This is a genomic window from Stenotrophomonas sp. GD03777 (genome assembly GCF_029842485.1).
Taxonomy (GTDB): domain Bacteria; phylum Pseudomonadota; class Gammaproteobacteria; order Xanthomonadales; family Xanthomonadaceae; genus Stenotrophomonas; species Stenotrophomonas sepilia.
Window position 1 is genome coordinate 1 of sequence record NZ_JAOCGL010000001.1, and the last position, 55986, is coordinate 55986.

Annotated in this window: 51 protein-coding genes (1 of these 51 only partly in view); 22 read left to right on the forward strand and 29 right to left on the reverse strand. The window is 66.4% G+C overall.

Annotated elements, in window-relative coordinates; all coding sequences use genetic code 11:
- Positions 1-940, reverse strand: a 940-nt coding sequence (locus tag N5E02_RS00005; RefSeq protein WP_279945666.1) for a chemotaxis protein, incomplete at its 3' end; no start/stop codon positions are given.
- Positions 941-1171: 231 nt separating this feature from the next.
- Between N5E02_RS00005 and flgA the strand changes: the two genes are divergently transcribed.
- The 4 genes from flgA to N5E02_RS00025 all read left to right on the forward strand — a co-directional run bounded on the left by flgA (position 1172) and on the right by N5E02_RS00025 (position 3856).
- A complete protein-coding gene (gene flgA / locus N5E02_RS00010; RefSeq protein WP_005416463.1) occupies positions 1172-1828 on the forward strand; it encodes a flagellar basal body P-ring formation chaperone FlgA in 657 nt (218 codons plus the stop codon).
- Between the two features lie 75 nt (positions 1829-1903).
- On the forward strand, positions 1904-2209 hold the full coding sequence (flgM, locus tag N5E02_RS00015; RefSeq protein ID WP_005409579.1) for a flagellar biosynthesis anti-sigma factor FlgM: 306 nt from the start codon (positions 1904-1906) through the stop codon (positions 2207-2209).
- Positions 2206-2544 (forward strand): flagella protein, encoded by a 339-nt coding sequence (locus N5E02_RS00020; RefSeq protein ID WP_065178557.1) that lies wholly within the window; start codon positions 2206-2208, stop codon positions 2542-2544. Before flgM ends, N5E02_RS00020 begins: the two co-directional genes overlap by 4 nt.
- A gap of 91 nt (positions 2545-2635) precedes the next feature.
- On the forward strand, positions 2636-3856 hold the full coding sequence (locus N5E02_RS00025; protein ID WP_053496680.1) for an ATP-binding protein: 1221 nt from the start codon (positions 2636-2638) through the stop codon (positions 3854-3856).
- Between the two features lie 93 nt (positions 3857-3949).
- Here N5E02_RS00025 and N5E02_RS00030 read toward each other — a convergent pair whose 3' ends face one another.
- Positions 3950-5722, reverse strand: coding sequence for an EAL domain-containing protein (locus tag N5E02_RS00030; RefSeq protein WP_005416466.1), 1773 nt, complete (start codon positions 5720-5722; stop codon positions 3950-3952).
- Positions 5723-5725: 3 nt separating this feature from the next.
- On the reverse strand, positions 5726-7828 hold the full coding sequence (locus tag N5E02_RS00035; RefSeq protein WP_032954159.1) for a PAS domain S-box protein: 2103 nt from the start codon (positions 7826-7828) through the stop codon (positions 5726-5728).
- Positions 7829-7958: 130 nt separating this feature from the next.
- On the opposite strand from N5E02_RS00035, the gene N5E02_RS00040 reads away from it, so the two are divergent.
- Complete coding sequence (locus N5E02_RS00040; protein WP_049461077.1) at positions 7959-10718, forward strand: EAL domain-containing protein; 2760 nt, start codon at positions 7959-7961, stop codon at positions 10716-10718.
- Between the two features lie 136 nt (positions 10719-10854).
- Here N5E02_RS00040 and N5E02_RS00045 read toward each other — a convergent pair whose 3' ends face one another.
- The 8 genes from N5E02_RS00045 to N5E02_RS00080 all read right to left on the reverse strand — a co-directional run bounded on the left by N5E02_RS00045 (position 10855) and on the right by N5E02_RS00080 (position 17043).
- Complete coding sequence (locus tag N5E02_RS00045) at positions 10855-11874, reverse strand: GAD-like domain-containing protein (RefSeq protein ID WP_164229457.1); 1020 nt, start codon at positions 11872-11874, stop codon at positions 10855-10857.
- 187 nt (positions 11875-12061) lie between these two features.
- Positions 12062-12568, reverse strand: a complete 507-nt coding sequence (locus tag N5E02_RS00050) for a hypothetical protein (protein ID WP_049461081.1) — start codon at positions 12566-12568, stop codon at positions 12062-12064.
- Between the two features lie 67 nt (positions 12569-12635).
- The gene (locus N5E02_RS00055; RefSeq protein ID WP_049461083.1) at positions 12636-12851 is read right to left on the reverse strand and encodes a hypothetical protein; all 216 of its coding nucleotides are present in this window, start codon (positions 12849-12851) and stop codon (positions 12636-12638) included.
- 98 nt (positions 12852-12949) lie between these two features.
- Positions 12950-14140, reverse strand: a complete 1191-nt coding sequence (locus tag N5E02_RS00060) for a methyl-accepting chemotaxis protein (RefSeq protein WP_005416472.1) — start codon at positions 14138-14140, stop codon at positions 12950-12952.
- 216 nt (positions 14141-14356) lie between these two features.
- Positions 14357-14971, reverse strand: a complete 615-nt coding sequence (hflD, locus tag N5E02_RS00065; RefSeq protein ID WP_005416473.1) for a high frequency lysogenization protein HflD — start codon at positions 14969-14971, stop codon at positions 14357-14359.
- Complete coding sequence (gene mnmA, locus N5E02_RS00070; RefSeq protein ID WP_005416474.1) at positions 14968-16110, reverse strand: tRNA 2-thiouridine(34) synthase MnmA; 1143 nt, start codon at positions 16108-16110, stop codon at positions 14968-14970. The genes hflD and mnmA overlap by 4 nt, the downstream gene beginning before the upstream one ends.
- Positions 16107-16568: an NUDIX hydrolase gene (locus tag N5E02_RS00075; protein WP_139727066.1), complete on the reverse strand. Its 462-nt coding sequence runs from the start codon at positions 16566-16568 to the stop codon at positions 16107-16109. The genes mnmA and N5E02_RS00075 overlap by 4 nt, the downstream gene beginning before the upstream one ends.
- Position 16569: 1 nt before the next feature.
- Entirely contained in the window at positions 16570-17043 is a 474-nt protein-coding gene (locus N5E02_RS00080; protein ID WP_005416476.1) for a hypothetical protein, read from the reverse strand.
- A 112-nt stretch (positions 17044-17155) separates the two neighbouring features.
- On the opposite strand from N5E02_RS00080, the gene clpS reads away from it, so the two are divergent.
- On the forward strand, positions 17156-17482 hold the full coding sequence (clpS, locus tag N5E02_RS00085) for an ATP-dependent Clp protease adapter ClpS (RefSeq protein WP_005416477.1): 327 nt from the start codon (positions 17156-17158) through the stop codon (positions 17480-17482).
- 138 nt (positions 17483-17620) lie between these two features.
- On the opposite strand, the gene N5E02_RS00090 is transcribed toward clpS, so the two are convergent.
- Positions 17621-18433, reverse strand: coding sequence for an APH(6) family putative aminoglycoside O-phosphotransferase (locus tag N5E02_RS00090; RefSeq protein WP_139727067.1), 813 nt, complete (start codon positions 18431-18433; stop codon positions 17621-17623).
- A gap of 138 nt (positions 18434-18571) precedes the next feature.
- Here N5E02_RS00090 and clpA point away from each other — a divergent pair, with 138 nt between their 5' ends.
- The gene (gene clpA, locus N5E02_RS00095; RefSeq protein ID WP_065178564.1) at positions 18572-20857 is read left to right on the forward strand and encodes an ATP-dependent Clp protease ATP-binding subunit ClpA; all 2286 of its coding nucleotides are present in this window, start codon (positions 18572-18574) and stop codon (positions 20855-20857) included.
- A gap of 72 nt (positions 20858-20929) precedes the next feature.
- Here the strand turns inward: clpA and N5E02_RS00100 are convergent, their stop codons facing one another.
- From N5E02_RS00100 to N5E02_RS00115, 4 genes are all read right to left on the reverse strand, one after another.
- Complete coding sequence (locus tag N5E02_RS00100; protein WP_049460780.1) at positions 20930-21310, reverse strand: hypothetical protein; 381 nt, start codon at positions 21308-21310, stop codon at positions 20930-20932.
- A gap of 202 nt (positions 21311-21512) precedes the next feature.
- Positions 21513-21731: a translation initiation factor IF-1 gene (gene infA, locus N5E02_RS00105; protein WP_005409596.1), complete on the reverse strand. Its 219-nt coding sequence runs from the start codon at positions 21729-21731 to the stop codon at positions 21513-21515.
- Between the two features lie 86 nt (positions 21732-21817).
- Positions 21818-22558 carry a leucyl/phenylalanyl-tRNA--protein transferase gene (aat, locus tag N5E02_RS00110; RefSeq protein ID WP_235649574.1) on the reverse strand — a complete coding sequence of 247 codons (741 nt, stop codon included), beginning with the start codon at positions 22556-22558 and terminating at the stop codon, positions 21818-21820.
- A gap of 65 nt (positions 22559-22623) precedes the next feature.
- Positions 22624-23748 (reverse strand): GNAT family N-acetyltransferase, encoded by a 1125-nt coding sequence (locus tag N5E02_RS00115; protein ID WP_049460779.1) that lies wholly within the window; start codon positions 23746-23748, stop codon positions 22624-22626.
- A 190-nt stretch (positions 23749-23938) separates the two neighbouring features.
- Here N5E02_RS00115 and N5E02_RS00120 point away from each other — a divergent pair, with 190 nt between their 5' ends.
- Positions 23939-25501, forward strand: coding sequence for an N-acetylmuramoyl-L-alanine amidase (locus N5E02_RS00120; protein ID WP_279945667.1), 1563 nt, complete (start codon positions 23939-23941; stop codon positions 25499-25501).
- A gap of 56 nt (positions 25502-25557) precedes the next feature.
- On the opposite strand, the gene trxB is transcribed toward N5E02_RS00120, so the two are convergent.
- Complete coding sequence (gene trxB / locus N5E02_RS00125) at positions 25558-26529, reverse strand: thioredoxin-disulfide reductase (RefSeq protein ID WP_005416486.1); 972 nt, start codon at positions 26527-26529, stop codon at positions 25558-25560.
- 233 nt (positions 26530-26762) lie between these two features.
- On the opposite strand from trxB, the gene N5E02_RS00130 reads away from it, so the two are divergent.
- The 5 genes from N5E02_RS00130 to N5E02_RS00150 all read left to right on the forward strand — a co-directional run bounded on the left by N5E02_RS00130 (position 26763) and on the right by N5E02_RS00150 (position 33935).
- Positions 26763-29123, forward strand: coding sequence for a DNA translocase FtsK (locus N5E02_RS00130; RefSeq protein ID WP_005416487.1), 2361 nt, complete (start codon positions 26763-26765; stop codon positions 29121-29123).
- Positions 29124-29162: 39 nt separating this feature from the next.
- Positions 29163-31106 (forward strand): DUF3857 domain-containing protein, encoded by a 1944-nt coding sequence (locus N5E02_RS00135; protein ID WP_164229452.1) that lies wholly within the window; start codon positions 29163-29165, stop codon positions 31104-31106.
- 111 nt (positions 31107-31217) lie between these two features.
- Positions 31218-31856, forward strand: coding sequence for an outer membrane lipoprotein chaperone LolA (gene lolA, locus N5E02_RS00140; protein ID WP_005416489.1), 639 nt, complete (start codon positions 31218-31220; stop codon positions 31854-31856).
- Positions 31857-32097: 241 nt separating this feature from the next.
- Complete coding sequence (locus tag N5E02_RS00145) at positions 32098-33375, forward strand: replication-associated recombination protein A (RefSeq protein ID WP_279945668.1); 1278 nt, start codon at positions 32098-32100, stop codon at positions 33373-33375.
- Between the two features lie 188 nt (positions 33376-33563).
- Entirely contained in the window at positions 33564-33935 is a 372-nt protein-coding gene (locus N5E02_RS00150; RefSeq protein ID WP_026346975.1) for a DUF805 domain-containing protein, read from the forward strand.
- Positions 33936-34008: 73 nt separating this feature from the next.
- Here N5E02_RS00150 and N5E02_RS00155 read toward each other — a convergent pair whose 3' ends face one another.
- Positions 34009-34383: a hypothetical protein gene (locus N5E02_RS00155; RefSeq protein WP_005416493.1), complete on the reverse strand. Its 375-nt coding sequence runs from the start codon at positions 34381-34383 to the stop codon at positions 34009-34011.
- A 320-nt stretch (positions 34384-34703) separates the two neighbouring features.
- Between N5E02_RS00155 and N5E02_RS00160 the strand changes: the two genes are divergently transcribed.
- The 9 genes from N5E02_RS00160 (at position 34704) to N5E02_RS00200 (ending at position 44789) form a co-directional block, all read left to right on the forward strand.
- Entirely contained in the window at positions 34704-35732 is a 1029-nt protein-coding gene (locus N5E02_RS00160) for an alpha/beta hydrolase-fold protein (protein WP_279945669.1), read from the forward strand.
- A gap of 122 nt (positions 35733-35854) precedes the next feature.
- A complete protein-coding gene (locus N5E02_RS00165) occupies positions 35855-37231 on the forward strand; it encodes a YncE family protein (protein ID WP_279945670.1) in 1377 nt (458 codons plus the stop codon).
- 51 nt (positions 37232-37282) lie between these two features.
- Positions 37283-38329, forward strand: coding sequence for an ABC transporter substrate-binding protein (locus tag N5E02_RS00170; RefSeq protein ID WP_279945671.1), 1047 nt, complete (start codon positions 37283-37285; stop codon positions 38327-38329).
- Between the two features lie 39 nt (positions 38330-38368).
- On the forward strand, positions 38369-39373 hold the full coding sequence (locus N5E02_RS00175; protein WP_345782196.1) for an iron ABC transporter permease: 1005 nt from the start codon (positions 38369-38371) through the stop codon (positions 39371-39373).
- On the forward strand, positions 39370-40131 hold the full coding sequence (locus N5E02_RS00180; protein ID WP_279945673.1) for a heme ABC transporter ATP-binding protein: 762 nt from the start codon (positions 39370-39372) through the stop codon (positions 40129-40131). The genes N5E02_RS00175 and N5E02_RS00180 overlap by 4 nt, the downstream gene beginning before the upstream one ends.
- A 64-nt stretch (positions 40132-40195) precedes the next feature.
- Complete coding sequence (locus N5E02_RS00185) at positions 40196-40945, forward strand: hypothetical protein (protein WP_065178577.1); 750 nt, start codon at positions 40196-40198, stop codon at positions 40943-40945.
- A 415-nt stretch (positions 40946-41360) separates the two neighbouring features.
- Positions 41361-43397, forward strand: coding sequence for an elongation factor G (gene fusA, locus N5E02_RS00190; protein WP_171956039.1), 2037 nt, complete (start codon positions 41361-41363; stop codon positions 43395-43397).
- Between the two features lie 253 nt (positions 43398-43650).
- Positions 43651-43923 carry a hypothetical protein gene (locus N5E02_RS00195; protein WP_005409616.1) on the forward strand — a complete coding sequence of 91 codons (273 nt, stop codon included), beginning with the start codon at positions 43651-43653 and terminating at the stop codon, positions 43921-43923.
- 110 nt (positions 43924-44033) lie between these two features.
- Entirely contained in the window at positions 44034-44789 is a 756-nt protein-coding gene (locus N5E02_RS00200) for a SapC family protein (RefSeq protein ID WP_053496662.1), read from the forward strand.
- Here the strand turns inward: N5E02_RS00200 and N5E02_RS00205 are convergent.
- From N5E02_RS00205 to N5E02_RS00255, 11 genes are all read right to left on the reverse strand, one after another.
- Positions 44746-46950 carry an ATP-binding protein gene (locus tag N5E02_RS00205; RefSeq protein WP_279945705.1) on the reverse strand — a complete coding sequence of 735 codons (2205 nt, stop codon included), beginning with the start codon at positions 46948-46950 and terminating at the stop codon, positions 44746-44748. The genes N5E02_RS00200 and N5E02_RS00205 overlap by 44 nt on opposite strands.
- Before the next feature lie 161 nt (positions 46951-47111).
- A complete protein-coding gene (locus N5E02_RS00210) occupies positions 47112-47738 on the reverse strand; it encodes a response regulator transcription factor (RefSeq protein WP_111191024.1) in 627 nt (208 codons plus the stop codon).
- A 312-nt stretch (positions 47739-48050) separates the two neighbouring features.
- The gene (locus N5E02_RS00215; RefSeq protein WP_005416504.1) at positions 48051-48584 is read right to left on the reverse strand and encodes a lipocalin family protein; all 534 of its coding nucleotides are present in this window, start codon (positions 48582-48584) and stop codon (positions 48051-48053) included.
- Between the two features lie 8 nt (positions 48585-48592).
- Positions 48593-49666, reverse strand: coding sequence for a cyclopropane-fatty-acyl-phospholipid synthase family protein (locus tag N5E02_RS00220; RefSeq protein WP_164093169.1), 1074 nt, complete (start codon positions 49664-49666; stop codon positions 48593-48595).
- Complete coding sequence (locus N5E02_RS00225) at positions 49663-50448, reverse strand: DUF1295 domain-containing protein (protein WP_088497490.1); 786 nt, start codon at positions 50446-50448, stop codon at positions 49663-49665. Before N5E02_RS00225 ends, N5E02_RS00220 begins: the two co-directional genes overlap by 4 nt.
- Positions 50445-50990 (reverse strand): DUF2878 domain-containing protein, encoded by a 546-nt coding sequence (locus N5E02_RS00230; RefSeq protein WP_164093170.1) that lies wholly within the window; start codon positions 50988-50990, stop codon positions 50445-50447. Before N5E02_RS00230 ends, N5E02_RS00225 begins: the two co-directional genes overlap by 4 nt.
- Position 50991: 1 nt before the next feature.
- Entirely contained in the window at positions 50992-52251 is a 1260-nt protein-coding gene (locus N5E02_RS00235; protein ID WP_164093171.1) for a cyclopropane-fatty-acyl-phospholipid synthase family protein, read from the reverse strand.
- Positions 52248-53015 (reverse strand): DUF1365 domain-containing protein, encoded by a 768-nt coding sequence (locus N5E02_RS00240; RefSeq protein WP_065178582.1) that lies wholly within the window; start codon positions 53013-53015, stop codon positions 52248-52250. Before N5E02_RS00240 ends, N5E02_RS00235 begins: the two co-directional genes overlap by 4 nt.
- Positions 53012-54289, reverse strand: a complete 1278-nt coding sequence (locus tag N5E02_RS00245) for an FAD-dependent oxidoreductase (protein WP_053496656.1) — start codon at positions 54287-54289, stop codon at positions 53012-53014. Before N5E02_RS00245 ends, N5E02_RS00240 begins: the two co-directional genes overlap by 4 nt.
- 1 nt (position 54290) lies before the next feature.
- A complete protein-coding gene (locus tag N5E02_RS00250; RefSeq protein WP_139727078.1) occupies positions 54291-55241 on the reverse strand; it encodes an acyl-CoA desaturase in 951 nt (316 codons plus the stop codon).
- 81 nt (positions 55242-55322) lie between these two features.
- Positions 55323-55986, reverse strand: partial view of a hypothetical protein gene (locus N5E02_RS00255; RefSeq protein ID WP_065178596.1) — the 3' portion only. Its footprint extends 104 nt past the window's final position; only the last 664 of its 768 coding nucleotides appear in the window; its start codon lies beyond the right edge, outside the window; its stop codon occupies positions 55323-55325.

Consider the following 55986-nt stretch of genomic DNA (forward strand, 5'->3'; position numbering starts at 1 on the left):
CCGCCATCGCCACCTTGCGCAGGCGGTCCAGCACGAAGTCAGCCAGCTCGTGCGGCGAGTACTTGGCGACGAAGGCGTTGGCGCCGACACGCTCGACCATGGCGTTGTTGAAGACACCCGACAGCGAGGTGTGCAGCAGCACGTAGAGGCCGGCCAGGCCCGGGTGGCGCCGGATTTCCGTCGTCAGCGTGTACCCGTCCATGGCCGGCATCTCGATGTCGGAGATGACCATGGCATAGCGTTCGGCGGGGTTTTCGCCCGAGGCTTGGATCTGCAAGAGGTGGTCGAGAGCCTGCTTGCCATCGGAAAGCAGGGTGGCACCCACGCCCAACTGATCCAGCACGCTGCGGATCTGCTGGCGGGCCACGCGCGAGTCGTCCACCACCAGCACCTGCAGCTGGGGGCCATCGGCGGGCATTGCCATCGCCGGATCGAGTACGGCGTCACCGCGGACCTGGGCGATATCGGCCAGCACGCTTTCAACGTCGATCACCTGGATCAGCTCACCCTGGAAGCGGGTTACCGCGGTCAGGTAGCTCGACTCGGCGCCAAGCTCCGGCGGCGGGTGGATGTCTTCCACCGCGATGTTGACGATGCGTTCGACGCCGCTGACCAGGAACCCCTGGATCGAGCGGTTGAATTCGGTGACGACCAGGTAACCCGGCGAGGTATCGGCATCGGGCTCACGTTCGGGGTGGCCGATGGCCAGGCCCAGGTCCAGCACCGGCACCGAGCGGCCGCGCACGTCGGCCACGCCGGCGAACTGGCTGGGCAGGCCGGGTACCTGGAACAGCTCCGGGCGCCGCAGGACTTCCTGCACCTTGAAGACATTGACGCCAAAAAGCTGACGTCCGCCGAGACGGAACAGCAGCAGCGCCAGGCGGTTGTGGCCGGCCAGGCGGGTCCGCTGGTCGATCCGGTTGAGCAGGTCATGGGACATGGCTGCTGTATCGGCGCGTTGGGCGCCAAACTTGAGGGCGCTCTGCCACTGCGCGCTCCGCACCGCAATTGTGGCGTCGCCCCATGTTCGACCGGGGCTCTTGTAGCGTCGAGCGATGCTCGGCTGGCTGTTGGGCGCAAAGCGGTCGAGCATGGCCTGACTCTACAAGTGCCCCTCTGGCACACCCCTTGCACGCACCTGGGCCAGCTCTTGCCGATTGAAGGAGGCGCCATGTGCCGGGTCACATCTCTATTCGCCATCGCGCTGGCCGTGGCCTCGCCGTGGGCGGCTGCCGCCGACTGGCAGCCGGTGGCAAGCATCCGCGCGGCGGCCTTGTCGACGCTGCCGGCGGGCAGCGAGGGCGAGGCCCAGGTGGCCGATGCGCTGCGCCTGCCGAAGTGCGGGGGGGCGTTACAGGTGCAGCCCACCGCCAACACCACGGTGGAAGTCAGCTGTCCGGATGCGGGCGGCTGGCGCCTGTTCGTGCCGGTAAAGGTGCGGCGCAACCAGACCGTACTGGTGCTCAACCGCGGAATCGGCACTGGAGAAACCCTCACTGCCGCCGATATCACCACTGCCCAGCGTGACGCTGCCCGGATTGCCGGCGCGGTGCTGTCCGATCCCAATGCAGCGATCGGCCGCGTCGCCCGCCGTCCGTTGCAGGCCGGAGCCCTGCTGTCGAACAACGATCTGGTGGTGCAGCGTCTCATCAAGCGAGGAGACAATGTGGCCCTGGTGTCGCGTCGCGGCTCGGTCGAGGTCCGCATTGCCGGCCGTGCGATGGGTGATGCCGGTGAGAACGAACGGGTCTCGGTCGAGAACCTGTCCTCGCGGCGGATCGTGCAAGGCACGGTCGATGCCGCAGGTGACGTAATCGTGGCGCGTTGAATTACCGCAAAATATCCCTAAAGATCACGGCCCTGCGGCCGTTATCCCTTGTGAACGGCAACTCCAGGACACCCCATGAGCCAGAAAATCGACGGCAACCTGCAGGTCCCCCAGGCACTGCGCAGCGTGACGACCCCGGCCAACAAGCCCGGTGTCAGCACCGATGCGGCGGCGCGCCCGGTCGAGGCGGCCGACAGCCTGCGCCTGACCGGCGAGGCCACCAATCTGCAGGCCATCGAGCGCGAGCTGACCACCGCCCCGGCGATCGACGCCCAGCGCGTGGCCGCCGTGCGCGAGTCGCTGCAGAACGGCACCTACAAGATCAATCCGGACGCGATCGCATCGCGCATGCTCGATCTGGACCAGCAGCTGCACGGATGACTGCGGCGATGAGCGAGCCGCTGCAGCGTCTCGCCCAGGCCCTGGACGTTGAACGCCAGGCCCTGGTCGAGCACGACGTGCACGCCCTGATCCGGGCTACCGGCGCCAAGCTGGAAGCGTTGCGTGCGCTGGAAGGCGCGCCACCGGTGGGCGAGAGCGAACAGCTGCAGGAACTGGCCGAGCGCAACCGGGCCAACGGCGTGCTGCTGTCGCGCCGCCGCCGCGAGGTGAACTGGGCGCTGCGCCAGCTCGGCCGCACCGAAGACGCCTCGGCCTACGATGCCAAGGGCCAGTCGCACACGGTCAGCATCGGCCGGCCCCTCGCCGTCGCCTGAGGCGACGGCGGTCGCATAACCCCTCCCGGCGGGCTGAAGCCCGCTGCATGACCGCGTATATTGGGCGCCTGTTCGAACGTCCCGAGTCGCCGTGTCCGCTGCCAACGCCCTGGTTACCGCCCCCCTTCCGCCGCAGCCGGTGCTGCAGGCCCTGCTTGAGCGCCTGCGCGAAGGCCTGCTGCTGTTCACCGATGACGGGCGGGTGGCCCTGGCCAATCCGGCCGCACAGAACCTGCTGGCCAGTGGCGAGGACGGCGGGTTGCCGCCGCCGCAGCGCCTGCGCGAACTGCTGCCGCCCGATGCGCTGGAACAGGCTCGCCAGCATGGTCACTGGAATGGCAGCCTGCCGCTGGGCGAGGGCGTGGTCATCGCCCATCTGTACCACCATGGTCCGGTCGGCCAGGGGCATTTCCTCGCCCTGTTCCGCCACATCGAAGGGCAGGAAGACTACGAACGCGAGCTGCAGCAGCGCCATGCCGAACTGCGCCAGGCCTACCTGCGCCTCAATGGCACCCAGGAAAAGCTGCTGCAGTCGGAGAAGATGGCGTCGATCGGCCAGCTGGCCGCCGGCGTCGCGCACGAGATCAACAACCCGATCGGTTACGTGCACTCCAACCTGGGCAGCCTGCAGGAATACCTGCGCAGCCTGTTCACCGTGATCGAAGCCTACGAGCGCGCCCTGCGCGCGCCGGACCCGAAAGCGCTGATTCCGGAAATCGATGATATCCGTGACCGTCTGGATATCGATTTCATCAGCCGCGACCTGCCGCAGCTGATGGCGGAATCGCGCGAAGGCATCGAGCGGGTCACCCGCATCGTGCGCGACCTGAAGGATTTCTCGTATTCCGGCCGCGACGAGTCGTGGAAGCTGGTCGACCTGCACGCGGGCCTGGAATCGACCATCAACATCATCTGGAACGAACTCAAGTACAAGGTCACCCTGGTGCGCGAGTTCGGCCAGTTGCCCCTGGTGGAGTGCCTGCCATCGGAGTTGAACCAGGTCTACATGAACCTGCTGCTCAACGCCGGCCATGCCATCGCCGAGCGAGGCACGATCACGGTGCGTACCGGCGTTGATGGCGATCACGTTTGGGTCGAGTTCGAAGATACCGGCGGTGGCATCTCGCCGGAACTGCGCCAGCGCATCTTCGATCCGTTCTTCACCACCAAGCCGGTGGGCAGTGGCACCGGCCTGGGCCTGTCGATCTCCTACAGCATCATCAACAAGCACCACGGCCGCATCGACCTGGACAGCACGCCCGGCGTGGGCTCGCGCTTCCGCGTGGTGCTGCCGGTCAAGCAGCCGCGCTGACCGCTTCTGGCAGTGCCGGCCGCTGGCCGGCAACCTCATTGAACCCGATATCCAGAGCAGCCGGCCAGCGGCCGGCTCTACCAGAGGGGATGGTTACCGCAATGGGCGATCCTCGCCGCCATCTCCGCTCTCCACCGGCGCCGGGCCGGCATTGCTGCGGCGCTGTTCCTCGTACGTGCGGAACGCCTGGTGGATGTGCTTGCGCAGCTCGTCGTCGTTCCACGGCTTGGTCAGGAAGCGATAGATCGCGCCGCGGTTGATCGCATCGGTCACCGTGTTCAGATCGGTGTAGCCCGACAGCACCAGGCGGATCGTATCCGGGTACAGCATCTTCACCCGGCCCAGGAACTCGGTGCCGCTCATGTCGCTCATTCGCTGGTCGGACAGGATCACCTGCACGTCGTTGATCGCCAGCAGGTCGAACGCATCGCGCACGTTGCCGGCGGCCAGGATGCGGTAGCCGTCGCGGCGGAACAGGCGCACCAGTGAGCGCAGCACGTTTTCCTCATCATCCAGCAGCAGCAGCGTCCGGTCCGGACGTGTCTCAGCGAAGGCTTCCGGGCGCAGGTAGCGGCGGCGCAGGGTCATGCCGGCGGCATCGGCCGACATCGGTTCGCCGAACAGGTAGCCCTGGAACACATCGCAGTCGTTGCGGCGCAGGAAGCCCAGCTGCGCCTGCGATTCCACGCCGTTGGCAATCACGGTCATGCCCAGCTGGTGGCCCATGGCGATGATCGCGCGGGCGATGGCCGCTTCACGATTGCCGGCCGGCGCGCTCTTGATGAAACTGCGGTCGATCTTCAGCTTGTCCACCGGGTAGCGCACCAGCGCGCTGAGGCTGGAGTCGCCGGTACCGAAGTTGTCCAGGCTCAGGCTGATGCCTTCATTGCGCAGGTTGGCCAGCGTTTCGTGGACGAAATTGACGTTGTTGGTCAGCGCACTCTCGTTGATCTCCAGCGTCAGCATGTGCGCCGGTACGCCCGCCGCCTGCAGCAGTGACATCACTTCGGCGAAGAAGTTCGGCCGCAGCAGCTGCAGGGTGGACACGTTCACTGCGATGGTGAAGTCATCGAAGCCCTGGTCGCGCCACAGCCGCGCCTGCTTCAAGGCGCCTTCCAGCACCCAGGTGCCGATCTGCACGATGATCCCCAGGCGTTCGGCGGTGCGCATGAAGCGCTCCGGCACCAGCATGCCCAGGGTCGGCGACTGCCAACGCAGCAGCGCTTCCATGCCCACCACGTGGCCGTCGCGCGCGCTTACCAGTGGCTGGTAGCGCAGCTTCAGCTCGCCATTGGGAATGGCATCGACGATCTGGCGCGCGATGATGCTCTCGCTGTGCGCGCTTGGCGGGGTGTCCACCGCATGGATGCGCACGGCATTGCCGCCTTCGCGGGCGGCCTGGTACAGCGCATCCTCGGCATGGTCGAGCAGGCGCGAGGTGCTGCTGGCATGTTCCGGGCACAGGCTCACGCCCAGCTTGCCGGTCATGAACAACGTGTACGGCAGCACCGACAGCGGCAGCTCCATCTGTTGGCGGATCTCCTCGGCGAAATCCTCCGGCAACGGCAGATCGGCGGTGCGCGGCACCGCGATCAGGAACTCGTCGCTGCCATGTCGCCACAACTTGCCGCGCCCGCGCAGGTAGGACTGCAGGCGCTGTGCCACCAGCACCAGCGCCTGGTCGCCCACTTCGGCACTCATGTTTTCATTGACCGATGCGAAATGGTCGATGTCCACGTGCATCAGCATCAGTGCGATGCCGCCTGAGGCTGCCTCGGCAACCATTGCCTGCAGCTCGGGGTTGCCGGCGCCAAGGCGGTCGGGAGCGTCATCGATGCTGACCGGGGGCAGGTTGGGATTCCACATGGTTCAGTATTCCGGTGAATCGACGGCAGCCCTGCTGGCCGCCTGGTAGGGGAGGTGGACATCGACCAGGGTGCCTTCGCCATGCGCGGATTCAATCCGCACGTGGCCACCGACGCTCTGTGCGCGCTCGCGCATCACGATCAGGCCCAGGCCGCGCGGGCCGTCCGGATCGAAGCCTTCGCCGTCATCGCGGATCTGCAGGTGCAGGCCGCGCTGGCCGACATCGCGCAGCTGCAGCAGGACCTGGCTGGCGCGCGCATGGCGCAGCGCATTGGTCAGGCTTTCCTGTGCGATGCGGAAGCAGGCCTGTTCGATGCTGTTGTCGGGGCGATGCGGCAACGGCTCGATCTCGGCCAGCAGCTCCACCGGCGAGGAGCGGAACAGAACCCGCGCCTGCCAGCTGAGTGCTGCCTCCAGGCCCAGTGCATCCAGCTGCGGGGGGCGCAGCAGGGTGGAGATGTCGCGCAGTTTGGCCACGGTGGTGTCGGCCAGGCTGACGATCTGCGCCAGATCCTGCCCACGCCGCTGCGGATCGTCCTCTTCCAGCGCCGCGTGCGCCGACAGCTTGATCGCGGTGATGGCCTGGCCGATGTCATCGTGCAGGTCGCGCGAAATCGCACGACGTTCGTCCTCCTGCAGCGAGAACAGCCGCCCGGCCATCGCCTGCAGTTCGCGGTTGCTGGTTTCCAGCGCGCTGCGGATGCGCTCGGAATCACTGAGGTCGCGCACGATCAGCAGCTTGCAGTCGCGGCCACCGTAGCGCACGTCGCCCACCGCCAGGCCGGCATGGAAGCTGCGGCCGTCGCCGCGCTGCATGGCCACCACGCTGCTGTGGCCCGGTCCCAGGTGCGGCTGGCCGGCACGCAGCTGGCTGCGCACCCGCGGCAGGTCTGCGGCAGCGACCAGCGCCGACAAGGGCTCGCCCAGCAGGGTATGGCTGCCGTAGCCGAACAGGCCGGCGGCCCAGGCGTTGGCGTACAACACATGTTCGTCGGAGAGGATCACCACGCCGTCGGGCAGTACCCGCACCAGCTCGCGGAACTGCTCCTCGCGCTCGCGCAGCAGTCGCCGCGACTGCTCGCGTTCGGTCACGTCCTGCAGCGTGCCCAGCACGCGGTTGCGGCCAGCCTCATCGAGACCACTGGCGGCGCGCAGGTGCACCATCAGCGCGCGCCCGTCCATCGACAGCAGCGGCAGCAGCACGTCCACCTGTACCGGCTCGCCGGAGCACAGCTCGGCCAGCAGCTGCTCGGTCTGGGTGGCGGTGGCCGGGTCGGCCGGCACCAGCAGTTCGTCGAAGCGGTGCCAGCGGCGGGCTTCGGGCGGGCGGCGGCCGAGCAGGCGATAGACCTGGTTGGAATAGCGGCCCAGCCCGGTGGACGGGTCCAGCTCCCAGGCGCCGATGCGGGCCAGTTCGTGGGCTTCTTCCACCCGTGCCAGCGCCTGGTCGCGACGCAGCTGGGCCAGGTCCTCGGCAGTGCGATCGATGGCGATCAGCAGGCGCGCATTGTGACCGTCGTAACTGATCGCGTTGGAGCGCAGTTCCATCTGCCGCAGCGCGCCATCGCGCAGCTGCAGCTGCGCGCGCAGGATGCACAGCTCGTCGGGCGCCTCGCGGATCGCCTCCAGCTTGGCCTGCAGCGCCTGGCCCTGTCCGGGTGGCCACAAGGCGTCGATGGTCTGTTCCAGCAGCTCATCGCGCTCCCAGCCGAAAGCGGTGCAGGCGGCTGGGTTGGCGTCGAGGATCGCCAATGTGTCCAGGTCATAGACGAGGATCGGGCCGGGGTTGCCCTCGAACATCTGCCGCAGGCGCAGCTCCGAGGCCTGCTGGCGGGCGTGGGTATGCAGCACGTGCTCGGCCAGCGGGCGCAGAAGCAGGTACAGCAGGCCCGCGCTGGCCAGGGCGAAGAACGAGCCCTTCAGGCCCTGCCACAGGGCCGCCTGCTGCGGATCGGGCACCAGCGCCTGCACCACGCTGTCGGTGGAGATCATCCAGGCCAGCGCCATCACCAGGTAGCTCAACACCACCCGTCGCCGGTCACGGCTCAGCGCCTGCGCCATCCGCGGGTCGGGAACTGGGGCGTTGCCGGTCGGTTCTGCGGGCATGGACGGGGAGGGTGAAAGGGGCGCCGGTCATCTTACCCCGCAGCGTGCCGTCACCACTCAATTATCCGCCGCAGGCGCCGTTAACCACTGCGTGCCCCGCTGACGGGCGAGTCATCCGGAGCAAGATCGCGTGGACCAAGGGATCATCGCCAGCCTGCTGCAGCACCCGCTTGCGTCGGCGCTGGTCATCGTCGACCGTACCGGGCGCCCGCTGGCGGCCAATCCGGCCGCGCGCGAGCATGGCCTGCCGGCCACCGTGGCTGCCTATGCGCCAATGCTGGAAGATCTACGCCTGATGGCCGCCGATGGCGGCATCGTGCCCTGCACGCTGCCAGGCGGCCCGCGCGGCCACTACGACGGCCACCTGCGCGCCGTGCATGACGGTGCCGGCAACCTGCTGGCGTTCACCCTGAGCATTCCCGAGCCGGTGCCGGTCGATGGGGGTGGGCGCTGGGAACTGGCACTGGACAGCGCCGGTCATAGCCTGTGGGACTGGGACATCCCCAGTGACCGGGTGGCGCGCACGCCGGCGCTGGGCGACGAGACGGCCACCGAACTGCTGTCGCGCGTGCACAGCGAGGACATCGACCAGGTGCGTGCCGCGCTCGACGAGCACCTGCGCGGGCGCAGCGAGCAGTACAGTGCACAGTTCCGCTTCCGCCAGGCCGATGGCCAGTGGCGTTGGGTGCTGGATCGCGGCCGCGTGGTCGCGCGCACCGCTGATGGCCAGCCGCTGCGCATGGTCGGCACGCATACCGATATCGAGCAGCAGAAGCAGCTCGAATCGCTGCTGCAGGAACAGCAGCTGCACCTGAGCGAGGCCCAGCGCATCGCCAGCATGGGCAGCTGGTCGTTCGACCCCAACAGCGGGCACTTCTGGTGGTCGCCGGAACTGCGCTCGCTGCTGGCGCTGGAGCACGGCGCCGTGCCCGGCCAGCGGCGCTGGCTGAAGCAGCTGCATCCGCGCTCGCGTGGCGCGTTGCGTGCGGCATGGCGGCGGCTGTGGCGCGATGGTCGTGCCGCCAATCTCGAGCTGGAGCTGACCCGTGGCCATGAGCCATCACAGCACCTGCGGCTGTGGATGCAGCCGCTGCTGGACATGGACGGGCAGCCCAAGCGCCTGCTCGGCCAGGTGCAGAACATCACCGAACAGCACCAGACCGACGCGTTGATTCGCTGGCGCACCGAACTGCTGAACCGGGTTTCCGCGCTGGGCCGCATCGGCGGCTGCGAGATCGAGGTGCAGACCCGGAGCATGCAATGGACCGAGGAATGCTATCGCATCCACGGCCTGCGCAAGGAGCCGATCACCCTCGATCAGGCGATGGCGCTGTATACCGAAGACTCGCGCGATGCGTTCGAGGCGGCGCTGGCCCGCATCGCCAACGGCGGCCTGCCCGAGCAGCTGGACCTGTGCTTCTACCGCCAGTCCGGCCTGCGTGTCTGGGTGCAGGTGCTGATCGAGCTGGATCGTCGTGACGGACTGCCGCCGCGCTTCGTGGTGCTTTTCCGTGATATCACCCGCGAGCGCGAGGCCAACGAGCGCATTGAACTGCTGGCCCACTACGACCTGCTGACCGGCCTGCCCAATCGCGTGCTGCTCGGCGAACAGACCGCCGAGGCCATCGAGGAGGCGCGTGATCGCGGCACCTCGTTGGCGATGCTGTTCATCGACCTGGACGGCTTCAAGACCATCAACGACAGCTTCGGCCACGCCACGGGTGATGCGCTGCTGAAGGCTGCCGCGACCCGCCTGCACCAGAACCTGCGCAACAATGATCTGTTTGGCCGTTTCAGCGGCGACGAGTTCATCGTCGTACTGCGCGACCTGGCTGAGCCCGAGGATGCGGGACATGTCGCCCGCAAGCTGATCGCCTCGCTGGCCGAGCCGCTGCGCCGTGGTGAGACCACGCTGAAGGTCGGTGCCAGTGTCGGCATCGCGATGCTGGGTGATGCGCAGACCGATTTCGATTCACTGCTGCGCGCTGCCGACGCCGCGATGTACGCGGCCAAGGAAGCCGGACGCAACACCTACCAGTATTACAGCCAGGACGCACTGGCCCGCATCCAGCGCAGGCTGGAGCTTGAGCACGCGCTGCACGGTGCGATCGAGCGCGAGGAGTTCAGCCTGGCCTATCAGCCGCTGCTGCATGCCCACCAGGGCGAGCCGCCGGCAATTGAAGCACTGCTGCGCTGGCATCGCCCCGGCATCGGCTATTGCAGCCCGGCCGAGTTCATTCCCATCGCCGAGAAATGCGGCGAGATCGTACGCATCGGCGACTGGGTACTGAACGAAGCCTGCCGTCAGGCAACCGCCTGGGACCGGGCTGGACTGCACTTCGACCGCATCGCGGTCAACGTATCGGCGGTGCAGCTGCGCGACCGTGGCTTCGCCGAACGTGTGATCGAGATCTGCCATGCCCACGGCTGGCCGCCGCAGCGGCTGGAGCTGGAGCTGACCGAATCGGCGCTGATCCGTGACACCGACATCCTGCGCCACTGCTTCGACGTGCTCGAACGGCACGGCGTGCCGCTGGCGGTGGACGACTTCGGTACTGGCTTCTCCAACCTCAACTACCTCAACCGCTTCCCGGTGGGTCGCCTGAAGATCGACCGTAGTTTCGTGCAGGGCATGCTGCACGATTCGGGCACGGCCGAAGTGACCCAGGCCATCGTGCACCTGGGCCACGCGCTGGGCATGAAGGTGGTGGCCGAGGGCGTGGAGACGCACCAGGAAGAAGACATGCTGCGCCGCCAGGGCTGCGACGAAATCCAGGGTTACCTGTACTCGCGCCCGCTCAGCCCGCGTGACCTGGCGCAGTGGCTGCGTCAGCAGCGTCCGTTACCGATGCGCACCGACGCCAGCAGCGAAGCAGTGCTGGTGCGCTGACCACCCGCCGCTGGTAGGTGCCGACCGTTGGTCGGCACGGTTGCCGCATGGCGTGGATCTACTCAAAGAGCCAGCATCTGGTAGTTGCCGACCTTGGTCGGCGTGCACGCTGGTTCGCCCGTTGATGTGTCCGCCGTCAGCGACGCTGCGCAAGCTCTGCGAGCACATCCAGCGCCTTGCGTTTTACCAGGCTGCCTAGCCGCCAGCCGTGCTCTGACACCGGCTCCTTCGAGCTGTAAATCTCTCCGTCGCCCAGCGGCCCCAACATCTCACGGGCTCGCCAGAACATTGGCTCCCCGTCCTCGGCCAGAACATCCAGTTCGGCAGCATCCAATGCAAGCAGGAAGTCGTGCAGGCGTCTGTCGCGGTCGATGTTGCTTGCTGGAAGAGTCAGTGTTGCTGGCGCGCATAGGTAACCTTCGTGGGGTTCAAGCGTGAGTTCGACTCCGGTTCGCTCGCCACAGATCAGCATCTGGCCGAATGGCGAGATCGCATAGACATGGAAATCATCTTTGCCCCATAGAGGACTGCCCGCCAGAAGGGCGGCGAGCACCGATTCGTACCCCGCAGGGTTCACCAAAGCCAGTCGATCATCGTGATAGCGCGCAAGACCGTCGCGCTGCCACAGTGCCAGCAATGCGTCCGTGAACCTGCCTTTCCAGAGCGTCAGCATGGTGTCAGCAACAGGCGAGCCTGGAGTACTGGTTTGCAGTTGATCCAGAAGGCTCGTCGTGAAGAGGGCGGAAGTATCGGTATCCACGACTGCCGAGACGTTCTCCGGGTGGTCCCGGTCCTCCGGACCTTCCGGCAGCAGGTTGAGAAATGTCAGCATGCTCTCGGCCCGTGCAAGCTCCAGGTTCGATTCCTCGCCCGGAATGGCGCTTGCCTTGCTTCCGGAGACAAGCAACAAGGCGCCCGTTGGAAGCTCATGCCACGGGGCTTCAAGGATCAGATAACGTCGCGGCGCCTGTTCGGCATCATCGTCAAGGATGATGACTGGCGGGCCGTCTTGCACGCACCCCGCGGACACTTCAACTGCTGCATCGATCACACCCGCTTCAGGATCGTACGCATTGATCGGAGCGGAGTAGGGCTGCTGGAACGCTCCAAACGTCTTCAGCGCCTGCTGAAGCGCCCCAAGGGAATCGGGATCCACGGTCAATGGGACAAGGGGGTGCCGGAAGCTGCAAAGCAACTGAGAGGCAGAGAAGGGCGCTGGTCATCGGGCTGGCTTGATCTGAACCGCAATCGGCCCCTTCACGATGAAGGGCGCATGGTTCACGGTCCATGCAAACAGTCGGAAATGCTGGCATCGCGGGGCATCATCCACGCACGGCGTGGATCTACCTTGGAAACTCCGCCTTCAACTGCATGCGCAGCGCCTCGACAATGGCCGCATAGCGCCGCTTCTGCACCAGATAGCTGGCCAGGAACAGTGGCAGTACCAGCAGCATCGGCGCCACCATCGGGCGCATCGCCACCAGTGGCAACAGCAGCAGCGACAGCATCGCCACGAACCAGCTGCACAGGCCGATCACCCGCACCTCGTGCCGCCGTGCGTTGAGCACGATGCGTCCACGCATCACCGGGAAGTAGCGCAGGCCGAAGCTCGGCGCGAAGCTCTCGCGGAACGCCATGCTGCCATCGGGCAGCGCATGGAAGGCCAGCCGCAGCCACTTGTCCTGCGGCAGGTCACGCTCCAGGCTGCCCAGCGAGAGCCGGGCCTGCATGGCCGGCGGCGCAGCGATGCGTTCGTTGAACAGGGTGATGCCCCAGCTGAAATAGCCGGCCACCCAGGCCATCAGGAGGACGGTCTCCAACAGCACGAGTGCGATCAGGGTGATGGCCATAGGTCTTCCATGGACGGGACCGGGCAATCATGCCATGCGGGATGCCCCACCCACGCAGGGCGTGGATCTACTTCAGGGCTTCGCCATCCAACCCCAGGTCCCACGCCAGCCCCAACAGCTCGTCGTCCGCCGGCGATGGCGCCGGGCGCGCGTCCGCCAGCTGCTGCAGCTCGCAGATTTCCTCGCGGGCGACCTCTTCCAGCTTTTGCAGCTGCTCACGCACGCTCGCGTTGCGCGGGCGCTCGGTGTCGGTGAGGGCGGGCAGGGCGCGGATCAGGGTCATGGTGCGCGTACAGGATGCATCCAGCGGCGGGTTACAGGCAAAGGCCCCGGACGAACCGGGGCCTTGCGGGCTGCCGGCGAGGGCAGCGGACATCAGGATCAGAACAGCTCTACCGTGCCGGCACCCATGCTCTGCTGGGCAACCGGCTTGTGCGGCGGGCGTTCCCATTCGCTGCGCAGTTCGCGCAGGCGGTTGCCGGTGCGCTGCAGGGCCGTGGCGATCTCTTCGTCGAACACGCCGCCATTGCGGTGCAGCAGTTCCTGCAGGGCCACCGCTTCACGGTTGATCGCGGTCAGGCGGTCCAGGTGGGTGTGCACGCCGCCCAGCGCCTGGGTGGCGATGTCTTCGAACTGCAGGGCGCGCACGGCTTCGGCCACGCTGCCATCGATCGCACGTGCGCACTCGGAGACTTCGCGCATGCCGTCGCCGAGCGAGGCATTGATCTGCGCGACATTGTCGAGCATTGCCGCCGCTTCCTGGCGTGCTTCGCGGGAGCGGTCCATGTCACGCGAGGCCATGTGCGAGACCGTCTCGCGCACCTTGGCGATGGCGTCCTTGGAGCTGTGCGCCAGCTTGCGGATCTGCTCGTTGAAGGTGGTCGAGCGCTCGGACAGGTTGCGCACTTCGTCGGCGACCACCGCGAAGCCTCGGCCGGCTTCACCGGCACGCGCGGCTTCGATGGCGGCGTTCAGCGCCAGCAGGTTGGTCTGGTCGGCGATCGACTTGACGTCTTCCAGCAGCGCGAAGATGCCATCCAGGTGCTGTGCCATCTGGTCGATGTGCTGCACGGTGGTGCTGCTCTGGCCGCTCACCTGTTCCAGCGCTTCCACCAGCTGTTCCATGCGGTGGCTGGCGTGCTGGGCGAAACGGGCAACGTCGAGGCCGGCATTGCCTTCATCGCCGGCGCGGTCGACGATGCGCGACAGCGCCTGGCTCTGCTGGCGCGACTTGCGGTTCATCGCATCGAAGCTGCCGCCCAGGCTGGAGACCGCCTGGCGGATCAGGTCGCGGGCGCGTTCCACTTCACCACGCGAACCGTCGATTTCGTTGCCGACGAAGTTGCGCAGTTCGGTCAGCAGCTGGTCCTGCTCACGCAGGACACGGGCATGTTCCGGGGAACGATGCGCCTGGGCGCGGGTGGTCCACCACGCGAAGCCGAGCCAACTCAGCGTCATCGTGGTCAGGATCGCCCAGCGCAGGGCGGCCGGCCATTCGAATCCGATGGCGAAGGGGAGCAGCAGGGTCAGAGCCAGCGGGGCGGCCAGACGGATGAAAATGCGTGAGTACATGGACGTTCTCGGGAGGTGCACGGAGGATGTATCGGCCGTACCCCCTTTCTCTTTAACGTCGATGTGCCTGGAAGTGCATTCTGAATGCGCCGGTTTTCCGGCGCTTGGCGGCTTCGGGGTCTGAGCCCTTTCCGTGCCGGAAAGGGATCCGACCCCTGGGTAGGCAGCGGCGGGGTCGGATCCCTTCTCATGGAAAAGGGCTCTGACCCCACACCCTTACGCCAGCTGCCGGTCCACGGCCTCGATCATCGCCTTGCGGCCGAACAGGAAGTCCCAGTAGCTGCCGCCCAGCTGGCGCCACAGCACTGCCGAGCGCACCGCGGCCAACAGCAGGGCACGGATCTCGGCCACCACGCCGGCCTGGCCCAGGTAGTGCGGGTTGCCCTGCACCATCACCCGCGGCTTGAGGTGGCTGATGGTGTCCGCGTACAGGCTTCCCAGGCTGGCCAGCACATCCGGGTGGCCGCTGTCGCCCAGTTCGGTGGCCTGGCGCTGGGCACGCTCGATGCCCGAAGCAACCTTGTTCACGGTGGCGCCATCCTGAACGAAGCGGCGCTCCAGCTGCAGCACCGACAGCGCCAGTTTCGGCAGGATCGGATCCTGGCCCTGGTTGCGGAAGTAGTTGTGCAGCAGGCGCAGCCCGGCCTTCAGTGCATGGCGGTCACCGAACACCGCCTGCGGCGAGGACGCATCGACACGGAACACGCTGTCCACGGCGGTGCGCACGGCGGCGGCGTCGGAATGGCCGGTATCGGCGATGCGGCGTACCTGCTGCAGGGCCTGGGCAATGCCGGCCAGGGCCAGGACGCGGTCGTCGACAGTGAAACTCATGCAGCGATTACCTCAAAAGGGGAGGGGGTGGTGCGCAGGCGCTGTTCCAGCGGCGCATCGGTGGCGGCGATCACCGCGCCACCCAGGCACACATCACCGTCATACAGCACCAGCGATTGACCGGGGGTAACGGCACGCTGCGGGCGCGCGAAAGTGACCAGCACGCTGCCATCGTCCAGCACGTCGACCGTACACGGCTCATCGGGCTGGCGGTAGCGGGTCTGGGCGGTGCATTCGAAGCGTCGCGCGGGTGGCGAGCCCGAGATCCAATGCGCCGGCTCCGATCGCAGGCGCTCGGACAGCATCCATGGGCTGTCGCGGTCCTGGTCGACGTACAGCACGTTGCTGGCCACATCCTTGCCGACCACGTACCACGGTGCGGCCGGGCGGCCGCGTACGCCGCCGATGTTCAGGCCCTCGCGCTGGCCCAGGGTGAAATAGAACACGCCCGGATGTTCGGCGATCACGCTGCCGTCGGCCGGGTCAAGGATCTGGCCGGGCCTGGCCGGCAGGTAGCGGCCGAGGAATTCGCGGAAATCCCGCTCGCCGATGAAGCAGATGCCGGTGGAATCCTTCTTGGCGTGGGTCGGCAGGCCGACGTCGCGCGCAATCCGTCGCAGGTCGGTCTTCTCCAGGTCGCCGATCGGGAACAGGGTGGCCGCCAGCTGCTCCTGGCCCAGCTGGTGCAGGAAGTAGCTCTGGTCCTTGGAGCGGTCGGCACCGCGCAGCAGCAGCCACTGGTGGCCGCGCTGGGTCACCCGCGCGTAGTGGCCGGTGGCGATGCGCTCGGCGCCCAGCTCGCGGGCGGCATCCAGGAAATGCTTGAACTTCACCTCGCGGTTGCACAGCACGTCCGGGTTCGGCGTGCGGCCGGCGGCGTATTCGGCCAGGAAGTGCTCGAACACGCCCTGCCAGTACTCGCTGGAAAAGTCCCGGAAGTGGAACGGGATACCGAGCAGGCCGCATACGGCGACCGCATCGCGGCGGTCATCCTCGGCACGGCAGTCACCGCTGCCGTCGTCGGCCCAGTTCTGCATGAACAGGCCGGCCACGGCCTCGCCCTGCTGGACCAGGCGCCAGGCGGCGACCGAAGAGTCGACACCCCCCGAGACGCCCACCATCACGCGCGGCGTGCTCATGCGACCTCCCGGACCAGCGAAAGCGGATGGCGCTGGCCACCCAGGTAATCCGCCACCACCTGCCAGACCAGCGGGCTGCGCTGGCGCTCGCCGGCGGCCTGCAGCTCGGCCGGGGTCAGCCACAGCGCGTGGTCGATACCGGTGTCCAGCGGTTGGGCCGGGTCGTGCGAGACCGGGTGTGCTGCGTAGCAGAAGCGCAGGAAGGCGGTGCCGTCGCCGGCAGTCCACTGGTAGCAGCCGATGAAATGGGTCAGCTGCACGGTCCAGCCGGTTTCCTCCCGGGTCTCGCGCAGGGCTGCCTCGGCCAGGCTTTCGCCTGGCTCGAGGTGGCCGGCCGGCTGGTTCAGCACCTGGCGGCCTTCAATGGTCTCTTCGACCAGCAGCACGCGGCCGCCGTCAACCACTACCGTGGCGACGGTGGCGTGCGGTGCCCAGCGCGGGTCCGGCGTGGCGTTCAACTCAGAACTCGTCCTTCTTGGTCAGCTCCAGCTCCATCGCGTCGGCGGTGCGGATGGCCGCATCGATGGCGTCGCTGAGCTGGTCCGGGGTGGCATCGGCGTCGATCTTGACCACGAACATGGCGGTGGTGTCCTGCTTTACCCAGCCCCCCATCTTGGCGTCCTGCGAATCCTCCAGCAGGCGGTTGGCCACGGCCACCGGGAACTGCTTGGTCTTGGCGTTGTAGGCCGGCGACCAGATCTCACGGATGTTGTGGCTGCCGAAATCCTCCACCGCCGAGCGCACGTAGACCATCTGGGTGCGGTCACCCTCGACGTCGAACACCATGCGGTAGTCGCCATCCTCGTCGACTTCGTAGGTATAGCCCAGCTTGTCCAGATGGCGGGCCACGGACTTGTCGGCGCTGGTTGCGGCAGTGGCAGAGCCGGCAGCGGCCAGCGCGATCAGCAGGGCGGGAAGAAGGGTCCTTTTCATGAAGATCCTGTGAAACAGTGTTGGGAGAGGGTGCAATTGTGACGGTGGGCGTGCGTGCCGTCCAATCTGCGGCGGGCCGACGCAGGCCTGCCCGAGCCCCTATAATGGATGGATGCCCCATGAGTCCTCCCCCGATTCCCAGCACGAGCACGGCGTTGCCGTAGAGCCCGCGCGCCCGGAAGTGGCGCCGCCGCCGTTCTACCAGGTGATGCTGCTCAACGACGACTACACCCCGATGGATTTCGTGGTGGATGTGCTGCAGCAGTTCTTCAGCATGGACCTGGACAAGGCCACCCAGGTGATGCTGCACGTTCATACCCGCGGTCGCGGCGTCTGCGGTGTCTTCACCCGCGAAGTAGCCGAGACCAAGGTTGCCCAGGTCAACGAGTACTCGCGGATGAACCAGCATCCGCTGCTGTGCACGATGGAAAAGGCCTGACCGGCTGCCGATTCGCGTCCGGGCACATCGATCCCGGACCCAGTGTGCCCACCAAGGTGGGCACCTACCAAAGCAGAGGCCTGTATCGATCGTGGATGGAGCGCCCCCAGCAAGGTAGGCACCTGCCAAGCGCGGGTCTCAGCTCTCCGCCAGCGCCTCCAGCGCCATCCGCGCCACCGCCTCGTCCACGTCGGCCGGGTCGCCGTCATCCCTGAACCACACTGCCGACAGCGCCATGCTGGCCGCGATCCAGCGCAGCAGGCGCGTGCGTTCCAGGCCGGCCAGTGCGCTGACCTGTTCCAGCCGGGCAGCAAACCGCTCCGGCCGCGTGGCCACAAGGATGCCCGGGCCACAGAGATCCGGATTGCTGAACATCGTCGTGTAGTCGAACGCACGGTCGCCCAGCAACCGCTTCGGGTCGATCGCCAGCCAGCCGCGCGCGCCGAAATCGAGCACGTTGTCGTGGTGCAGGTCGCCATGCAGGGGCCGGACCTCGCGCTCTTCCTGCAGCAACCCCTCCGCCAGTGATCTGCACTGTTCCAGCAGTGGCGGCAGCGCAGCCCTTGGCTGCAGCAGATCGGCGAACCATTTACGCAGGCAGACCAGTTCCGCTGGCGGCGCGCTCCGTGGCCGGTGCAGCCGTTGCAGGACCTGGCACAGGATCGTGGTGCAGGCCTCATCGTCGCCCTCGATCGAGCGTTGCCTCAGCGAGTCGCCGCCGGCACGTTCGATCAGGATCGCCGGCCCGGCGTGGGCCAGCAGGCGGGCAGCGCCGTCGCCGTCCCACCAGCGCAGAAGGCGGTGGCTGTTCTGCTCCTCGGTTTCGCTGCTGATCTTCAGCATCGCCGGCGTGCCGGCAGCGGTCAGCACCGGCCAGAGCCGGGCATGGGCCGTTTCGATGGCCGGGCCATCACGCCGCAATCGCCAGCGGCTCAGGTAGGGTTCGCTCATGCCGGTTGAGGTCTTCTGGAGTGAACGAAGATCAAGCGTTCTGCAGTGCTAACGCCATCTGAACGCAGCAATCCGCTAGGGTGATGGAAATCGCGTAGTCAGGCCGCATATTGTTCCCATCTGCCGCCGGAGTAATCCATGTTCAGCAAAGACCTCGAACACACCATCGGCCAGTGCTACAAGCGCGCCCGTGAGGCCCGGCATGAGTTCATGACGGTCGAACACCTGCTGTTGGCACTGCTCGACAATCCGTCCGCCCAGGCCGTCCTGAAAGCCTGTGGTGCCGACGCCGAACGCCTGCGCCAGGAGCTGGAGCAGGCCATCGAGGCCTCCGTGTCGCGCCTGGCCGAAGATGACGGTCGCGATACCCAGCCGACCCTGGGCTTCCAGCGCGTGCTGCAGCGGGCCGTGTACCACGTGCAGTCCTCGGGCAAGAAGGAGGTCACCGGCGCCAACGTGCTGGTCGCCATCTTCGGCGAGAAGGACTCCCACGCCGTCTACTACCTCAACCAGCAGGATGTGACCCGGCTGGATGTGGTCAATTACCTGTCCCACGGCATCGCCAAGCTGGGCGAGGAAGGCGAGCAGCCGTCCTCCTCCTCCGACGGCGAGGGCCGCATGGAAGGCGGGGAGGGTGAGCCGAAGGGTGATGCCCTGACCGAGTTCGCCAGCAACCTCAACGAACAGGCCCGGTCCGGCCGCATCGATCCCCTGGTCGGTCGTGGTGACGAGATCGAGCGCACCATCCAGGTCCTGTGCCGTCGCCGCAAGAACAATCCGCTGTACGTGGGCGAGGCCGGCGTGGGCAAGACCGCCATCGCCGAGGGCCTGGCCCGCCGCATCGTCGAGGGCTCGGTGCCCGACGTGCTTGCCGACGCGGTGATCTATTCGCTCGACCTGGGCGCGCTGGTGGCCGGCACCAAGTACCGTGGCGACTTCGAGAAGCGCCTGAAGGGTGTGTTGACCGCGCTGAAGAAGGTGCCCAACGCAGTGCTGTTCATCGACGAGATCCACACCATCATCGGCGCCGGCTCGGCGTCGGGCGGCACCATGGATGCGTCCAACCTGATCAAGCCGGCCCTGGCCTCCGGGGAGCTGCGCTGCATCGGTTCGACCACTTTCCAGGAATACCGCGGCATCTTCGAGAAGGACCGGGCACTGGCCCGCCGCTTCCAGAAGATCGACATCGTGGAGCCGACCGTTGGCGAGACCTACGAGATCCTGCAGGGCCTGAAGTCCAAGTACGAGCTGCACCACGGCGTGACCTACTCCGACGAGGCGCTGCAGGCGGCGGTTGACCTGTCGGTGAAGCACATCGGCGACCGCCTGCTGCCGGACAAGGCCATCGATGTGATCGACGAGGCCGGTGCCCGCCAGCGCCTGCTGCCGGAAGGGCAGCGCAAGGAGCTGATCGACGTCGAGGAAGTGGAGGCGATCGTCGCCAAGATGGCGCGCATCCCGACCAAGCAGGTCAGTGCCACCGACAAGGATGTGCTGCAGCACCTGGAGCGCAACCTGAAGATGGTGATCTTCGGCCAGGACCCGGCCATCGAGACGCTGTCCTCGGCAATCAAGCTGGCACGTTCGGGCCTGGGCAATCCGGAAAAGCCGATCGGCAACTTCCTGTTCGCCGGCCCGACCGGTGTCGGCAAGACCGAGGTGACCAAGCAGCTGGCGCTGCAGCTGGGCATCGAGCTGGTCCGCTTCGACATGTCCGAATACATGGAGCCGCATTCGATCAGCCGCCTGATCGGTGCCCCTCCAGGCTACGTCGGCTTCGATCAGGGCGGCCTGCTGACCGAGAAGATCGTCAAGACGCCGCACTGCGTGCTGCTGCTGGACGAAATCGAGAAGGCGCACCCGGACATCTTCAACATCCTGTTGCAGGTGATGGATCGCGGCGTGCTGACTGATACCAACGGTCGTGAGGCCAACTTCAAGAACGTGGTGCTGGTGATGACCACCAATGCAGGTGCGGCGCAGGCCTCGCGGCGCTCGATCGGCTTCACCAAGCAGGACCACGCCACCGACGCGATGGAGACCATCCGCCGCAGCTTCACCCCGGAATTCCGCAACCGCCTCGACGCGGTGGTGCAGTTCCAGGCGCTGGGCTTCGAGCACATCCTGCGCGTAGTCGACAAGTTCCTGATCGAGCTGGAGATGCTGCTGCAGGACAAGCACGTCAGCCTGTCGGCCACGCCGACCGCGCGCGACTGGCTGGCCCACCACGGCTTCGACCCGCTGATGGGTGCGCGTCCGATGGCCCGGGTGATCCAGGACAGGATCAAGCGTCCGCTGGCCGACGAGCTGCTGTTCGGCAAGCTGGTCAACGGCGGCAAGGTGAGCATCGATGTGCGCGACGACGAGCTGGTGGTCGAAACCCAGGCCGAACCGGAGCGCCTGCTGCCGGTCACGGTGGAATGAACTGACCCCCGGCCGGTTTCGGCGGACCTGAAATGACAAGGGCGGCTTCGGCCGCCCTTGTTGTACGCGACGTCAGCGGCTGCGCTGGCGGGCTTTCTTCTTGAAGGTGGCCTCGTCAACTGGTTCGATCTGCGACACGATGCAGCGGCTGGAATCGGTGTTCAGCTGGCTGCGGCCGGCAGCGCACAGCAGACCCTGCTGGCCGTCCGTAGCGAAGCTCAGTTTCCGCGAGTAGCCTGCCGCCGAGCAGTCGTCCTGGAAATGCACGACGTAGTGGTCCTGGCCATTGCGCAGCAGGATGTTGCGCGAGGCGCCGGCGCGCACCAGTTGCTGGTCGCTGCCCAGCTGGACGCAGTCACTGGAGGTGGAAAGAGTGTCGGCGGCGTGCACGGGCGCTGCGCTGGCGGACACGGCAAGGGCGACGAGCAGAGCGGTCAGCGGGAGCATGTTCATGGCGGGGCAGGGGATGGCGATCCGGACTGGATCGGGTCCCACGATGCCGCCACGGATGCAGATGCGAATCTGCCGCAAGCAGGGCTGACCGACGTCACGGTGAGTTCGGTCACGATGACCTCCGGCAGGGCCGGATTGCAGGCATGACAAAAGGCCAGCAACCAGGGCTGGCCTTGTCGAAATGGCGCAGCGCGCCGACCGCTTACTTCATGCGGTAGGTGATACGACCCTTGGTCAGGTCGTACGGGGTCATTTCAACCTTGACCCGGTCACCGGTGAGGATGCGGATGTAGTTCTTGCGCATGCGGCCGGAGATGTGGGCGATGATTTCGTGCCCATTTTCCAGACGAACGCGGAAAGTGGTGTTCGGCAGCGTCTCGCTGACGGTGCCCTCGAACTCGATGGAATCGTCTTTCGACATGTAGTCCTGTGCGGTTCAGAAAACGGCCACGCTGGGCCTAAGGCGCGGTATTTTACGCGTGACCGGCCCAGCTTGCAAAGTTTGTGTTAACCGCCGGCCAAATGCTGGGCTGGCAAGCGTCCGACGGCCTGTGTCCACGAGCCTTCACGGCTGTCACGGCGCACGGCCTGGCGCACGTGCTGCAGGAATTCCGCGCGCGGCAGGTGTTCGGCGCCCATCCGCAGCAGGTGCGGATTTTCCACCTGGGCGTCGATCAGCTCCCAACCCCAGCCGTGAAGCGTGGACGCCAGTGCCGCCAGCGCGATCTTGGAACCACCGCTGGCGCCACTGAACATGCTCTCGCCGAAGAACATTGACCCGATGGCCACCCCGTAGATGCCGCCGACCAGCGACTGACGGTCCCAGACTTCGAAGGAATGGGCGAAGCCGAGGTCGTGCAACTGGCTGTAGGCCTCGACCATGGCCGGGCTGATCCAGGTGTCGTCCTGGCCGGGCCGAGGTGCCGCCGCACAGGCGCGCATCACCTGGCTGAAGGCGGTGTCCGCGCTGACCTCCCATGTACTGCTGCGCAGCTGGCGGCGGAAGCGGCTGGACAGGTGCACGCCGTCGGTGCGGAACACCATGCGCGGATCAGGCGACCACCACAGGATCGGCTCGCCCTCGCTGAACCACGGAAAGATGCCGCCTGCGTAGGCGTTGAGCAGACGCGCTGGATGCAGGTCACCACCCACCGCGAGCAGGCCGTCGGGCTGGCGCAGGGCGGTCTCGGCAGGAGGGAAGGGAGCGTCCGGCGCATCGGCCAGGCGCCAGGGCAGCTGGCGGGTCATGCCGGCATTGTAGTCGTCGCGGCCCCGCGCGAATGCCGTGGTAGATGCCAACGCTGGTTGGCTGGTCACCCGTCCGCGCGAAATGGGCTGTGCCCCAACAGCTCCTGCCGGTACCGCCGCACATCGCGCCGCTCCTGCCGGCACCACTCCTGCAGCGCCTCGGCGAAATCCGCGTCGGCCACCCAGTGCCGGCTGCGTACCAGCGTCGGCAGGAAGCCTCGCGCCAGTTTGTGCTCGCCCTGTGCGCCCGGCTCGAAACGGCTCAGCCCTTCGCGCAGGCAGTATTCGATGCCCTGGTAGTAGCAGGCTTCGAAATGCAGGCCGGGCAATGTGGCGCCACCCCAGTAGCGACCGTACAGCGTGTCACCACCGCGCAGGCAAAGTGCGCCGGCGATTGGCTGGCCTTCCTGCTCGGCCAGGAACAGCACCAGCCCACGTCCCAATGAAATGGCCAGATGGCGCAGGAAAGCCTCGGTCAGCGCCGGGGCATTGCCGTACTCAAGGAAGGTCTGCAGGTAGAAGCGATACATCGCCTGCAGGTCGGCGCGGCTGGCCTCGTCGCCATGCACCACGCGGAACGTGATGCCCTGGCGGGTGACCTTGGCCCGTTCCTGGCGGATGTTCTTGCGGTGCTTGTGGTTCATCGCGCCGAGGAACTGGTCGAATGTCGCCCAGTCACCCGGGTTCTGCCACTGGAACTGCACGTCCTCGCGCAGCAGCCAGTCATCGCCGAACAGCGCCTCGTCCGCTGCGGTGTGGAAATTGATATGGGCCGATGACACCTCCAGTGCTGGCAGTGCATCACGCAACACCGAAAGCAACGCGGTGCGATCTGAATCGTGACGGGCCAGCAGGCGCGGCCCGGTGACCGGCGAGTACGGCACCGCGCCCAGCCACTTCGGGTAGTAGTCGCGGCCATGGCGGGCATAGGCGTTGGCCCAGGCATGGTCGAACACGAATTCGCCGTGGGAGTTGGTCTTCAGGTAGCCCGGAATGGCGCCGATCAGGCGCTCGCCCTCCCACAGCGTGAAGTGCCGGGGCTGCCAGCCCCAGTCCTCGCGCAGGCAGCCGTGCTGTTCCAGGCCTGAGAGGAAGGCGTGGCTGACGAACGGGTTCTGGCCGTCGTGCAGGGCGTCCCAGTCCGTGGCGGGAATGGACTGCAGGGAGTCGAGGAAGCGGGGGGAGGGCATGGTTGGCAAGGATAGGCCAGGTGGATCACGAATGGTGTTGGCGGGGCTGGGTTGGTTTGTTTCGGTTGGAGGTGAGGAAAATTTGAATTCTCCATCCGTGTGCGCTGGGTTGCGGAATGCCTGAATTCGAAAGGACAGAGTGAGCTGCGCCGCTGGAGCGGTGCATTCACTCTTGCATGGAGTAGCCAAAATGAACCAGAAGCTTCGCCTTGGATCCCTTTCTGTTCTGCTGTCTCTTGTGGGCGGCGGACTGTTGATCAGCCCCGCGCAGGCCGTTGACGCTCCTCGTGCGGTGGAGCAGGACACTGGGCTCGACATCCTCTTGACCCAGAAGGCGCGCGACATTCTGGAGCGCGTTCGTCTTGTGGATGGCCAGGCGCGCAGTCGCCGGGTTGAGGTATCAGCAGATATCGCCAACGGTGTAGTGACCGTGGCGCTGGATCGGGTCTTCCTTCCTGCCGATTACGGGCCGTCGTTCGAGGATCAGCGAAGCGAGATCAGTTTTGGACTACTGCATTGGGCCGAGCAGGCGGCTCCGTTCAGTCGTGTCGTTTTTCTGTATGACGGGAAAGAGATCGAATACTACTTTCCTGAGATAAAGGCTGCGGACGATGCGGCGCGGGAAGCGGGGGAAGCGCTGCGGCGGACGCGTGGAACGCCTGGGTCCGGGATGGCGTTTGTCGCAGCCGGGCATGGGTATTTCTACAGCTACAAGGACAACCGGTGGGTGACCTCAAGGGATGAATGGAATGGCGTCTCGGAGGGGCTCTTGACTCCGTCGTACGCCGCGGACCTGAAGGCGATGATCGAGCAAAGGAGCCAAATGCCTGTCATCCGCCCGCGCGTTCAGATCACGGGAACGACTCATCCTCCGAGTGGTGAGGAGTGGTGGACCATAGCTGCGCGCTACGCGATTGCCGAGCAGTATCCGGCCGAGACAAAGATATGGAACACGTACGCAGGCAGTACGCTTTGGGATCGGGAGGAGCGTGAAGACATCAACAGTCGGCCGCTTCTCGCAAACCACCACGGAGCTGAGGTGGCGATTCATCTGCACAGCAATGGAGAACCCACGGGGGCCGCGCGCGGTACTCGTGTGATCGTGCAACCTGGTAGGCCGATGGATGCTGCCCTTGCACAGAGTGTCCTGTGCTCTATGAAGGAGCTGATTCACTCGCTACCTGAGTATGCGGCATTCACCGTCGCTCCCGCTCCGCACGCGCTGAACAAGGGGGAGAACCGAGAGGCGCACATGCCATCGATCATCGTAGAGACGGCGTTCCACACGAATCCGGATGATGCCAAGGCGCTGCAGGACCCCGTCTTCCGCTCGGCATCGATGAAAGGGGTGGAGAAGGGCTATCGCCTGTGGGCAACGGGAAAGTCGTGTGAGCCGCTGTCCGGGCAGCCGATCGCAGATGTCGACGTTCCATCCGGCGACTCGCGCGAGGTGGACGTGGCGTTTGCGGGCCATCCGCAATTCCCGATCAGCCTGATCACCCGCAATACGCTGTGCCCATCAGGGTGGAGCTGCAGCGGACGGACGGTGGTCATCGATTCGCCTGACCAGCCCAGCAGGATGCAACTCAGCTGCGGTCGCAACAGCGTGGGGGCGCTCGGCTGGGAGACGCACGTGTTGGATGCGGACGGGGTCAAGTCGCAGCCCGTGCCTCACACCGTTCGTTGTGTTGCCGATGCGGGCGGCCCTGATCGAAATGGCTTGCCTGAGAATACGGCTGCCGCAGGGATGTAACGAGAAAGGCCGACGCTTTCGCGTCGGCCATTTGCCTGAATTGAGCATGGCTCGACTCAGCTGGCCTTGCCCTGCGCGTCCAGGTAGCGCTCGGCGTCCAGTGCGGCCATGCAGCCGAAGCCGGCCGAGGTGATCGCCTGGCGGTAGTGCTGGTCGGCTACGTCGCCGGCGGCGAACACGCCTTCCACCGAGGTCTGGGTGGCGTTGCCGCCCAGGCCCGAGCGGATTTCCAGGTAGCCGTTGTTCATCGCCAGCTGGCCGTCGAACAGGGTCGTGTTCGGATGGTGGCCGATGGCCACGAAGAAACCGTGTGCGTCGATGTCGCGGGTGCTGCCGTCCAGGGTGGACTTCACGCGAACGCCGGTCACGCCGGCATCGTTGCCCAGCACTTCCTCCACCTGGTGGTGCCAGACGGTCTCGATCTTGCCTTCGGCGACCTTCCTGAACAGCTTGTCCTGCATGATCTTCTCCGCCTTCAGAGTGTCGCGGCGGTGGACCAGGTAGACCTTGCGGGCGATGTTGGACAGGTACAGCGCCTCTTCGACGGCGGTGTTGCCGCCGCCGACCACGACCACGTCCTGGTCGCGGTAGAAGAAGCCGTCACAGGTGGCGCAGGCGGAGACGCCGCGGCCCTTGAAGGTCTCTTCGGTCGGGATGCCCAGGTATTTGGCGGTGGCGCCAGTGGCGATGATCAGCGCGTCGCAGGTGTACTCGTGACTGTCGCCGATCAGCTTGAACGGGCGCTGCGACAGGTCGGCGGTGTGGATATGGTCGAAGATGACCTCGGTCTCGAAGCGCTCGGCGTGCGCCTGCATGCGCGCCATCAGGTCCGGGCCCATCAGGCCGTGGGCGTCACCCGGCCAGTTGTCCACCTCGGTGGTGGTCATCAGCTGGCCACCCTGCTGCAGGCCGGTGATGACGACCGGCTTCAGGTTGGCACGGGCGGCGTAGACGGCGGCGGTCCAACCGGCCGGGCCGGAACCGAGGATGACGAGGCGCTGGTGGCGGGAGGGCAGGCTGGTGCTCATGTAAACTCGCGAAAAGGTAGATGGGACAAGGCGCTGGCGATGTTTGCGCAGCATCCATGGCTGCTCATAGAGTGGCGGCTGGGGCAGGGCGATTCAAGCCGATGAACAGAACGCCGTCATCCAGCGGTGGTTCCGGGCCTCGGATTGCCTTGCCCGACGTCGCATAACTGAAAACTGACGCCGTCTCATTTATTATCAATCACTAACAGCGCATTCCAAAGGTATGGTCTAAGGTGGCGAAGCAGGTCCCTGAACGCTCCAAGTCGGACGACAGCAAGGCGTCACGTCGCACGGCCGCGGCGGCGACGACCGACAATCCACGCCGCCAGCGCCTCTGGCGCGATCTGGGCCTGATCGCCATCGCGCCGGCCCTGCTGTACCTGGCGGCCAGTCTGTTCACCTATTCAGCCACGGATCCGGGCTGGTCGCATACCGGCAGCGTGGTCGCGCCGGTGCATAACCTCGGCGGCCGCGCCGGGGCCTGGATTGCCGACGTGCTGCTGCAGCTGTTCGGCTACATCGCTTTCCTGTTGCCGGTGGTGCTCGGCGCACTGGCGTGGATCGCCATGTTCGGCCTCAAGCGCGAGAGCAAGGGCGAGAACGATCTGGACCCGGCGCTGCGCCTGGTCGGTCTGGTCGGTTTCCTGATCGCCGGCACCGGCTTCCTGCACGTGCGCCTGTTCAGTGGCGATGTCGCCAGTGCCGGCGGCATTCTCGGCAAGCTGGTGGGCAATTCGCTCACGGTGGGCTTCGGTGCGCTGGGCGCCAACCTGTTCGTGCTGGTATTGCTGCTGGCCTCGATCACTCTGGCCACCGGGCTGTCCTGGTTCACGGTGATGGAGAAGATCGGCCGTGGCGTAATGTCGCTGGCACCGCTGCTGGAGCGCAAGAAGGAAGAAGTCAGCGAGTGGAAGCAGACCCGGGTGATGCGCGAGGAGCGCCAGGAAGTGCGCAAGGCCGACGCCGAGGTGCGCGCCAAGCGCGAGCCGGTAAAGATCGAACCGCGCCCTGAGCCGGTGATCGAGAAGAGTGATCGCGCCAAGCGCGATACCCAGATTCCGATGTTCCGTGGCGTCAACGGCGATGGTTCCGACCTGCCGCCGCTGGCGCTGCTGGATGATCCCAAGCCACAGCCGAAGGGCTACGACGAAGAGACACTGGAGACCCTGTCGCGGCAGATCGAGTTCAAGCTGAAGGACTTCCGCATCGATGCGCAGGTGGTCGGCGCCAACCCTGGCCCGGTCATCACCCGCTTCGAGATCGAGCCGGCACCGGGCATCAAGGTCAGCCAGATCAGTTCGCTGGACAAGGACATCGCGCGCGGCCTGTCGGTGAAGTCGGTGCGCGTGGTCGACGTCATCCCGGGCAAGTCGGTGATCGGCCTGGAAATTCCCAACGTCACCCGCGAGATGATCTTCCTGTCCGAGCTGCTGCGCTCGAAGGAATATGACAAATCGGCCAGCGTGCTGACCCTGGCGCTGGGCAAGGACATCGCCGGCCGCCCGACCGTGGCCGACCTGGCGCGCATGCCGCACCTGCTGGTGGCCGGTACGACCGGTTCGGGCAAGTCGGTGGCGGTCAACGCGATGGTGCTGAGCCTGTTGTTCAAGGCCTCGCCGAAAGACCTGCGGATGCTGATGATCGACCCGAAGATGCTCGAGCTGAGCGTCTACCAGGGCATTCCGCACCTGCTGGCGCCGGTGGTCACCGACATGAAGGAGGCCGCCAACGGCCTGCGCTGGTGCGTGGCCGAGATGGAGCGCCGCTACAAGCTGATGAGCGCGGTGGGCGTGCGCAACCTGGCCGGCTTCAACAAGAAGGTGAAGGAAGCCCAGGACGCCGGCCAGCCGCTGATGGATCCGCTGTTCAAGCCGAACCCGGAGCTGGGCGAGGCGCCGCGTCCGCTGGAAACGCTGCCGTTCATCGTCATCTTCATCGACGAATTCGCCGACATGATGATGATCGTCGGCAAGAAGGTGGAAGAGCTGATCGCGCGCCTGGCACAGAAGGCGCGTGCGGCTGGCATCCACCTGATCCTGGCCACGCAGCGCCCGTCGGTGGATGTGATCACCGGCCTGATCAAGGCCAACATCCCGACCCGCATCGCCTTCCAGGTCAGCTCCAAGATCGACTCGCGCACCATTCTCGACCAGTCTGGCGCGGAGACCCTGCTGGGCCACGGCGACATGCTGTACCTGCCGCCGGGCACCGCGCTGCCCGAGCGCGTGCATGGTGCGTTCGTGTCCGACGACGAAGTACATCGCGTGGTCGAGCACCTCAAGGCGATGGGCCCGGCCGACTATGTCGACGGCGTGCTGGACGAAGTGCAGACGATGGGCGACGGCGTGGTCGTCGGCGCCACTGGCCTGCCCGAGACCAGTGCGGCCGGCGACGAGTCCGACCCGCTGTATGACGAAGCGCTGCGGGTGGTCACCGAGACCCGCCGTGCCTCGATTTCCGGCGTGCAGCGCCGGCTGAAGATCGGCTACAACCGTGCAGCGCGACTGATCGAGGCCATGGAAGCGGCCGGCGTGGTCAGCCCGCCCGAGCACAACGGCGACCGCACGGTGCTGGCACCGCCGCCGCCGAAGTAAGACCCGACGTATCCCCCACGACGTCCAAGGAACCGACGCATGCTTCACCCCGTACCAAGCGCGCTGGCGCTGGCGCTGGCTGCCCTGATGGCTGCCGGCCCGGCACTGGCAGAAACCGCCACCTCCGCGCCCGCCACGGCGCCGCCTTCCACCAGCGGCGATACCGAAGCCAGCAATAATTTCAGCATTGTCCGTTACCGCGCCGACTACCAGGTCCGGCCGGATGCGGGCAATGTGCAGACCGAAACCTACGAGGTCCTGCTCAAGACCAAGGCCTCGGTCGAGCAGTTCAGCCAGGTGCGGCTGAGCTACAGCGAGAAGATGGAAACGCTGGAGGTGCTTAGCGCCTACACCATCACCGCCGACGGCCAGCGCCGCGACGTGCCGGCCGACCGCATCTACACCCAGGAAAGCTACTCCAGCGCCTCGGCGGCGATGTATGCCGACCGCAAGGTGCGGGTGATCGTGTTCCCGAACCTGGCCCCGGGCACGCGCCTGTACTACCAGGTGCGTCGCACCCAGGCTACGCCGTACTTCCCGGGCTATTTCGGCCTGTGGGAGACCTTCAACGTCTTCACCGAGTACGAGGACGCCGAGGTCACCCTGAGTGCGCCGGCCAACCTGCCGATGTTCGTGGACAGCCGCGGCGTGCAGGGCAGTGACCGGCCGACAGTGAAGAATGGCCAGGCGCAATGGCGCTGGCGCTACCAGCGCCGCGAGGCGATGCCGGCGCAGAACTGGTCGGCGGCGGGCTGGGAGTTCGGCCCGAACATCATGGCCAGCACGTATCGTGACTGGTCGCAGATGGGGCGCGCCTACCAGCTCAAGGCGGGCCCGGCGGCCGAGGTGACCCCAGCGCTGCAGGCGCTCGCTGATGAGATCACCGCCGGCATCAGCGACCGCCGCGAACAGGCTGATGCGCTGTATCGCTGGGTCGCGCAGAACATCCGCTATGTGGCGGTGTACCTGGGCAACGGCGGCCTGGAGCCGAACAGCGCGCAGAGCATCCTCGACAATCACTATGGTGACTGCAAGGACCACGTGACGATCCTCGAGGCGCTGCTTGCGGCCAAGGGTATCGCCAGCTCGCCGGTGCTGATCGGTGCGGGGGGCGGCCCGACGCTGCCGAGGATTCCGGTGCTGGGTCGCTTCAACCACGCCATCACCTACATCCCCGAATTCGATCTGTACCTCGATTCGACCACCGCGTGGGCGCGCTTCGGCCAGCTGCCGGAGGGTGACCTGGGTGCGCCGGTGATGCGCACCCGCGACGCCACGCTGGCGCGCACTCCGGCCAACACGCCGGAGCGTAACGCCACCTCGATGGAAGTGCGTTTCACCTTCGACGCCAACGGCAACCTGCGCGGCGAGACGATCCCGAAGCTGGGCGAGAACGCCGAGATCGGCATGCGCGCGCAGTTCTCACAGCTCAACGCGCAGAACCGTGCGCGCGCTGAGGAGCAGATCATGGCCGCCTCAGGATTCGATGGGCGAGGGCAGCTGCAGATCCAGGGCGTACCGGTCGACCTGACCCGGCCGTTCGGCTACCGCATGGCCTTCCAGGCCGAGGACTACGCCGACTTCAGCGTGGCCGGCGGCATGGCCGTGCCGGACCCGCCGGGTGGCGAGTCGGTGCGTGGCTTGTACGCCACCGCCTCGGCGCCGGCCAACGAGACGCCTTTCTACTGCAATGCCAGCCTGCGCGAGGAAACCTATCGCCTGCAGTTCCCGGCCAATGCGCCGATCATCGCCATTCCGGCCAGCCAGCGCTTTACCAATGCCGCTGGCGAATACCGGGTGGACTGGAGCCGCGAGGGCCAGGAGGTGATCGTGCACCACCGCTTGCAGCAGAACGCGGTGCGTGGCCCGGAGGCGCTGTGCCAGCCGCAGGACTATCCGGCGTTCCGCGCGCTGTACCGCGAAGTGCGTCGCGGCTTCCGCGGCCAGGTGCTGTACGGCAAGCTGCCGGCATCTGACGGCTGAATCGCCGATGGACGTTCAGGGCGGCATAATGTCGCCCTGATCGCCCATTCATCTTCCCCCGGGCACACTGGCAACCACCTTTCCTGGCGCCCGCGCCCACAGGATTTCCGCATGAACTTCCGCTTCCGCCGTTTCCTTGCCACGACTACCCTGGCCGTCGCCTGTGCCGCTGCCGGCAGTGCCTGGGCCGGTGCCCGCGATGACCTGAAGACTTTCACCAGTGGCCTGAAGGGCCTGGATGGCCAGTTCAGCCAGCAGGTGTTCGACAGCCGCGGCAAGGTGAAGGAATCGACCAGTGGCCGCGTGGCCCTGTCGGCGCCGCGCCTGTTCCGCTGGGAATACGTGCGCCCGCACGAACAGTTGATCGTGGCTGACGGCAGGAAGGTCTGGATGTACGAGCCGGACCTGGAGCAGGTCACCGTGCGCGAGCAGGGCAAGGAAGAGCAGAACAGCCCGCTGACTGCGCTGATCAACCCGGCGCTGCTGGAACAGCAGTACGACGTCAGTGAAGAGGCTGCGCAGCGTGATGGCCTGCAGTGGCTGTCGCTGTCGCCGAAGCGCGAGACCGAAGCCAGCTTCCAGTACGCCGCGCTGGGCTTCAATGCCCAGGGCCTGGCCAAGATGGAGATCACCGACGCGGTCGGACAGCGCACCGTGATCAGCTTCAGTGGCTGGAAGCGCAATCCAGGCTTTGCTGCCGGCACCTTCAGCTTCACCCCGCCGAAGGGCACGGACGTCATCGGTAATTGACCGAGGATGCCGGGCATGACCCGGCGCCACCTGCTCCGGTGGGTGTCAACCGGCACCGCCTTGGTGGGTGTCAACCTTGGTTGACGCAATTTTGATCTGCCGGCCAGCGGCCGGCACTACCGGAATCGTCGTCACCTTGTCGCGGTACAATGTGCGGGTGGCAAGACATCGTTCAACTTCCTTCCCCGGCCCCGATCTGCTGAGCGTTGATCGGGAACATCTGCGCCCGCTGGCCGAGCGCATGCGCCCGCGCACCCTCTACGAAATGGTCGGGCAAAAGCGCCTGCTGGCGCCGGACAGCGCGCTGCGTCGCGCGGTCGAATCCGGGCGCGTGCATTCGATGATCCTGTGGGGCCCGCCGGGCTGCGGCAAGACCACGCTGTCACTGCTGCTGGCCGAGTACTCCGATGCCGAGTTCCGTGCCATCTCCGCCGTGCTGTCCGGCTTGCCGGAAGTGCGCCAGGTGCTGGCCGAGGCTGCGCAACGGTTCGCCGAGGGCAGGCGCACCGTGCTGTTCGTGGACGAGGTGCATCGCTTCAACAAGGCGCAGCAGGATGCCTTCCTGCCGCACATCGAGCGCGGCACGATCCTGTTCGTCGGTGCCACCACCGAGAATCCGTCGTTCGAGCTGAACTCGGCGCTGCTGTCGCGTTGCCGCGTACATGTGCTGGAAGCGGTATCGCCAACCGATATCGTCGAGGCGCTGGAACGCGCGCTGGGCGACCGCGAACGCGGCCTGGGCGAGGAGGGTATCGAGGTTGCGCCCGAGCTGCTGCTGGAAATCGCCACTGCCGCTGATGGTGACGTGCGCCGCGCACTGACCCTTCTTGAAATCGCCGCCGAACTGGCGGGTGGGGAAGGGGGTCGCATCACCCCGCAGACCCTGACCCAGGTGCTGGCCGATCGTACCCGCCGCTTCGACAAGGGCGGCGAGCAGTTCTACGACCAGATTTCGGCGCTGCACAAGTCCGTGCGCAGTTCCAATCCGGATGCCGCGCTGTACTGGCTGACCCGCATGCTCGATGGCGGTTGCGATCCATCCTACCTGGCACGTCGACTGACCCGCATGGCGATCGAGGACATCGGCCTGGCCGATCCGCGCGCGCAGAGCATGGCGCTGGAAGCCTGGGACATCTACGAGCGGCTCGGCAGCCCGGAAGGCGAGCTCGCGTTCGCCCAGCTGGTGCTGTACCTGGCCAGCACCGCCAAGTCGAACGCGGGCTATGCCGCGTTCAACCAGGCCAAGGCCGACGTGCGCCAGAGCGGTACCGAAGAGGTGCCGTTGCATCTGCGCAATGCGCCAACCAAGCTGATGAAGGAGCTGGGCTACGGCGCCGAATACCAGTACGACCACGATGCCGAGGGGGGCATCGCGCTGGACCAGACCGGTTTCCCGGATGCGATGGGCGAACGGGTGTACTACAACCCGGTGCCGCGGGGCCTGGAGATCAAGCTGAAGGAAAAGCTTGATCGGCTGCGCGCCGAACGTGAGGCGGCGAGGGCCGCGAACGGCCGTTGAGCTGGCTTATGTAGCATCGAGCGATGCTCGACTCCGCTCTGGACCGACCCAGCAGCACCTGCGGAAACAGCAGCCGGGCATGGCTCGGCGCTACAGGGGTAATGGCAGTCGAGTGTGGTTCGTCACCACATTGTCCTGCGGGCGCTCCTTTGGCACACTGCGCGGCTGCTTTTTCAAGGATTGATGCCGTGCAGGAAATGATTCTGCCGTTGAAGCGTTATGCCCAGTTCGAGGGTCGTGCCAACCGTCGCGAGTACTGGATGTTCCAGCTGTTCCTGTTGATCGTCTCCGCCGTGCTGATGGTGCCGCTCATCGCCGGGCTGGTGATGCAGTCCGACGTGCTGGGCATCGCGTCGATCATCCTGTTCGTCGTGTTCTGGCTGGCCACGTTCGTGCCGGTCATTGCCGTCACCGTGCGCCGACTGCACGACTGCAACCAGTCGGGCTGGATGTACCTGCTGGCCTTCGTTCCGTTCGGTGGCCTGGTGATCTTCGTGTTCGCGCTGCTGCCAGGTACACCGCAGGAGAACGTCTACGGCCCGGTGCCTGCGGGGCCGTGAGACTGCGTGAGTCGAGCATGGCTCGACTTCTACAGGGCGGGAAAACGAAGCCGGCGTTTCGCCGGCTTCTTTCTTACTTGATGCTGCAGTCGCCGAAGGAAAGGTAGTCCGTTCCCGAGCTGAACTGCAGCGTGCAGCTTGCGGTGAAAGTCGCGCCTTCTTCCAGCGCGCCCAGCTTGGCCGCCTGGTGCTCGTCGTCGCTGGTCAGCCGGGCCAGGACATTGCCCTGGTCGTCGCCGGCCTCGATCAGCGGCTCGCCCGCCAGGTTGCTGGAGACGCCCAGGGCAACGGCAGTGAATGTCACCGTCTGGTTGAGTTCTTCCATGCCCAGTGACGAATTGCCGGCCTCTTCAAAGGCCTGGTAGAGCGTTGGCAGATCCTGTGCGGCATGGGCGGCCAGCGGTGCAAGCAGGCCGAGGGAAAGGGCGATCAAGGCGGTGCGCTTCAAGGTGTTCTCGCAGTCACGGGATTCATTCCCGTGGATGGTGGTCAGTAGATCCACGCCATGCGTGGATGGGTTTGGCAAAGGACAGGGCGCGGCCGGCGACTCGATTGCCCATCCATCCGCAGCCCTGCGAGGGAAGGGCGCTCCTGCGCCCCGCTGCCCGGCAAAATAGTGGATCCGGTGTTTCCGGCGCAACCGGGAAAATGAATGCATCGCGCGCGTGATATACAGCGTGACGTTTGATCGATGTGATAATCATTCGCGTTTAAGGTAGACTGCGGTCCCCTGAGAACCGGCGGCCTTGGCCGCTCCTGCCGCCACTGATGAAGCTTTTCGTCCTGCCTTCGCGCCGTGGCCCATTGGCCCGCGGCCTGGCTGCCATGATGATGGGTCTACTCCTGGCCACTGCTTACGCCCATGCGCAGCAGCGTAATCCGCTGCAGAAGATCGGCCACACCGTGCTCGACGAGCCGGCGGCCAGCTATCGCTTCGAGCGTTTCGTGGTGGACAGCCCGGACCAGCAGCGCCGTTGGCGGGTGAACCTGGCGATCCCGGCCAAGGCCGGCAAGACCCCATCCCCGGTGCTGTACGCGCTGGATGGCAATGCCGTGGCCATGGTGCTGGACCAGCGGCTGCTGGCCGAGCTGGCTGCGCGCAAGGCACCGCCGGTACTGGTGCTGATCGGCTACGACAACGACCTGCGCATCGATTCCAGGGCGCGTACCCGCGACTACACCGCGTGGATCGACCGTGCCGACGACGAGAGCGGCACGACCCAGGCCGTCGGCGGCGGCGCTGCGGCTTTCCTTGATGTGATCGAGCGCCGCATCAAGCCGGAAGTCGAGCGTCGCGCACGCATCGATACGCAGCAGCAGGCGCTGTGGGGCCATTCGCTGGGCGGGCTATTCGTGCTCAATGCGCTGTACACGCGACCTGCCGCGTTCCAGTCCTATCTGGCAGCCAGTCCGTCGCTGTGGTGGAGCCAGGGCGCGGCGCTGGGTGATCCGGAGCAGCAGTTCGTGCAGAACGTGCACGGCCAGCCGGCCAAGCTCTGGCTGATGCTGGGCGGCGCCGAGCGCGTCGGTGATCGCGGCAAGCGCGATATGAGCAACCCGCGCGTGGTTGCGCACCTGCGCCGGATCAGTGGCGCCACCCCGGATGCGGCGATGCAGTTGTCCGAGCGGCTGGGCAAGGTGCCGGGCCTGAGCGTGCAGTACCGCGAGTTCGATGGCCTCGGCCACGGCCCGATGCTGCCGGCATCGTTCCACGCTGCGCTGCATGAACTGTATGGCGTGTCCGACCGCAGCGCCGGCAATGGCGCGCCCAATGGCGGGGACAGCGCCGCCGAATGAATGCCTTCGCGCGCCATGCCGTGCGACCCCACTACCCAGGCGAGGCTGCCGGCGTGCAGCGGCCCAGGCAACCGATGAATCCCGCGCCACGTGGCGCGGCCTACGTGTGCAAGGAGCCTGCCATGTCGTTCCATCCGTCTTTCCGTCTCACCTCTCTCGCCGCCGGTCTGCTGCTGGCGGTGACCGCCACCGCCCAGCCGGTGTTCGATCAGCCGGCCAACGCCACTTTCAAGGGTGAGGTCGTCTCGCGCGGTGAGAACGTGGTTCCCGGCAGCACCGCCGACGTGGTCGGCCGTGGCTTCGTGCCGGGCCAGAAGGTCAGCCTGCTGCGTGGCGACAGCGTGCTCAACACGCAGCCGCTGGTGGTCGATGCCGACGGCAACTTCAAGACCCAGCTGAGCATTCCGGCCGATGCGGTGCCGGGCACCCACCCAGTGGTGGTGCGCGCCAGCCAGCCGGCTGCGGCCACGGTGCTGAAGCTGCGCGTGTCGCCGCAGCTGCCGCTGTCCGGCCAAGCGCAGTTCGCCACCCAGTCCAACAAGCTGGTGCCGGGCCTGTACCAGTCCGCCTACAGCGCCGACAGCAATGCCGTGTTCGTCACCTCGGCCGTGGGCCGCCCGCCGGTGACCCAGTCGCAGCTGTTGAAGCTGGACCCGAAGACCCTGAAGGTGACCAAGGCGATCACCCCGGCGCAGGTGCCGGGCAGCACCAACGGCGCGGTCTATGCGGTCTACGGTGTGGGCGTGGATGACGCCAATGGCAATGTCTGGGTCACCAATACCCGGCAGAACTCGATTGCGGTCTACCGCCAGAAGGACCTCTCGCTGGTCCACCAGTTCCCGGTCGACACCGTGCCGCACGCGCGCGACGTAGTGGTCGACGGCACCCACGGCAAGGTGTTCGCGTCGGCCACGGGTGAGGACCATTTGTCGGTGTTCGATGCGAAGACGTTCAAGGAGCTGCCGCAGGTGACGCTGGAATCCGGCGTGGATGACGGCAAGTTCACCCCGATGAGCCTGGTGCTGGACGAGAAGGGCGGCAAGCTGTTCACCGTCAGCATCGGTACCCCGGAAGCGGCGGTGATCGATGTGGCCAGCGGCAAGGTCGACAAGGTCATCGACCTGGGCAATTCGATCAGCGCCTCTGGCGTGGCCTTCGACGCAGCACGCAACCGGCTCTATGTGGCCTCGCAGGGCACCGACAACCTGCTGATCGTTGACGTGGCCGCCGGAAAGGTGCTGCATGACGTGCCGGTCGGCGCCGGCGCGCTGAACGTCGCCTTCGATGATGCCTCCGGCCTGGCCTATGTCAGCAACCGTGGCGCTGGCACGGTCACCGTGGTGAATGGTGACGGCAAGGTGGTGGCCAACCTCGATGGCGGCACCCTTCCGAACCATGTGCGTGCCGACGGCAAGGGCAACGTGTTTGCGGTGAACAAGTCACGTGGCGCCGAAGATCCGAAGGGTGATCGCATCACCCGCATCACCCCGAAGCAGTAAGTCACAGGGCAGGGCGGCGTGCGCGTCGCCCTGCCAGCAAGGAGAATGTCCATGAACATCGCGTCCCGTCTGCGCCTGTGTGCGCTCCCGCTGGCTGTTTCGCTGGCGCTGTCTGCCTGCAGTGGCTCGTCAACGCCGTCGGATGGCCACAAGACTGCCGAGCCGCCTGCCGCAACAGCTGCTGCCGAAACCGCGTTGCCGGCAGGCTGGCAGCGCGTGGCCGGTGCCGAGATGCCAGCGGTGCATGAACAGAGGGCCGTGCTGCCGGCCAAAGTGCATTCCGATGACGGTGCCGACATTGAAGTGTCCGACACCAGCCGGATCATTGCCGGTGGTGACGACGTCATCGCGGTGATCGAGGCGCTGGGACTGGGCAAGCAGGTATTCGCTGCGCCAACCAACACCACCACCCAGGCCGGCCTGGCTGCCCCTCACCAGTTCCTGTTCAACCGCACCACGGGCGTGGAAGGCGTGCTGAGCCTGCAGGGCTCGCTGTTCCTCGGCAACAGCCTGCGCCGCCACACCGAGCTGGCGAAAAAGCTGCGCGAGGTGGGCGAGCCGGCGGTGGTCATCGATGACCTGCAGCCGGCGCCGGACAAGGTGCGCAAGGTCGCTGCGGCACTAGGGCTGGCCGAAGCGGGGCAAACACTGGCCACGCAGGTGCAGCGCCAGCTCGACGAGGCTGCAGCGATTGGCAAGGGCCTGGGCCATGCGCCACGACTGATCCACGTATCGGCGACCGGCGCTGGCGGCTCGCCCACCGTTGCGGGTGCCGACAGCGCCTCGGCGCAGCTGATCGCCCTGGCCGGCGGCATCAACATCGGCACCGAGGCCGGGGTGAAGAACTACTCGCAGCTGAGCAACGAGGGCGTGGTCGCGGCGGCACCGGAAGTGATCCTGGTGACCGAGCACGACCTGCAGCTGTTCGGCGGTGCCGATGGCCTATGGAAGGCGTACCCGACGCTGAAGCAGACCCCGGCCGGGCAGGCCAACCGGGTCTGGGTGATGCCGGATGTGCAGCTGAAGTACACCAGCGTGGGTTCTGGTGCGGGCGCGCTGGCGCTGGCCAAGGCCCTGGCAGCGTTGCCGAAGGCATGAGTCCGGCGGATCGGCGCCGCCGTCGCGGGCGGGCGGGCGATGTTGATGATGGCCTTGCTGGCCCTGCTGGGGGCGGTGCTGGCGTCGTTCGCCGTGGGCCCGCTGCGGTTGCCACCGCTGGAGGTGATGCAGGCGCTGGCGGTGAAGCTGGGCCTGCTGGATCCGCAGGCAGTCAGTAGCCGCGATCTGGCCGTGGTCTGGCAACTGCGCATTCCGCGTGCCCTGCTGGGTGCGATGGTGGGCGCGTCTCTGGCGATGGCCGGTGCCAGCCTGCAGGGCCTGTTCGGTAATCCGCTGGCCGACCCCGGCATCGTCGGTGTCAGCCAGGGTGCTGCACTGGGTGCGGTGGCCGCCATCGTGCTGGGCGCCGCCGGTGCGGCGGGCTGGCTGGTGCCTGTGGCCGCGTTCGTCGGCGGTGCGCTGGCGATCGGCCTGACGTATGCGTTGGCACGGCCCGGCAAAGGCGCGGGTAACGCCACGCTGCTGCTGGTCGGTATCGCGATGGCCGCGTTCTGCTCGGCGCTGATTGGTTTCCTCACTTACATCGCAAGCGAAAGCGAACTGCAGTCGCTGGTATTCTGGCAGATGGGCTCGCTGGCACGTGCCAACTGGGCCGATGTGGTGGCGGTGGTGCCGCTGTTTGCGATTGGCGTGTTCGCGTTGCAGCGACTGGCAACGCCGCTGGACATGCTGGCGCTGGGGGAGCGCCAGGCACAGCACCTCGGGCTGGATGTCACGCGCACGCGGCGTCGCCTGGTGGCGTTCAGCGCGCTGCTGGTGGGCGCGGCGGTGGCGTTTGCCGGTTCGATCAGTTTCGTTGGCCTGGTAGTGCCGCACGTGGCACGCCTGCTGGTCGGCCCGGGTCATCGCTGGTTGCTGCCGTTGTCCGGCCTGCTGGGTGCAGTGCTGATCGTAGTGGCGGATACCGCGGCGCGCACGCTGGATCCACCCGCTGAGATTCCGCTGGGCCTGTTCTCGGCGGCGCTGGGTGCGCCGTTCTTCCTCTGGCTGGTGCTGCAGCAGCGCCGCAAGGCGGTGCCATGAGTGTGCTGTTGAAGCTGCACGAGGTGGTGGTGCGCCGCCAGCAACGTGAGATCCTGCACGGCATTTCCTTGGCGTTCGAACCGGGTACGGTGACCGCACTGGTGGGCCCGAACGGTGCGGGCAAGTCCACGCTGTTGGCGGTCGCGGCCGGCGACCTGCGCGCCGATGCGGGGGAGGTGAGCCTGTTGGGCAGGCCGTTGACCAGTTACAAGGCGGGGCCGCTGGCGCGCGAGCGCGCGGTAATGCCGCAGGAGCACGGCGTGCGTTTTGCTTTCAGCGTCGAAGAGGTGGTGGCGATGGGGCGATTGCCGCATCCGCCGGATCCGCGTGTGGACGACGCGCAGGTGGAAGCTGCCATCGATGCCGCCGAACTGCAGGCCCTGCGCCTGCGCGAGGTGCAGCAGCTGTCCGGTGGTGAGTCCGCCCGGACCACGTTCGCGCGCGTGCTGGCACAGGACACGCCATTGCTGCTGCTGGATGAGCCCACTGCTGCGCTGGATCTGCGCCATCAGGAGCGCACGCTGCGCAGTGTGCGTGCCTGTGCCGAAGCCGGTGCGTGCGTGATCGTGGTCCTGCACGACCTCAATCTGGCCGCAGGCTATGCCGACCGCATCGTGCTGCTGGAGCAGGGCACGGTGGCGGCCGATGGCACGCCATTGCAGGTGCTCACCGAAGACAACCTGCAGCGCGTGTACCAGCAGGATGTAGTGGTGCTGGAGCATCCGCGTCGTGGGGTGCCGCTGGTGGTGGTGACCTGAGCGAAGGTCCGCCAGGTTGCTCCGGGTATCATGGAGGCTTCGTTTTCTTCAATGGACTGATGCCATGTTCCGCACCGTTACCCGCAGCGTGCTGCTTGCCGCGATGATTGCTTCCGTTTGCGCAGCCCATGCAGCGTCGACCTCCCAGGTTTCGCTGACCAACGCGGCCGAGAATGCCTCGCTGATCGAAACCCGGCATTCCAGTGGCGACGGTGCCGCGGTGACGTCGATGAAGACGCAGTACTTTGCCAACGAGGAAATGTCGGTGAGCTGGGACGACCAGCAGGTACTTGTGCTGTGCAGTGAAGCGGCGTACCTGCAGATTCCTGCCGCCAAGCTCAAGGCCGGAGCGCTGACTACCGAGCAGCGGCAGATGATCGTCTATCAGGCACTGATGTCCGGCTTGGGGGCTGTCGCGGGCGTTGTCGGGCCGGCAGGCGAGGTGGTAACCGTGGCGGATGACGGTAGCGAGACCCGCAGTGTTGGCGAGAACAGCTGGGCATACGGTATCGAGCGCTACGACGTGATCAGTCAGCGGCTGCCGGATGGTGCTCTTCGGGTCCGGACCCGCAAGACGGAAACCGTGAATACCACGCCGCCGGCGGGCCCGGACGACACATTCAGCACCGAAGATGATCAGGCGGCACGCCTGTCCGAGCTGGCGCCGGTGGGGAGCTGGATCGAGGTCGTGATTCATGGTGGCCCACGGCTGCCGCACGTGGACCCGGCGATTTCGTTGAAGGGCTGGATGTCGATGGGGGATGACCAGCCTGCAACAGTGGCCGAGGCGCGCAAGCTGCACGGCTGCAAGTGAGGGCTGCCAGGGGGCAGAACCCTTTGCCCGGGGCAAAGGGATCTGACCCCGATCTTTGCTGGTCTCATCGTTCTATTTATGTTTGCAATATTCACTTGCGCGCCAGATTGGCAGGTCTAGAATGCGCCCCATGAACCGGATGCCGCTCCTGAAGTTTTTCACCCTGACCCGCGCAAGCGCGGAACGGGCGTGTCTGCCTGGAGCTCCACAGGGCCGCTGAAGCGGCTATCGCTGGATCATCCACAGAGCGCCCTTCGGGGCGCTCTTTTCGTTTCTGCAGTTTCATTTCCCTAACCCGACGTACCGCAAGGAGAACGTGCCATGCACCAGATCGCCGAGACCGAACGCTAGCCGCGCACCCTGTCGCCAACCGGGGTGCGCGGCCCCCATCGTTGGCTTTGCAGGAACCTATCTCATGAACACCCAAGTCCTTTCCCGCCGTCGCAACCTTGGCATCATTGCCCACATCGACGCCGGCAAGACCACGCTGACCGAACGCCTGCTGTGGAAAAGCGGCGAGATCCATCGCGTCGGCGAAGTGCACGACGGCAATGCGACCACCGACTTCTCGGCGATCGAGCGCGAACGGGGCATCACCATTGGCGCGGCCGCCGTGCAGGCGCAGTGGGCACCGCGTGATCTGCCGCCGCATCGGCTGACCCTGATCGACACCCCCGGCCACATCGACTTCGCCATCGAAGTCGAGCGATCCCTGCGGGTACTCGACGGCGCCGTGGCGGTGTTCTCGGCCGTGGATGGCGTGCAGCCGCAGTCCGAGACGGTGTGGCGCCAGGCGCGTCGCCATCGCGTGCCGCTGATCGCTTTCGTCAACAAGATGGACCGCGTAGGCGCTTCGTTTGAGCGCGTGCTGGAGCAGCTGCAGGACAAGCTGCGCGCGCGGCCGTGGGCGCTGGGCGTGCCGTTGGGCAGCGAAAGCGGCTTCAATGGCTGGGTCGATCTGGTCGATGAGCGCGTGCTGCAGTGGCAGGAGGGCGGCGCAACCACGGTGACCCCGTGGGACGAAGCGGCGCGGGCCCAATGGCAGGCCCAGCGCGATGCGCTGGTCGAAGCTGTGGCCGATCATGACGAAGAACTGGCCGATGCCTGGCTGGAAGGTCGCGTGATCGATGCCGGGGCGCTGCGCGCGGCAATCCGCCGGGCGACGCTGGCGGGTGCAGGCGTGCCTGTGCTGGCCGGTGCTGCGTTCAAGGACAAGGGCATCGAGACGCTGCTGGATGCCGTGGTCGATTACCTGCCGTCGCCGCTGGATCGCCCTGCTGTCAGCGCCGAAAGCGATGAGGGCGAGGTGATGCTGCCGCCGGATCCGGACGGTCCACTGGCAGGCCTGCTGTTCAAGATCACCCACCAGCAGCACGGCGCGTTGAGCTTCGTGCGGCTGTACTCGGGTACCTTGAAGGTGGGCGACGCGGTGGCCAGTTCGCAGCATCCGCAAGGGCGGCGTGTCAGTCGCCTGGTGCGGGTGCAGGCCGACCAGACCCATGACATCGAGCAGGCCGTGGCCGGCGACATTGTCGCGGTACTGGGCTGGAAGGATGCGGTCAGTGGCGAGACGCTGAGCAGCCGTGCGCAGCCGCTGCGGCTGGAGAACATCCAGGCCCAGGCGCCGGTGCTGGCCTGGCGGTTGGAGCCGGCGCGTGCGGCGGACCTGATCCGGATGGCGCAGGGACTGGCCAGCCTGGCCCAGGAAGACCCCTCGTTCCGTGTGGAAACGGACCGGGAAACGGGTGAAACCCTGGTCTGGGGCATGGGCGAGCTGCACTTGGAAGTGATGGTCGAGCGCCTGCGCAGCGAATGGAAGGTCGACGTGGCCGTAGGTGCGCCACGCGTGGCCTACCAGGAGACGCCGATGCGCCCGATGACCGGTGTCGTCGGGCGTCTGGTCAAGCAGACCGGTGGCCAGGGCCAGTTCGCGCACGTGGTGCTGGATGTGGCGCCGCGCGACGACGATCTTGTCGTGTTCAACGACCGCATCGTCGGTGGCGTGGTGCCGCGCAGCTTCATCGCGGCGGTGGAAAAGGGCGTGCGTGCTGCGCTGTCGGAAGGTCCGCAGGGTCATCCGGTGGTCGGCATCGAGGTCAGTCTTGTCGATGGCCAGACCCATGCCAAGGACTCTTCGGAGATGGCATTCCATCGCGCAGGCGCCGAGGCGATCAAGGCGGCGCTGGCCGAGGGTGGCACGCAGCTGCTGGAGCCGGTGATGGCGGTGACGGTGCATTCGCCGTCGGCGTCGGTGGGTGATGTGGTCGGCGACCTCAACCGGCGCCATGGCCGCATCGCCCGCATCGAGGACCAGGACGGTCGTGCCGAGGTCAGTGGTTTCGCGCCACTGGCGAAGTTGGTGGGTTACACCACCTCGCTGCGTTCGCTCAGCCAGGGGCGGGCCAGCAGTGAGGCGCACCTGCACGGCTATGAGCCAGTACGCGCGGCATAGGCAAGGTGAGGGGAGCCCGTTCGCGGGCTCCCATTTTTTTTGTCCGGGTTTCCGTATCCACGCATGGCGTGGATCTACCGGGTGACCGGGTCGCGAGCTCTGCAGTAGATCCACGCCATGCGTGGATGAGGCCGCATCGGTGCGCGAACGTTTGCATTGCGCTGCAACAAATTCGCAGAAAAAGCTGGATTAAAGTGATGCCTCACGATAAATTGCGCACCCCCCGTTGCTCGCCGCCGCCCGCACCCCTCTCATGCGTGATGACAAAGACCCCGGAACCCTGGAGCTGACCCTGCCGCGCAAGCGCGGTCGTCCGCCCAAGTTCGGGTACGCGATGAGCGATGCGCAGCGGGCGGCGCGCTATCGTGCGCGCAGGGCAGGGCAGGCCAACCATGCCGACGTGCGTTCCTGCAGTGACATGGTGCTGCTGGACAAGATCCGTGCGGCGGTCAGTGCCCGCGACACCGAGCTGGCCGGTTTCCTGGTCCACGTACTCTGGCAGCGCTACCCCCTGCAGCTGAAATAGTTCGCCGGTGGGGTGGCCGTTGTCATCGAGCTTGTTGATAATGCGGGATTCAGGTTGTTCCCGCTGGCGTGCCCGGGATGGCAGGCGCGCATGATCGAACGGTTCCCAACATGACCACCACCAGCGACACCACCACCGAAGCGGCGCCGAGCGGCGCCCCCCTGTTCTATACCCGCCCGGTGCCGCTGCAGGCCGATGTGCACGCCGATCTGCGCATCCTGCCGGGCAAGCTGGAGTTCGCCGCCGGCAACAATGCCATTCCGCTGGTGCTGGGCGAGTTCTCGCTGGCCCTGCACCACTTCCCGATCCTGTTTGCCGGCCCGAGCGCGGTTCCGATGGCTGCCGTGGGCGTGTCCGACCAGAACCTGTTCATCAAGGATGGCCTGTGGGAAGACGAGGCCTACATTCCCGCCTACCTGCGCCGCCACCCCTTCATCTTCATCGACACCGGTGCGGAGAATGATTTCCTGCTGGGCATCGACGAAGAGAGCCCGCGCGTGGTCAAGGGGGGCGAGGAAGGCCAGCCGCTGTTCGTTGACGGCAAGGCGACCGAGATGGTGCAGCAGGCCCTGGAATTCTGCGGCCAGTACACCCGCGAACACGAACAGACCCAGGCCTTCTCCAAGGCCCTGGTCGACAACGGCCTGCTGGTGGAGCGCAACGCCACCGTGCGTATCCCGGATGGCCGGGAGTTCAACCTCAACGGTTTCCTGGTCGTGGACGTCGAGAAGTTCGTGGCGCTGCCGGAAGCAACCGTGGTCGAGTGGCACCGCAGTGGCTGGCTGGCACTGATCCACCAGCACCTGATGTCGCTGGGTCGCTTCAATGACCTGACCCGTCGCCAGGTCGAGCGTCTGGCCGCGTGATCAAGGGGTTGGGCAGGGTTCCCGCGACGCGGGCGCCCTGTCCGGCCTGCAGTACGCACAGCAGGCGACGTGCGTCGGTCCAGTCCGGCGTGGCGTCCTGCGCCAGATCGACCAGCTCGGCCGCGATGGCGGCGTGCTCGCATTGACCCAGCATCTGTAGCGCGCCCTGCAATCGGTGCACGTGATGACCGAGCGCCGATGCGTCTGCATGATCGACAATCCGCTCGATCCTGCCGAGTTCATCGCAGATGTCGGCGCTGTAGGCCGCGTCCATTTCAGTCACCTGCTCAAGTGCGTCCACGCTCTCCGGCGCCGGAATGCCCAGCGCAGCGAGCAGTTCGGCGGCGCGCAGCGGCTTGGCCAGCACCGCGTCGAAACCCGAGCGGCGGCAGCGTGCGTGGTGACGTCGCCCGCTGCGGGCAGACAAGGCGATCAGACGGACCGGATGCCCGCTGCGGGCGCGCAGTTCGCGTGCCAATGCGTAGCCATCGATGCCACGCAGCCCGATGTCGATCAACGCGGCAGGGCGGGGGTGGCGTATCTGTTCGGCCAGCGCGCTGGCCGCATCTTCCAGGGCACATACCTCGGCGCCCCAGCGCCGCAACTGTTCGGCAATGACGTGGCGATTGAGTGCGTGGTCCTCCACCAGCAGCAGTTGCAGCCCGGCCAGTGGCGTGCCCTCCACGGGCATGTCCCGGACACTCTCGGCAGAGTCAGCTGTGCACACCGGCAGGCGCAGGATGAAGCGGCTGCCGCGACCGAGGACGCTGTGCACGGTCAGATCGCCTCCCATCGCACGCGCCAGCTCGCGTGCAATGGAAAGCCCGAGGCCACTACCGCCACGCTGATGCCCATCGCTGCCTTGACGGAAAGGCTGGAACAGTTCGGCTACCCGTGCTGGCGCGATCCCGATCCCGCTGTCGATCACCTCCATCAGCAGCTCCTGCGGCCGCGCTGCTGGAAGCAGTCGCAGGCGCAGCTCGATGCCGCCGATATCACTGAACTTCACCGCATTGGCCAGCAGATTGCTGGCAATCTGGCGTAGCGCATCAATGTCCACGAGAATGATCGGCAAAGGTTCGGCCGGGGCATCAAGATGCAGTTGCAGCCCTTTCCGTTGCGCCTGTGGCCGAATGGCCTCCAGTGCCTGCCGGCAAAGCTGGGTCGCATCACAGGCTTGTGCATGAGGCCTGAAAGCGCCGCTGGCGAGACGCGAAAAATCCAGTGCGCGATTCAACAGGCCGCGCAGGGATTGGCTGGCGCTGCTGGCAGCGGCGAGCAGATCGCGCTCGCCTTTCGGCAGTGCCGATTGTCCAAGCAGCTCGATCGAGGCCAGTACGGCCTGCGCAGAATTGCGCATCTCGTGACTGATCATCCCGATGGCCTGCGCGCTGCGGCGGTCGCCCCGTACCCGCAGGTGACGGGTCATGGGCCACAGCAGCAGGGCGACCAGCAGAGGGGCCAGCAACAGCCAGCCGCGCGGGGGCGAGGCCTGCATCCAGTCCAGTGCGTTTCCCGCCGCTGCTGGCAGGGTCTGGCCTGCCCACAGGTGGAGCAGGCTCGCATGCTCCTCGAGTGTGATCTCCCGCAATGCCTGTCCGATGCGTTCAAGCAGCTGCTGGTCTTCCTGGCGGACGAGCAGGTAGAGGTCGGTGGAGAAGTCGCTGTCGAATGGCTGCAGGCGCAGGCTGCCGTTGAAATGGCGTCGAACCAGCGGGCGCAGCGTGGATTCCAGGCCAATCGCCACGTCGGCCACGCCGGATTGCACTGCCGCCAATGCTGCGTACCGATCAGGCAGGGGCTGCAGCCGGATCTGAGGGTGATGCGCGCGCAGCCAGCCGGCGTAGGGCCCGCCTTCAACCACGGCCACGACCCGGCCGTCGAGCCCGCGTATCTCCCGTGGCAGCCATTCGCCGGCGCGCCCTGCCAGCAGAGTGGCGCCACCCCGGAAGCGGCTGGACGCGGCAAGGTCGGGGCAGGGTAGCTTCTGGTGTCTCGCACCGCCAAACACCATGACCAGGTCGGCCTCGTGATGGCACACAGCGAGGATTGATGCGGCGGTCGTCGGGTAGGGCTGTTCCAGGAAGCTGAGTTGGGCGTGACGCGCCACCAGGTTGGCGTAGCCATGGGCGAGCGTCGGCGGTGATGACGGATCGGCCATCGCGGCGGGCGCGGGGCGTAGGGACGGGGCGGTGGAGACCCGCACGCTGCTGCCCGGCAGCCAGCGTGGTGACCGGATATCTTCCGCCGACGCAGCGGGAAGGAGAAGCAGCACCAGCAACCCGAGGATCAGCAGGCACGGGCGCAATGGCGCATGGCGCCTCACGGAGACTCCAGCCGTTCACGCAGCGCATAGATCTCCACATCGCTGCGCAATCCCAGCTTGCGCAGCACCGCGACCTTCTGTGTGCTGACGGTCTTGATGCTGCGGTGCCGGCGCAGCGCGATCTCCGATACGGTCAGGCCTTCCAGCAGCAGCTCCAGTACCTCCCGCTCGTTGCGGCTGAGCTCGCCACGATCACCGGCCAGCCTGACGTCCGGCGGAATCCGGATCAGGCCCTGGAAGACGCGCACGATGGCGTCGGACAATGCCGCAAGGGGTTCGGCCTTGCTGACGAACCCACCGAGTCCGGCATCGATCAGGCTGTTGAGATTCGTGGTGGGAGAGAGCGTGGCGAAGGCCAGCATTGGTGTGCGCGGGAATTCGCGACAGAGCAGCGTAACCAGCTCGATGCCGCCCAGGTCGCCACGGGCGAGCGTGAGATCGATGATGGCCACATCCACGGGCATGCGGTGCAGGCTGTCGATCAGCGCGTCGCTGCAACCATGGCTGGCGACGATGTCGAACCGGAGATCGCCTGACAGGTGCAGGGCGGTGCCGCGACGGACGACTTCATGGTCGTCCAGGAGCGCCAGGCGAAGCCGGCGCGGTGCAGGAAATCCATTCATGCGCGGGAGGTGGTCAGCGCCCATGGGCGTGGCCGCCATTCTGGCGCCGCTGTCGCGTCGAACATCGAATTTGTTGCGTTTTTACGACTATTCCTAAAGATCGATGGATGAGCTCCATCGATAAGTGCTGATCCATGGGCTGGACATATCGTCGGGTTGAAAGCTGCGGGGACGTAGTGTCCTGGCGCGCGCTCGCTGGATACAGGTGGCCTGGGTTGCAGGGCTGCCGGCACCCTTCGAGGGGGTATTAATGTGACGCGTCACGCCTAAGTGCCTGGTCACCCGCGAGCCGAGTGGTGGGCGGTTGGCGATCTATCGCACCGACTGAGGTACGCGCCTGAGCCTGCCGGTGTCGTAGCCCATGGCCGCGATGCGCTCCACGGCGTGCTGGTAGTCGCTGTCCGACACGTGCGGGGTACGCGCCATATACCAGACATAGTCGCGCTTGCTGCGTGCGACGATGGTCTGGCCATAGTCGTCGTCCAGCCAGGCAATCACATACTCAGCCTGGATCGGCCAGACGAACTGCATGCCCCAGATCGCGCCATTGCCGTTCTTCTCCACCCGGCCAACCGGGTGCATCGACTTCTGCGGGGCGTCGAAACTGCCCTTGCGATAGGTGAAGGTCGTCTGGATGCGCCCGTCCGGCCGCAGTGCATAGCTCTCAACCGCGTCGAAGGCCTCGCGCTCCGGCCATGAGGGTATGTGGGCGATCACATACCAGTCGCCCATGAAGCGCGGCACGTCCACCGAGGGCGGGCGGGGCAGAGGACGGGTATCGCTGGAGCTGCAGCCGGAACCGAACAGGCTCAAGGCCAGCAGGGGAAGCAGGGAGCGCATGCGCATGTCACACCTCAACGGGGACGGAACAGATAGTGGGCAACCAGCCACTGCTGGCCATCGTCGTAGCCGAACAGCTCGGCGCAGGCCATCCAGAACATGCGCCAGCGCTGCCACCAGATCTTCGCCGCCGCCTGGCCGTAGGTTGCGACCAGAACCGGCATCACCGCCTCGCGGGCCGCATCCTGGTTGGCCAGCCAATGGTCGGCGGTGCGCTGGTAGTGGGTGCCGTCCAGCAGCCAGCGCTGATCGAGTCGCAGGTCGCGCTGGAAATGCAGCAGGGTGTCAGCGGCCGGCATCAGGCCGCCGGTGAAGAAGTGGCGCCCCATCCAGTTGTCGCCGCCCTCGGTCTCGAACGGGTACATCAACGTGCGATGGGCGAAGATGTGCACGAACAGCGCACCGTCGGGCTTCAGCCACTGCGCGATGTGCGCCAGCAGTCGCTGGTAGTTGCGCACATGCTCGAACATTTCCACCGAGACACAGCGATCGAAGCGTGCCGTGGGCAGCTCAAGCTGGTTGACGTCGCGGGTCAGTACCTCGACGTTGTGCAGGCCCCTGGCCTGGCACTGCGCCATGATGTGCTGGCGCTGGCTGTGCGAGTTGGACACCGCAGTGATGTTGGCCTGCCGATAGCGTTCGGCCATCCACAGGGTCAGCGAACCCCAGCCACAGCCCAGTTCGAGAATCTGCTGGCCGTCGGCAAGTCCGGCACGCTGGCCATAAAGTTCCAGCATCGCCTCCTCGGCCTGGTCCAGCGTTTCGCGCCCGGTGGGGTAGTAGCAGCTGCTGTACTTCAGCCGCTTGCCCAGGCAGGCCTGGAAGAATGCCGCGGGAACTTCGTAGTGCTGGCGGTTGGCCGCGTCGGTATGCAATGCGAGCGGACTGTCGGTCAGTTCTGCGATGCGACGGCTGAAGAGTGCGGACTGTGCCTCGATACCTCCCGCCGATTCCTCGTGCAGGCGTTGCGCGCACAGGCGCCGGATGCCGGCACGCAGCGCCGCATCGGGAACCAGCCCGCGTTCGGCCCAGGCGATCAGCCCGGTTTCCGCATCTTCGGCCGAATTCAGTGACGGGATCGCGCTCATGCGGAATGCTCCTTGGAAGAACGGGGGAACCAGGGAAAGAACATCGGCGTGCTGCGCTGGTAGGCACGGTAGTCGTCGCCGCGGCTGCGCAACGCCTGCTTCTCGGTGAAGGGGATGCCGCTGAGATAGCGCAGGAACAGATACATCAGCAGCGGCCCGGCCCACGCCAGCCACCACAGGGGGGAACCGACGGCGAGCAGCACATAGGTGAACCAGTGCAGCCACTCGAAGAAGTAGTTGGGGTGGCGTGAATAACGCCAGAGCCCCTCGCGGCAAGTGCGGCCCTTGTTCGCCGGGTCGGCACGGAAACGTGCGAGCTGGCGGTCGGCCAGGCTCTCGCCGCCGACGCTCAACAGCCAGGCCAGTGCTGCGGCAACTGTCCACGGTGTCAGGCCGGCATGGGAATTGGCTGCCACCGCAACGAAGGGCAGAGCGAACAGCACGACCAGCAGCGCCTGCGCCATGAAGAAGCCAAAGATCTTGCCCTGGTGGCTCTGCCAGTGTTCGCGCAGATAACGGTAGCGCCCGTCTTCGGGTTCACTACGGACCCGGCGCCACAGGTGCAGCGCCAACCGGCCGCCCCACAGGCCGCCGAGCAGGCCCAACGCAACCCGAGGCAACATCGCGCCATCGCCGAGCAGCGCCAGCAGCAGGGCCGAGGCACCCACGCACTTGGCCCAGAGCACGTCGACAACGCCGATGTTCTGGTGGCGGCGCTGCCAGGCCCAGCCCCAGCTCATCACCAGCACGGCATACAGCAGTACCCACAGCAGATTGATCATGACGATGCTCCGGCCAGGGAGGGCGGGGTGGTGCGAGAGCCGCGACGCGCGGTGACGTACAGCAGCGAAAGCGCGATGCTCCAGCCCGCACCCAACACCAGCAGGCCCTGCCACGTGGGTGCGGCGAAACGGACCGCATCGAAACCGCGCGCTGCGGAGAGGTAGGCCAGCGGTGCCAACAGCAGGCCGAACAGGGCCGGCAAGGCAGGGTGGCGCAGCAGGAAGCGCATCGAGGTGGTCAGCGTCATCGCGAACGCGGCCCACAGCGCCATGATCCAGGGAGGCGGCACCCAGCCCAGCGGGGCGGCGGCGTAGCGCACGGTGCCGCTGGCGGCAGCACTGGCGTCGACCAGCCATGCGCAGGCCAGTGCCAACACCATCAACCGAAGATCCAGCCGTGGTTGCGGCGACGTCAGCAGCTGGCTGCCGATGTAGAGAGAGGCTGCCAGCAACGCCGGCCACTGCCAGCCGCGCCCGGCGCCGGCCACGGCGCACACCCAGACCAGTTGGTTGCCGAGCAGATTGGGCCAGAATCTGCGCATCTCAGCTACCTTGGCCCGATGAGGCGCCCGGGCGATGCCCCGGGCGCGCCATCAGCAGATGGGAGACCCCGATCGAGCGCTCCAGGAAGCCGCCCTCGCAGTAGGCCAGGTAGAACTCCCAAAGGCGGCAGAAGCGCGTATCGAAGCCTTGCGCCTGCACGTCGGGCAACCGGTCAAGGAAGCGCTGGCGCCAGGCGCGCAGTGTCAGCGCGTAGGAGTGGCCGAAGTCCTGCTGGGCGATCAGCTGCAGGTCGCTGGACCGCGTTTTGGCGGCCATGATCGCGTTGATCGACGGAATGAAGCTGCCGGGGAACACATAGCGCTTGATGTAGTCGACGCTGCGCCGGGCCTGCTCGTAGCGATGGTCCTCGATGGTGATGGCCTGCAGCAGGGCAACGCCATCAGGCTTGAGCAGGCGCTGCAGCGTGGCCATGTAGGTGTCCAGGTATTCTGCGCCGATGGCTTCGATCATCTCGATCGACACCAGCTTGTCGAACTGGCCCTGCAGGTCGCGGTAGTCCTGCATCAGCAGCGTGACCTGGTCCTGCAGGCCGGCCGCCTGCACGCGCTGGGCAGCCAGCGCGTGCTGCTCGGCGGAGATGGTGGTGGTGGTGACGTGGCAGCCGTAGTGCTGCGCCGCGTGCAGCGCAAAACCACCCCAGCCCGTGCCGATCTCCACCACGCGATCGCCCGGCTTGAGCTGGAGCTGCTGGCAGATGCGGTCCAGCTTGCGCCGGGAGGCGGATTCCAGCGACTCGTCTTCTGTGTCGAACAGGGCGGAGGAATACATCAGGTCGGGCGACAGGAACAGGGCAAAGAAGTCGTTGCCGAGGTCGTAGTGCGCGGCAATGTTGCGGCGGCTGCCTTCACGGCTGTTGCGGCGCAGCCGGTTCCAGCCGCGCAGCAGCCAGCCACCCACGCGGGCCGGGCCGCGCTCCATGCCGTCGAGCAGGTCGCGATTGCGCACCAGCAGCCGGATCAGCGCCACCAGGTCATCGCAGTGCCATTCGCCCTGGATGTAGCTTTCACCTGCGCCCACGCTGCCTTGCGCTGCAACCTTGCGGTAGAACGCCGGGTCATCGATGGTGACGGTCACCTGCAGTTCGCCATGGGCTTCGCCCAGCCAGACTTCGCCGAGTGCATCACGCACGCACAGGCGGCCGTCGCGCATGGGGGCAAGCTGTTCCAGCAGGCGGCGGCGCAGGAAGGCATCCAAGGCGCCGGGACGCGGCAGGGCGACCAGGGGAGTCATCGAGTTCATCGCGGTTTCTCGGCAAGGGCAGGGTGGTCATGCACGGGGTTGCGCTTCAGCCACAGCCGCAGCGCGTGCCAGTGGATGGCGGCCATCACCTGCAGGGTCATCAAGGGATAGCAGGCCAGGACCCGGGCCAGCCCGCGGCCATCCAGCGCGTGCCGCTGCATGGTCTGGGTGGCATCAAACTGGCGAACGCCTTGGCGCCAGACCTGCATGTGCACGCGCAGATCATCATCCGGGCAGTTGAACCGCCAGTCGTAGTGGCAATCCATCGGCATGAACGGTGAGACATGGAAGCGCTTGTCGAACCGCCAGCGCAGCGAGGCGCCTTCGTGGGTGGCCGTGGCGACTGGCAGCACATAGGCGTGCCGTTCCTTCCAGGGCGTATTGGTGATCTCGGCGACGATGCAGTCCAGGGTGCTGCCATCGGACTGGTAGCAGTAGTAGAAGCTGACCGGGTTGAATACGTGCCCGGCGAAGCGAAGATGGGTGAGCAGGCGTACCGGGCCGGTAGGCCGATAGCCCAGGGTGGCCGCGGCACGGTCGCGCACCGCATCGGCCAGTGGTTGTGCGGGATTGCCGAAGTAGTCGCTGCGGCGGAACTCGGCCAGGTTGCGGCGATTGACCGACCACAGCCAGCGCCCGGCGAACACGGTCTCCAGCTCGTCCAGATCGAGCAGCAGCTGCGCGATCGGATAGCGGAATGCGTGGGGCTGCGGATGATGCCGTCGGTGCATCACCTGCCCGAAGTAGAGTGCGCTGGCACTCACGCTGCCACCTCGCCGGGCACAACGCTGTCACGGTGCGCGGTGCACTCGCGCATCGCGTCCACCACGCGGCGGGCGCTGCGGATGCCGTCTTCGTGGAAGCCCCAGCCCCAGTATGCGCCCGCGAACCAGGTGTGGCGGCGGCCCTGCAGCTCTGCCCAGCGCTGCTGGGCACGGATAGCGGCATGATCGTGCACCGGGTGGGCATAGTGCAGCCTGCGCAGCACCTTGGCCGGATCGATCGCCTCGCTGCGGTTGAGGGTCACGACCAGCGGGGTGTCACCGGGCAGGCCCTGCAGGAGGTTCATGCAATAGCTGACCGTACAGGGCGCGCCTGGATCCCTGGGAACGTGTGCATTCCATGCAGCCCATGCCTTGCGGTTGCGCGGCAGCAACGATGCATCGGTATGCAGTACTGCTTCGTTGGGCTGGTAGCGGATGGCGCCGAGCACTTCGCGTTCGGCCGGATCGGCGTCACGCAGCAGGGCAAGCGCCTGGTCGCTGTGGCATGCCAGGATGACCTCGTCGAAACCCTCCACGCCCGCCGCGCTGTGCACGCGCGCGCCCCACGGCATGCGTTCGACCGAGTGAACCGGGCATTCCAGCCGCTCGCGCACCCGCCAGCGGGCGCGAAGGGCATCGACATACCGTGCCGAGCCACCGCTGACTACCCGCCAGGGTGCGCGCCCGGTCATCTGCAGCATCTGGTGGTTGGCCATGAACTGGGCCAGGTAGCGGGCCGGGAACTGCATGACCGTGGCGGTCGGTGACGACCACAGTGCCGAAGCCATCGGCAGCAGGTGCTCGTCGATGAAAGCGGTGCCGTAGCGCTGGCTGCGCAGGTACTGGCCCAGTGTCGGGCCTTCGTCTTCCGCCAGCAGCAGCGGCGCATCCCGGTAGAACCGGCGCAGGTCGGCCAGCATTCCCCAGAAGCGCGGCGAAACCAGATTGCGACGTTGGCAGAACAGGCCATCCAGCGAAGTGGCGTTGTACTCGACGCCACTGCGCTCGCTGTGCATCGAGAAGCTCATGGTGGTCGGCTGCGAGGCCACACCCAGTTCTTCGAACAGTGCCGTCAGCAGTGGGTAGTGCAGGGGATTGAAGACGATGAAACCGGTATCCACCGCCATGCGCGTGCCGTCCACCTGCACGTCATGGGTGTGGGTATGCCCGCCCAGGTAATCGTTGGCCTCGAACAGCGTCACTTCGTGTTCGCCGTCCAGCCACCAGGCACTGGCCAGGCCGGCAATGCCGGAGCCGATGATCGCGATGCGCATGTCAGTACCTCGCCTTGACCAGTACCCACTCGGGGATGGGCTTGAGTCCCCTTACCAGGCCCATGGCCGCCATTGCGCGCAGCCCGTACCAGGTCAGGTCGATCTCCCACCAGCGGAACCCCTGGCGGACGGTCCCAGGGAAGAAATGGTGGTTGTTGTGCCAGCCTTCACCGAAGGTAAGCAGCGCCAGCCAGAGGTTGTTGCGGCTGTCGTCACGGGTCTCGAAGCGCCGCCGGCCAAAACGATGGGCCAGCGAGTTGATGGTAACGGTGGCGTGGAACAGCACCACGGTGGAAATGAAGAAGCCCCACACCAGCAACTGCGGGCCAGAGGTGTGCAGTCCGGGCGCCCAGCGCTCCAGGCCGGCGCCGAGTGCGTACAGCGCGGCAGCCAGCAGTACCGGCACCGCCGTATCAAAACGGTCCAGCCAGCGCAGTTCCGGGAAGCGCGCCAGGTCAGGCACGCGCGATAGATCCGTGGCGAATGCCTCGCGGGTGAGGAACCAGCCCATGTGGCTGCGCCAGAAGCCGCCTTCGCGCGGCGAGTGCGGGTCCAGCGGTTGGTCGGCATGCCGATGGTGATGGCGATGGTGGGCCGCCCACCACAGCGGCCCACGTTGCACGCTGGACGCGCCGATCACCGCGAACACGAATTGCACCGTTCGCGATGCCTGGAACGTCCGGTGCGAGAAGTAGCGGTGGTAAAAGGCGGTGATCGCAAACATGCGCACTGCGTAGAGGGCTGCGGCGACGATCACTGCCGTCCACGAGATACCTACCCAGATCACCGCGATGCAGGCCAGGTGCATCAACGCGAACGGTACGGCGCGCAGCCAGTCGATGCGTCCGGGTTCGCCAGCGGCGTGGTCTGCAGCGCTGCCGGTGTCGACCCAGCGCTTCAGGGTGCGCAGCAGGCGCCAGCGTCGGCGGGGGAGGGGCGCTACAGAGGCCATGGCGGATCTCGGCGGGTGTCGTGTCTTCCTCTACGCAGCAGTGCGCGCAATGGATGCGGCCGGCTGTGGAGAATTTCGGCTTCACTTGGGCATCACGCTGCAGCGCCCGACCAGGGGTTGCGTCCAGGCCTGTTGCCATTCGTTGGCGGACCGCTCGGCCACCGGCGAGCTGAAGCGCACCGTGACCTGTGGGTAGGTGCCGCGGGTATCGCGCAGGTTGCTGGTTCCGCGGAATTCCAGCAGGCGGCGGTCGGTGCTGGCATAGACCAGCGACAGGCGCGGCGCGATGCCGCCGTACCAGGTGTCCAGACTGACCTCGATGGCCTGGGCGTCGATGCCCTGCCAGCGAACCGGGCCGGTGTGCCGCACCTGCACCGGGAAGAAGCGCTGCCGCCCCGGCACCAGGAAAGGCAGACTGATGCGTTCACCTCGCAGCAGCGCTGGCCAATGCTGGCGCACCGCGGCGTCGAAGCCCGTGTCGATCACCGCATCCGGAGCCAGCTCAAGCCGACGATGACGCAGCTCACTGGCGGCATCTTCTTTCCAGGCGATGGACACCGACTCGCCACTGGCGTCGACGTCAGCGGTTTGCCCACTACGGCTGTCCTGCAGCGAATAGCCCCGGGCCTGCGGGCGGGCGCTGGCCGGCAGATGCTTGCGGGCGAAGGGGCGGCCATCCGGGCACTGATAGAGCACCCAGCGCTCGGCACCCTCCGATGGGCCGCGCCGCCAGTGCACTTCACGA

What these genes read in the sequence shown, in the direction of transcription:
- N5E02_RS00080 (WP_005416476.1), bottom strand. Translation starts at nt 17,043, where the DNA reads ATGAAAAGGACCCTTCTTCCCGCCCTGCTGATCGCGCTGGCCGCTGCC.
- N5E02_RS00220 (WP_164093169.1), bottom strand. Translation starts at nt 49,666, where the DNA reads ATGAGCGCGATCCCGTCACTGAATTCGGCCGAAGATGCGGAAACCGGG.
- N5E02_RS00100 (WP_049460780.1), bottom strand. Translation starts at nt 21,310, where the DNA reads ATGAACATGCTCCCGCTGACCGCTCTGCTCGTCGCCCTTGCCGTGTCC.
- N5E02_RS00205 (WP_279945705.1), bottom strand. Translation starts at nt 46,950, where the DNA reads ATGGCCGATCCGTCATCACCGCCGACGCTCGCCCATGGCTACGCCAAC.
- N5E02_RS00200 (WP_053496662.1), top strand. Translation starts at nt 44,034, where the DNA reads ATGACCACCACCAGCGACACCACCACCGAAGCGGCGCCGAGCGGCGCC.
- N5E02_RS00165 (WP_279945670.1), top strand. Translation starts at nt 35,855, where the DNA reads ATGTCGTTCCATCCGTCTTTCCGTCTCACCTCTCTCGCCGCCGGTCTG.
- N5E02_RS00215 (WP_005416504.1), bottom strand. Translation starts at nt 48,584, where the DNA reads ATGCGCATGCGCTCCCTGCTTCCCCTGCTGGCCTTGAGCCTGTTCGGT.
- trxB (WP_005416486.1), bottom strand. Translation starts at nt 26,529, where the DNA reads ATGAGCACCAGCCTGCCCTCCCGCCACCAGCGCCTCGTCATCCTCGGT.
- N5E02_RS00115 (WP_049460779.1), bottom strand. Translation starts at nt 23,748, where the DNA reads ATGCCCTCCCCCCGCTTCCTCGACTCCCTGCAGTCCATTCCCGCCACG.
- N5E02_RS00055 (WP_049461083.1), bottom strand. Translation starts at nt 12,851, where the DNA reads ATGACCCTGATCCGCGCCCTGCCCGCCCTCACCGACACCGAGCGCCCG.
- N5E02_RS00160 (WP_279945669.1), top strand. Translation starts at nt 34,704, where the DNA reads ATGAAGCTTTTCGTCCTGCCTTCGCGCCGTGGCCCATTGGCCCGCGGC.
- N5E02_RS00230 (WP_164093170.1), bottom strand. Translation starts at nt 50,990, where the DNA reads ATGCGCAGATTCTGGCCCAATCTGCTCGGCAACCAACTGGTCTGGGTG.
- N5E02_RS00120 (WP_279945667.1), top strand. Translation starts at nt 23,939, where the DNA reads ATGAACCAGAAGCTTCGCCTTGGATCCCTTTCTGTTCTGCTGTCTCTT.
- N5E02_RS00225 (WP_088497490.1), bottom strand. Translation starts at nt 50,448, where the DNA reads ATGATCAATCTGCTGTGGGTACTGCTGTATGCCGTGCTGGTGATGAGC.
- mnmA (WP_005416474.1), bottom strand. Translation starts at nt 16,110, where the DNA reads ATGAGCACGCCGCGCGTGATGGTGGGCGTCTCGGGGGGTGTCGACTCT.
- clpS (WP_005416477.1), top strand. Translation starts at nt 17,156, where the DNA reads ATGCCCCATGAGTCCTCCCCCGATTCCCAGCACGAGCACGGCGTTGCC.
- N5E02_RS00135 (WP_164229452.1), top strand. Translation starts at nt 29,163, where the DNA reads ATGCTTCACCCCGTACCAAGCGCGCTGGCGCTGGCGCTGGCTGCCCTG.
- N5E02_RS00030 (WP_005416466.1), bottom strand. Translation starts at nt 5,722, where the DNA reads ATGTGGAATCCCAACCTGCCCCCGGTCAGCATCGATGACGCTCCCGAC.
- flgA (WP_005416463.1), top strand. Translation starts at nt 1,172, where the DNA reads ATGTGCCGGGTCACATCTCTATTCGCCATCGCGCTGGCCGTGGCCTCG.
- aat (WP_235649574.1), bottom strand. Translation starts at nt 22,558, where the DNA reads ATGACCCGCCAGCTGCCCTGGCGCCTGGCCGATGCGCCGGACGCTCCC.
- N5E02_RS00180 (WP_279945673.1), top strand. Translation starts at nt 39,370, where the DNA reads ATGAGTGTGCTGTTGAAGCTGCACGAGGTGGTGGTGCGCCGCCAGCAA.
- lolA (WP_005416489.1), top strand. Translation starts at nt 31,218, where the DNA reads ATGAACTTCCGCTTCCGCCGTTTCCTTGCCACGACTACCCTGGCCGTC.
- N5E02_RS00235 (WP_164093171.1), bottom strand. Translation starts at nt 52,251, where the DNA reads ATGAACTCGATGACTCCCCTGGTCGCCCTGCCGCGTCCCGGCGCCTTG.
- N5E02_RS00145 (WP_279945668.1), top strand. Translation starts at nt 32,098, where the DNA reads ATGCGCCCGCGCACCCTCTACGAAATGGTCGGGCAAAAGCGCCTGCTG.
- N5E02_RS00175 (WP_345782196.1), top strand. Translation starts at nt 38,369, where the DNA reads ATGTTGATGATGGCCTTGCTGGCCCTGCTGGGGGCGGTGCTGGCGTCG.
- N5E02_RS00035 (WP_032954159.1), bottom strand. Translation starts at nt 7,828, where the DNA reads ATGCCCGCAGAACCGACCGGCAACGCCCCAGTTCCCGACCCGCGGATG.
- N5E02_RS00210 (WP_111191024.1), bottom strand. Translation starts at nt 47,738, where the DNA reads ATGAATGGATTTCCTGCACCGCGCCGGCTTCGCCTGGCGCTCCTGGAC.
- N5E02_RS00090 (WP_139727067.1), bottom strand. Translation starts at nt 18,433, where the DNA reads ATGAGCGAACCCTACCTGAGCCGCTGGCGATTGCGGCGTGATGGCCCG.
- infA (WP_005409596.1), bottom strand. Translation starts at nt 21,731, where the DNA reads ATGTCGAAAGACGATTCCATCGAGTTCGAGGGCACCGTCAGCGAGACG.
- fusA (WP_171956039.1), top strand. Translation starts at nt 41,361, where the DNA reads ATGAACACCCAAGTCCTTTCCCGCCGTCGCAACCTTGGCATCATTGCC.
- flgM (WP_005409579.1), top strand. Translation starts at nt 1,904, where the DNA reads ATGAGCCAGAAAATCGACGGCAACCTGCAGGTCCCCCAGGCACTGCGC.
- N5E02_RS00170 (WP_279945671.1), top strand. Translation starts at nt 37,283, where the DNA reads ATGAACATCGCGTCCCGTCTGCGCCTGTGTGCGCTCCCGCTGGCTGTT.
- N5E02_RS00060 (WP_005416472.1), bottom strand. Translation starts at nt 14,140, where the DNA reads ATGTACTCACGCATTTTCATCCGTCTGGCCGCCCCGCTGGCTCTGACC.
- N5E02_RS00245 (WP_053496656.1), bottom strand. Translation starts at nt 54,289, where the DNA reads ATGCGCATCGCGATCATCGGCTCCGGCATTGCCGGCCTGGCCAGTGCC.
- N5E02_RS00020 (WP_065178557.1), top strand. Translation starts at nt 2,206, where the DNA reads ATGACTGCGGCGATGAGCGAGCCGCTGCAGCGTCTCGCCCAGGCCCTG.
- N5E02_RS00195 (WP_005409616.1), top strand. Translation starts at nt 43,651, where the DNA reads ATGCGTGATGACAAAGACCCCGGAACCCTGGAGCTGACCCTGCCGCGC.
- N5E02_RS00050 (WP_049461081.1), bottom strand. Translation starts at nt 12,568, where the DNA reads ATGGCCATCACCCTGATCGCACTCGTGCTGTTGGAGACCGTCCTCCTG.
- clpA (WP_065178564.1), top strand. Translation starts at nt 18,572, where the DNA reads ATGTTCAGCAAAGACCTCGAACACACCATCGGCCAGTGCTACAAGCGC.
- hflD (WP_005416473.1), bottom strand. Translation starts at nt 14,971, where the DNA reads ATGAGTTTCACTGTCGACGACCGCGTCCTGGCCCTGGCCGGCATTGCC.
- N5E02_RS00250 (WP_139727078.1), bottom strand. Translation starts at nt 55,241, where the DNA reads ATGGCCTCTGTAGCGCCCCTCCCCCGCCGACGCTGGCGCCTGCTGCGC.
- N5E02_RS00185 (WP_065178577.1), top strand. Translation starts at nt 40,196, where the DNA reads ATGTTCCGCACCGTTACCCGCAGCGTGCTGCTTGCCGCGATGATTGCT.